This window comes from Exiguobacterium sp. s192 (assembly GCF_018618795.1).
In the GTDB taxonomy this organism is placed as follows: Bacteria; Bacillota; Bacilli; order Exiguobacteriales; family Exiguobacteriaceae; genus Exiguobacterium_A; species Exiguobacterium_A undae.
In genome coordinates, this window is record NZ_JACSMS010000010.1 from 1 (window position 1) to 56909 (window position 56909).

A 56909-nucleotide genomic window follows, 5' to 3' on the forward strand; every position below is an offset into this window, starting at 1 on the left:
ATTCGATTTTATAATGAGCTACGGTATCAAAAACGATTAAACGGCTTAAGTCCGCTGGAATTCAGGGCTCAAGCCGTTTAAAAATTTTATATTATTTTACCTGTCTACTTGACGGGGAGTAGTTCAGACAGCGCAAAAAAATGCGCTTTTTCCTGTAGGAGTTGCATGAATCGAGTGATTTTTTGTACTGGATACGTGTGAGCAGATGAACGAGTGCATTGAATGGGTTTTATCAGCAAAAAGACGTGTCCACTCGACTTCTACGGGAAAAGGAAGCTTGCTTCCGTCAGGGACAGGCAAGACCCAATCATCGCTAGATGGGCGCGGCTTGCGTCCCGCCCGAGAAATGCGGGTGGACATACGTCTGTTTTAGAACTTATGATTTTTTGGTTCTTCAGCACTCAATCCATTTACCGCGTCCGAAACGCAAACAAACAGGAAAACGCATGGGCCTGATCGAGCAACCGGTGTTTGGTCATGACGGCACCTTCTTTTTGAATGACGGCTTCGTCAAGCAACGTCCAGCCGAGTTCATCTGCCAGTTGGACGAGTTCCCACGGCATCATCGTATTGCCCATCGGTGCGTCTTCTCCATGCAGGCGGCGGTACGATAACGCTCGTGGTGCCGCCGTTGGTCCAAGCAGACTGATGACGACGAGCGGCGAAACGCGGCTGATCTCTTCAAGTACCGTGACGGGACGCGTCGACCATTCGAGTGAATTGACGGCGAGGACGACGTCAAACGCATCATCCGCAAACGGTAATGCTTCGCCGGTTCCGACGACGAAGTCGAGTGCTGGTGATTTGGCACGGGCGATCCGGATCATTTCTTCCGACAAATCAAGTCCTGTGACCTGAAACGCGTCCGCGAGCAACCGACAAGCCGCACCGTCACCGCATCCTAAGTCGAGTAAGTTGCCGGACGTGATGACGGATTTCAGAAACGGAATGATTGTTTTCCGGCTGCCTGTCGTCCACATCATCTCCGATCGTTCCGCCCAATCCGTCGCTTTTTGATCCCATAATTGTTCCGTCGGTTTCATCAGAACTCCCCCTTTGCCTTCAGTCTAACAGGAAAATTTGACCAATAGCTGATTTTTTATTGCTACTGAATGATAATTCATTTATGATGGAGAGGTAGAAGGAAGCAGTGGAAAAACGGACGGCTTCTTTTTTTGTCAGAATAATGAATGGTTGTTCATTCAATTACGAATCAGGGGGTCTATCATGGCGAGTCAAATCGGTCAGCCGACCACAGTACACACGACGAAACATATTCAATTCGCCGTCATTATCGGTTCAGGGGTCATGGGTGCAGGGATTGCCGCACACCTCGCGAACGCGGGAATCCGGACATTGATGCTTGATATCGTACCAAAAGAATTAACCGCGCAGGAGACGAAACAAGGATTGACGCTGGATGATGCAGCAGTTCGTTCACGGATTGCCCGTGACAACCGTCAGAAGTTGCTCAAACAAAATCCGGCACCACTGGCTTCGAAGCAATTACTCGATTTAATCGAAGTCGGAAACCTCGAAGACGACTTGGAACGCCTCAAAGAAGCGGACTGGGTGATTGAAGTCATCGTTGAACGGCTTGACGTCAAACAACAGTTGTTTGCGACAATCGAACCGTTCTTACGCGAAGATGCGATCGTCAGTTCCAACACGTCAGGGATTTCCATCGAAGCGATGCGTCAAGGACGTTCGGATTCCTTTAACGCCCGGTTCCTCGGGACCCACTTCTTTAATCCGCCGCGTTACTTGAAGTTACTCGAACTGATTCCGACAAGTGACACGGATCCGGAAGTCGTCCGGTTCATGAAACAGTTTGCAGAAGAACGTCTCGGTAAAGGAGTCGTCATCGCAAAAGATACACCAAACTTCATCGGTAACCGGATCGGCACATACGGTCTGCTCGTCACACTGGATGAGATGAAGAAGGGCGGCTATTCGATCGGGGAGGTCGATTCCGTTACTGGACCAGTACTCGGTCGTCCAAGCTCAGCGACGTTCCGGACGCTTGATGTCGTGGGGATCGACACATTCGTTCACGTTGCAAACAACGTCTACGACTTGTTACCGGACGGAGCGGAAAAAGACACGTTCGCCGTGCCGGCAGAAATGAAACGGTTGGTCGATGAAGGGTCACTCGGAGCGAAGTCGGGACAAGGCTTCTATAAAAAAGTCGGCAAACAGATCCTGGAACTCGATCTAGCAACGTTTGAATACGTCGAAAAGAAAGCGCTTACTGAACCGTCAATCGGTCAAGCAAAAGCTCTTCCGGGCGCCAAAAATAAACTGAAAGCCGTTGTCTTTGCGAAGGACCGTGTCGGTGCCTTATTGTGGCCGATCCATGCGAAGACGTTACTGTACTCGGCTCAACTGACACACGAAATCGCGGATGACATCAAAGCGATTGACGAAGCGATGAAATGGGGCTTCGGTTGGAAAATGGGACCGTTCGAGACATGGGATGCGCTCGGCGTCGAGAAGACGGTTGCGAAGATGAAGCAGGACGGCTACGACGTACCGGCTTGGGTCGATGAGATGCTTGCGTCAGGCGTAACCAGCTTCTACAACGAAGACGGACAGTTCTACGATGCGCAGACACAAACGTATGTCGGCAGTGCCGTCAATCCGAAAGAAATCCGCTTACGCGACGTCCGCAAATCAAACGGCGTCTTGCTTGAAAACAACGGTGCCCGTCTGCTTGATCTCGGAGACGATGTCGCAGTCCTTGAATTCACGTCGAAGAGTAACGCGATCGGCGTCGACATCATGCAGATGATCGAACAGTCGATTGATCTCGTTGAAAAAAATCACCGGGGTCTTGTCATCGCCAACGACGGCAAAAACTTCTGTGTCGGGGCGAACCTGGCGATGATGTTGATGGAAGCAGAAGATGAAAACTGGTTCGAACTCGACTGGATCATCAACAAGTTCCAGCAGTCGATTCAAAAAATTCGTTACGCATCGCGTCCGATCGTCGTTGCTCCACAAGGGATGACACTCGGCGGCGGAACGGAAATCTCACTTCCGGCAGCCCGTCTGCAGGCAGGTCTTGAAACGTATATGGGACTCGTCGAAGTCGGTGTTGGTCTGATTCCGGGAGGCGGCGGGAACGTCAACACGTATCGTCGTCTGCTTGAGAATACACCGGACGGACTCGTCAACATCGAAAAAGCCGCGCAGAAGACGTTTGAGAACGTCGCGATGGCAAAGGTCTCGAAATCAGCCTTTGAAGCACGGGAACTCGGGTATGTCCGGACCGTCGATCACATTTCGATGAACCGGGATCACCTGACGCATGATGCGAAACAACTGGTGCTTGAGCTCGATCGGACCGGTTATACGGCTCCAGCCCGTTCACGGATTCCAGTCGTCGGTCGTGCCGGGAAAGCGACGCTTGAACTCGCAACCCGCGAGATGTTCTACGGCGGCTATATCTCGGAACATGATTTAAAAATCGCAAGTAAACTCGCACACGTCATTGCCGGTGGGAACGTCTCGTTCGGCACACAGGTCGATGAGCAGTACATGCTCGATATCGAACGGGAAGCCTTCTTGAGCTTGATCGGTGAGATGAAAACACAACAACGGATGCAGCATATGCTTGTCAAAGGCAAGCCGCTCCGTAACTGATGACTGGGGGGATTCGAATGAAGGAAGCAGTAATCGTCGCTGGTGCACGGACACCAGTCGGCAAAGCCAAAAAAGGATCGTTTAAGTCGATGCGTTCTGATGAACTCGCAGGAATCGCCATCAAGGAAACATTGAAACGCGCGAACTACACCGGAGCAATCGATGACGTCATTCTCGGTTGTGCCTTGCCGGAAGCCGAACAAGGGATGAACATCGCCCGGTATGCATCGGTCCTCGGGGGACTGTCGCATGAAGTGCCGGCCATTACAATCAACCGGTATTGCTCGTCCGGTCTCCAATCGATTGCCGATGCGTCGATGAAGATCATGACGGGACAAGCAACAGCTGTCATCGCCGGTGGACTCGAATCGATGAGCCAGATCCCGATGCCGGGACACGTCGTCCGACCGAATCCATCAATCGTCGAAACGGCACCGGAATATTATATGAGCATGGGACATACGGCAGAACAAGTCGCTGCGACCTATCAGGTCTCACGCGAAGATCAAGATGCCTTTGCCCTGAAAAGCCATCAAAAAGCAGCCGCTGCGATTGCGTCAGGTAAATTCGTCGACGAAATCGTCCCGGTGACGGTCACGGAACAGTACGTCAACGATGAGTTGAAGATTGAAGAAAAGACGTGGGTCGTCGAACACGACGAAGGTGTCCGCGCTGATTCATCACCGGAAGGTCTCGCTAAGCTCCGTCCGGCATTCCGCCTCGGCGGCAGTGTCACAGCGGGGAACTCGTCTCAGACATCAGACGGTGCAGCTGCCGTCTTGATCATGGAACGGGAAGAAGCGGAACGCCAAGGACTGCCGATTCTCGGGAAGTTCAAATCGTTTGCCGTCGGCGGTGTCCGTCCGGAAATCATGGGGATCGGACCGGTCGTCGCGATTCCAAAGGCACTTGAACTCGCCGGCATCACGCTCGAAGACGTCGGATTGATTGAATTGAACGAAGCCTTCGCGTCCCAGTCGCTCGGTGTCATCCGGGAACTCGGTTTGAACGAAGATATCGTCAACGTCAACGGTGGCGCGATTGCGCTCGGTCATCCGCTCGGTTGTACGGGAACGAAACTGACGTTGACACTGTTGCATGAAATGAAACGACGGAACGTCCAATACGGCGTCGTCTCGATGTGTATTGGCGGCGGCATGGGTGCTGCCGGTGTATTCGAACTAGTTGAAGGAGGAACAGGACAATGAGCCAAACAACAAACGAATTGATTAAAGGTGGAAGTTTTGTACTGGATGAGTTACAAGCGGATCGTCTCTTTACACCGGAAGATTTTTCGGAAGAACACAAAATGGTTGGTGACATGACGGCGAAGTTCGTCGAAGACCGTGTCGTTCCAGTCCTTGACCGGATCGAAAAACATGAGTTCGAATTGTCGGTCGGTCTCCTGCGCGAAGCAGGCGAGCTCGGCTTGCTCGGTGCTGATGTCCCGGAAGCATACGGCGGCTATCAGATGGATAAAATTTCGTCTTCGATCATCACGGAGAAGTTTGCTCGCGGTCGCTCGTTTGCCCTCAGTTATGGTGCACACGTCGGGATCGGTTCGTTGCCAATCGTCTTCTTCGGGAACGAAGAGCAAAAACAAAAATATCTCCCGAAACTGTCGTCTGGTGAATGGATTGCGTCTTACGCGTTGACAGAACCGGGCTCAGGCTCGGATGCCCTTGGTGCGAAGACAACGGCAGTCTTGAATGAAGCTGGAACGCACTATATCTTGAATGGGGAAAAACAATGGATCACGAACGCCGGCTTCGCCAGTCTGTTCGTCGTCTATGCAAAAATCGACGGTGATAAATTCACGGCGTTCCTCGTCGAAGGCGAGTACCCGGGTGTCTCGACCGGACTCGAAGAACAAAAGATGGGTATCAAAGGATCGTCAACACGGACGCTGATTTTACAAGATGCGGAAGTGCCGGTCGAAAACGTCCTTGGTGAAATCGGGCGCGGACACGTCATCGCCTTCAACATCTTGAACGTCGGTCGTTATAAATTAGCGGTCGGTGCGGTCGGTTCATCGAAACGTGCGATTGATCTTGCGGTCCAGTATGCAAACGAACGCAAACAATTCAAAACACCAATCAGCTCGTTCCCATTGATTCAGGAAAAGCTAGCGACGATGTCGGCGCAGACTTATGCGATGGAAAGTTCAGTCTACCGGACAGGCGGATTGTTCCAGGACAGTCTCGATCAGTTGTCGGAAGAAGAGAGCAAAGACGGCAAGAAAATCGCCGATGCGATTGCCGAATACGCGATTGAATGCTCGATGAACAAAGTCTTTGCTTCGGAAACATTTGATTATGTCATCGACGAAGCGGTCCAGATTCACGGCGGTTACGGCTTCATGGCCGAATACGAAGTCGAGAACATGTACCGTGATTCACGGATCAACCGGATCTTCGAAGGAACAAACGAAATCAACCGTCTGCTTGTACCAGGGACGTTATTGAAGAAAGCAATGAAAGGCGATTTACCGCTGCTCGCAGAAGCGCAACGTCTGCAACAGGAAGTCATGAGCTTCATGCCGACGGAAGTCGGATCGGAACCTCTTGACCGTGAACGTCATTTGTTGGCGATGATGAAAAAGATCTTCCTGCTGACTGCCGGAACGGCCGTTCAGAAGTATCAGGACAAGCTCCAAGGCGAGCAGGAAATCCTCGCGAACACGGCTGACATCATGAGTGCGATCTATGCGCTGGAGTCGGCAATCGTCCGGACGGAAAAAGCGATTGCTGCCAAAGGCGTCGAGAAGAACGAACTGAAAATCCGTTATACGGAAGTCTTTGCACAACAAGCCTTTGAAGGCGTGGAGCGGGACGCGAAGGAAACGTTGTACGCGGCAGCGAGCGGCGATGAGTTACGGATGCTGCTGTCGGCACTGAAGAAGTTCAGCCGGTATCAGCCGATCAACTCGATCGGCACAAAACGTCAGATTGCGAAACGTTTGATCGAAGCGAATAAATATACTGTCTAAGTCAGGTTTACCGATTCGCCTTTGCAGGGAAAATCTCTGTAAGGGCGAATTTTTTTACATTGAAGGAGGGAGCAGGCATGCGACAAGACGTAACAGAACTTCAATTTGCCGTCGATTACTATAAATCGTTGGAGCGGCTTTCGGATGAAGAATGGCGGTTGCCGCTCGCAATCGATAAATGGACGGTCCAAGAATGTGTCAGTCATCTGTTTTTATGGGATCGGTATTACCTCGATCATGCGGTGTCGAAATTGCCGGATGAACCGTTGACGCTGGTTGAAACCGACTACGATGAGTTCAATCGTCTGGCGGTCGAGTATGCCCATCACATCGATGCACTCGCCTTGTTGAGAAAAGCGATTTCCGTGCGGCAGGAATTGATCGCGCAGCTCGATCGGTTGACGGACGAGCAATATGAGCGGACGTATGAAGGCACATTCCAGCCGAAATCGTTTGTTGCCTCCTTCATTGCACACGATCACCATCATCAAGATCAAATCGATGCCGCGCTTGCCCGCTTGAAACGGGGCTGACCAATCTGCTAGTCTGAAGACAGAGGTGAGGAAAAGATGGTAACTATGTATGGCTATCCGAAATGCAGTACGTGTGTCAAAGCAAAAAAGGCACTTGAGGCAAATGGTGTCGAGGTCGATTACAAACACATCGTCGAGGAGACACCGAGTGCCGAGACGATTCAGGCACTTCATGAAAAGAGCGGCGAGCCGTTGAAGAAGTTTTTTAACACGAGTGGTCAATCGTACCGTTCGCAAGGCATCAAGGACCGCCTGCCGAATCTGTCGGAACAGGAGCAATATGAACTGCTCGCAAGTGACGGCATGTTGCTCAAACGACCGATCGTAACAGACGGGCAAGACGTGACGATCGGATTCAAAGAAGAACTCTATCAAGGAAAATGGTATTAAGAAGGCTAGTTCATTTGGTATACTGAATGCGTTAGTCCACTATCGAACACAGGGGGAATCGCAAATGAGTCAAGTCAAAGACAATCTACGTTATTCGGAAGAGCATGAATGGGTCGAAGTAACAGGAAACAAGGCACGAATCGGAATCACGGATTTCGCGCAACATGAACTTGGCGATATCGTCTTCGTCGAACTGCCAGAAGTCGGAGATACGATTTCGGCAAACGAGCCGTTTGGTTCAGTCGAATCCGTTAAAACGGTATCCGAATTGTACGCACCGATTTCAGGGAAAGTCGTTGCCATCAATGAATCACTGTCCGATTCCCCAGAACTCGTCAACGAATCACCATTCGAAGGTGCTTGGATGGTTGATATCGAGATCGCAGACGAAGCACAAGTCGAAGCATTGATGGACGCTGCTGCTTACAAATCGATGATCAACGAGTAATACTTAACGAAAAGATGACAAGGAAACGATTTCGTTTCCTCGTCGTCTTTTTTTCTGTATACTGGCACAAGATAAGAAATAGGAAGGGAGAACGGGATTAATGAAGGAAGTCACAGCAGCACCAGAAAACGGTTTTTTGTATGTCTATGCACCGATGTGTGGGACGTGTGCCATCGCAAGCCGGATGCTTGAGATCGTCGAAGCGACAAAAGACGGGGAATGGATTCAACAAGCGAACGGAAACTTCATTCCGGAGTTTTTGGAACACGCCCAAGTCATGAGTGTTCCCGCCTTATTAAAAATCGAGGATAACCAAGTCGTATCAAGGCTTTACGCGTTTCAGTCGGTTCAAAACGTCTTTGCATTTTGTGCAGAATAAGGAGAGGAATCAAAAAAAGATTTCTCTTTACGCTAAATTGTCGGAATATTTACAATAATCCGTTGACAATGATAATTTATGAATGGTATATTCATATCAACTTCTAGAAATACTTTATAGGAAGTCTGGCAGAGATGTAAATCGGCTGTTTCTTTTCATGACAGAACCGCTCAACAAAATCCTAGGTTGTTTGTTTGTCTCCCCTTAAGTCGTCCCCCAAAGACGAAGCGGCCCAAAAAGACAATCCTGGATTGGAGCAGGTGATCTGAATGCGAGGACAGTTTGGTTTATATGTCGAAAGGGCGCCGTCCTCTGGTACGACGAACGAAGAAGTTCGTGTCAGAGCTGGGTTTTCCTTCGTAGTATTTCTAACCACATTATTCGTGTTGCCGGTTCACCGGCAGCGCCTTTTTTTTGTTTTCGAAAGATTTTCAAGCAGTCACCTTGCCAAGCCGAATTCTCCCTGCTACAATGCGATTAAGGTAAATTACTTTAATTCATATCCGATTAGTCGGAATTAAAAAGAGATACGGAGGACGAACAGGCATGACAGTACGTTTTATGGATGTATTTACAGAGTGGGCGTCAACATACGACGACACGGTTACGGGGCACGATCCGGAGTACAAAGAAGTCTTTCGTCGTTATGAAGAAATATTAGATACGGTGGCAACAAAAGCGATCTCACCGGTCGTCGAGTTCGGGGCTGGAACAGGGAACCTGACCCAACGGTTGCTCGATCGGCATCAAGACGTTTTGGCGGTGGAACCGAGCCCGGAGATGCGGGAAATTCTCATCGATAAGATTCCAACGTTACCTGTACAGGACGGACACTTCCTGTCCTTTACGGCAGACCATGCGAAAAGTTTTGTTTCGACCTATGCGTTTCATCATCTGACGGATGAGGAAAAGGGAGAAGCAGTTGATCTGATGGCGCAGATTTTGCCGCAAGACGGAAAAATCGTCTACGCCGACACGATGTTCGTATCGGAAGAAGCGCGTCTGCAGACGATTGCTGAAGCGAAAGCACAAGGGTTCAACGGTTTGGCAGAAGACTTGGAACGTGAGTTTTATCCACTGATCCCGGTCATGGAACAAATTTTTGCGTCACGTGGATTTGACGTGACATTCACACAATACAATCACTTCGTCTGGCTCGTAGAAGCCGAGAAAATGGGGGAATAAATCATGACAATCAAAAAAATGAACGTAGAAAGCTTTAACTTGGACCATACGAAAGTCAAAGCACCATATATTCGCGTTGCCGGTTACAAAGACGGAAAAGTCGACCAAGTCGTTAAATATGACATTCGTTTCACACAACCAAACGTCGAGCAAATGCCGATGCGTGCGATGCACACACTGGAACATTTACTGGCAGAAAACATCCGCAACTATTCGGATGATGTCATCGATGTCTCGCCAATGGGTTGCCAAACAGGTTTCTACATGGCGATGATGAACTTCGATTCTGTCGAAAAAATGAGTGAACTCGTTGAGAAGACATTAAAAGACGTCTTAGCAGCAGAAGAAATTCCAGCGCAAAACGAAGTCCAATGTGGATTTGCGAGCGCACACGACCTTAAAGGAGCGAAGCACTATGCCGAGAAAATGCTTGCCGGTCGTGATGAATGGGACATCGTCTTCGGATGATCGCGAAGTCAGTCCGGGACCTCGTCGGAAATACGCCGCTTTACGAGATTACTTCATTCGATTTGCCTGCTGGTACGCGGATTTTGGCGAAGCTCGAATGGATGAACCCTGGGGGCAGCGTCAAAGACCGCCTGGGCATTCAACTCGTTGATGCAGCCATCGAACAAGGATATGTGACACGAGGCGGAACGATCATCGAACCGACTGCCGGCAACACCGGCATCGGTTTGGCGCTCGCCGCTAAAAAATATGACTTACAAGTCATCTGTGTCGTTCCTGAAAAATTCAGTCAGGAGAAACAGACGTTGATGCGGGCACTCGGCGCGACTGTCGTCAACACACCAACTGAACTCGATATGCAAGGCGCAATTGATAAAGCAAAAGAACTGGGACAAACGATTCCGAACAGCTATGTCCCGCTTCAATTCGAAAACGAAGAAAATCCGGTCACATATCAGCGGACACTTGGTCCTGAGCTGATGGCGGAACTCGATCACATCGATTGGTTCGTCGCCGGATGCGGGTCAGGCGGAACGTTTGCAGGAACCGCTGCTTACTTGAAAGAGCGGCTGGGAACAAAAGGCGCGATCGTCGAACCGGAAGGCTCCGTTCTCAACGGAGGACCAGCCGGACCGCATAAGACGGAAGGCATCGGGACGGCTAAATGGCCGAGCCTTGTTTCCCGCGATCTGGTCGATGAGATTCATACGATTTCAGACCACGACGCGTTTACAAAAGTTCATGAATTAGCGGCACGTGAAGGTTTGCTCGTCGGCAGTTCAGCCGGCGCGGCACTCGCGGCAGCACTTGATATTGCAGAACGTTTTCCCGGCAGTACCATCGTCACCGTCTTCGCCGACAGTGCCGAACGGTATTTGAGCCAACAAATCTTTGAAAAGGTGGACGAGACACATGCGTAAAAAGACAGCATTGATTCATGGAGGAACAGGCGTCGATCGAGCAACTGGTGCCGTTACACCTCCGATTTATCAAACGAGTACGTACAAACAAGAGAAAATCGGTCAATTAAAAGAAGGCTACGAATACTCGCGGACAGCCAACCCGACACGGACGAGCATCGAACGATTGATCGCGGACCTCGAAGGCGGCGCACGTGGCTTTGCCTTCGGATCAGGAATGGCTGCGATTCATGCTGTCTTCAACCTGCTGGAGTCAGGTGACCATATCGTCATGACCGATGATGTCTACGGCGGAACGTTCCGTTTGATGCAACGTGTCTTGCCGAAGTTCAACATCCAAGTGACGTTTGTCGATACGACGGATCTTGCCGCGACGGAAGCTGCAGTTCAAGACAATACGAAGATGCTGTACGTCGAAACACCGACAAACCCCTTGTTGAAAGTCACGGATATCGCTGCTGTCGCTGAGATCGCGAAACGCAACAACCTGAAACTCGTCGTCGACAACACGTTTGCGACACCATACTTGCAACAACCACTTGCACTCGGCGCAGACATCGTCTTGCACAGTGCCACAAAATACATCGGCGGACATTCAGACGTCGTCGCCGGACTCGTCGTCGTCAACAGCGATGCACTCGGTGAAGATCTTCACTTCATTCAAAACTCGACAGGCGGTATTCTTGGACCGCAGGACAGCTTCCTGCTCGTCCGTGGTTTACGGACACTTGGTATCCGGATGGATGCAATCGAAGAAACATCACACGATCTCGTTCAGTTCTTACAGGAACAAGATGTCGTCTCGAACATCTTCTATCCAGGACTTCCAACACATCCGGGTCACGCGACACAACAAAAACAGGCGACTGGTTTTGGCGGCATGATCAGCTTTGATGTCGGATCAGCGGAAAACGCGGAGAAACTCGTCGAAGCGACACACTTCTTCACGCTGGCTGAGAGTCTTGGAGCTGTTGAAAGCTTGATTTCTGTTCCGGCACGCATGACACATGCCTCGATTCCAGCAGAACGTCGTGCTGAGCTCGGCATCACGGATGGTCTTGTCCGGATTTCGGTTGGACTTGAGGACGCAGAAGACTTGAAAGAAGATTTAGCACGTGCTTTCAGCCTGCTTCAACCGGTTTCAGAAAAAACTGTTTGACAAGCAAAATAACCCCTGCTAATATTCAGATTATATTAAAAATAACTAAATACCGAATACTCTTATCGAGAGTGGTGGAGGGACTGGCCCGATGAAACCCGGCAACCGCGGAATTTATTCCGAAGTGGTGCTAATTCCAGCAGACGAATGTCTGCAAGATGAGAGCAAATGGTTTTGTGTACTGAAAAAGTGCGCGCGTTTGCTCTAAAACGTGCGCACTTTTTTTTACGTTTAGGAGGGACAGTATTGATTCGCTTACAGGATGTAGGAAAGATTTATCGCTCGAAGCGCGGATCGGTTGAAGCCGTCGTCAATGTCGACTTAACAATCGAGCGCGGTGAAATTTTTGGAATAATCGGTTATTCGGGAGCAGGGAAGTCCACCTTGATCCGATTGTTGAATATGTTAGAAGCTCCGACGAGTGGTTCGATTCAAATCGACGGAGTCGAAATGACGACGTTACGTCCAAAAGAATTACGCGGTGTTCGTAAAAACGTCTCAATGGTCTTCCAGCACTTTAATCTGCTGTGGTCACGGACAGTTGAAGAAAACATCATGTTCCCGCTCGAACTCGGCGGTTATCCGAAAGCACGCCGTAAAGAACGGGTCGCCGAGCTGATTCAACTCGTTGGACTCGACGGACGTGAAGGGGCTTACCCGTCCCAACTGTCGGGTGGGCAAAAACAACGGGTCGGGATTGCCCGGGCACTGGCGTCTAACCCGGACGTCTTACTATGTGACGAAGCGACAAGCGCGCTTGATCCGAAAACGACAGACTCGATTTTAGAGTTGCTCGTCGACATCAACAAAAAACTGAAACTGACCATCGTCTTGATCACGCATGAGATGCACGTCATTCAGAAAATCTGTAACCGGGTCGCCGTCATGGAAGCCGGGAAAATCGTCGAACAAGGACCGGTCGCCGAAGTATTCCGTCATCCGAAACAAGCGATGACAAAAGAATTCGTGAAACAGCTGACGTCTTCATCAGAAAACGAATTGACGTTTACGAAATTACGGGAACGGTATCCGACCGGGAAAATCGTTCAGTTGACGTTTGTCGGTTCAACGGCCGAAAGCCCGATTCTTGCCGAAGTCATGAAAGATTCGACCTTATTATTTAATATCATTGGCGGGAACGTCGGACAGACGCAAGATGGCGCCCTTGGGACGCTGTTCATTCAGTTGATCGGTGCCGAACATGAAACACAAGTGGTCATCGCCAAACTTCAAGCGAGTGACGTTGAAGTGGAGGTGGATCACCGATGAGTACATTTTTTGCAGATGTGGATTGGGATATGGTCTGGGAAGCGACCGGCAGTACGGTTTATATGACGGCCGTTGCAGGGCTTGCGACGTTTATCCTCGGACTGGTCATCGGTCTCTTGTTATACGCGACAAACGAAGAATTGTTATTCAAGAACCGAGCATTGTATTCTGTCCTCAGCTTTTTGGTTAACATCTTCCGTTCCATTCCATTTATTATTTTATTAATTTTGTTGATTCCAGTCACAAAAATTATTGTCGGGTCATTTTTAGGACCGACCGCTGCGTTACCAGCGTTAATTCTGGGTGCGGCACCGTTTTACGGCCGGATGGTCGAACTCGCTCTTCGCGAAGTCGATAAAGGGGTCATTGAAGCAGCTGAATCGATGGGCGCAACGAAGTTCCAAATCATCTATAAAGTCTTGATTCCGGAAGCTCTTCCGGCAATCGTTTCAGGTATTACCGTAACACTCGTCGCACTCGTCGGTTACACGGCAATGGCCGGGTTAGCCGGTGGTGGTGGACTGGGAGATATGGCCTTCATCGAAGGCTTCCAGCGCTCACAAAATAACATCACCGTTATCGCGACACTGTTGATTCTTGTCATCGTCTTTATTATTCAGATTATTGGTGATTTGCTTGTCAAGGCAATCGATAAACGATAATACTAACTTTAATTCATTGGAGGAATCATTCATGAAACTTTGGAAAAAATTTGTCGGCACAGCAGCAGTATCGGTCTTAGCAGTCAGCCTTGCAGCATGTGGAGAAGAATCTTCATCAGGCAGCGGCAACGGCGATTCAAAAACATTGGTCATCGGAGCATCAAACGTTCCCCATGCTGAAATCCTCGAGCACGTTCAAAAAGAATATGAAGAAAAAGGCTACAAACTCGAAATTCAAAAGTTCCAGGATTACGTTCTTCCGAACAAAGCACTTGCTGAAAAAGAAATCGACGCAAACTACTTCCAACACGTACCGTACCTTGAGCAACAAGAAAAAGAAAACAAAGACTACAAATTTGAAAGTGCCGGCGGCGTTCACGTTGAACCACTCGGTGTCTATTCTAAAAAATACAAGTCGCTTGATGAATTGCCAAAAGGTGCAACAATCTTGACGAGCTCAAACGTCGCAGAACGTGGACGTGTCTTGACGTTCCTTCAAAATGAAGGACTCATCAAACTAAAAGACGGTAAAACAACGGATGCGCAACTCGAAGACATCGCCGAGAACCCAAAAAACATCAAGTTCAAAACGAACATTGAAGCATCACTCTTACCGCAAGCCTACAAAAACAATGAAGGCGATGCTGTCTTGATCAACACGAACTACGCGATCGACAACGGGTTGAACCCGCTTGAAGATACAATCGCGCTTGAAGACGAGTCTTCACCATACGTCAACATCATCGTTACACGTGAAGGCGACGAAAAAGACAAACGCGTCACGACGCTCTTAGACATTCTCCACAAAAAAGAAACACAAGATTGGATCACGAAAGAATACAAAGGTGCTGTCGTTCCGGTCAGCAAATAATCTGCTCGATTAATGCATTCTTCCTATATAATGGAAGGATGCATTATTTTTTGTGCGAAAGGGGGATCTGCATGCAACGTTTGAAACAGCTTCATCCATTGACGATCGGGGTTTTGCTCGGGACGTTTTTCGCCCGTCTCGGGACATTCATCACGATGCCGTTTTTTGCGATTTACTTATCCGTCGTCTTAAAGTTCAGTCCGGTTGATGTCGGCTGGATTCTCAGTATCTCGGCCATCGCGAGCCTCGTCATGAGCTTCATCGGCGGAACGTTATCCGACCGGTACGGCCGGCGGACGATGATGCTGAGCGGAACCTTTGGATTTGTCCTCGTGTTCATCGGACTGGCACAAGTCGAGACGTTTTGGGCGTTTTTTGTCTTAAGTGCCCTGAACGGCGTGTTCCGGTCCGTCTTCGAACCGTCAGCGCGGGCATTGATCAGTGATACGACGGAGGAAGAAAACCGATTGTTCGTCTTTAACATCCGTTATACGTGCATCAACATCGCAGCCGCGATCGGACCGGGGATTGCGTTGTTGCTCAGTGCCGGAAATACGGCGATTACCTTCTATATTACAGCGTTCGTTTATCTCGGCTACGGCGTCGCCATCTTCATCCTGTTCAAGCGGCATCCGATCACGGAAAGTCACGGCGGGAAAAAGGTGTCGTTCGGCGCAACGGTCCGTCTGCTGAAAACCGACGTCGCCTTCACGTTCGCGCTCGCCGGCATCATCTTCGGCGTCTTCGGATACAGTCAGTTCAACTCGACGTTGCCGCAGTTTTTGACGACGACGACCTTATTGTCGGGCGGGACGAGTTTGTTTGCCTTATTGATTACGATTAACGCGATCACCGTGCTCGTCGTCCAGTACCCGATCATGAAGTTTGGCGTCAAGACGTCACCGCTCGTGTCGATCACGGTCGGGATTGCGACCGTCGCCGTCGGTTTGTTCGTCATGGCGAACGCTGGAACCGTCTGGTTGATGATCGGCGCGATGTTCATCTTCACGTGCGGGGAAGTGATGATGTTCACGATGACGGACATCTTGACGGACGGCTTTGCGAAACCGGAATTACGGGGGAGTTATTTCGGTGCGATGGGCTTGACGTCAATCGGACAATCGGTCGGACCGGTCGTCGGCGGTCAATTGTTACTTTATTTTGGCGCAGATCGGCCACTGCCGATATTTGGTGCCTTAGCGCTCTTGACTTTACTCGGCATCCCACTGCTCCTACTGTCACAGCGGGTTCATCGCCAGTCGAAACCGGAAGAAGAGAAGGAAGTCGTCTCACTTTAAAGTCATTCTCAACAAAGACGCTCGTTTTGAGAAAAAACCATGAGCGATGACGCTTGAATAATGTGTTATGATTCATTAAGATTAGAATGATACTAAATTAGTAACTCTCGTGAACTGAATCGTCAGACACGAAATGAATAGATGGAGGGATTCTACATGAAGGCTTCACACTTGAAGATTGAAGATCTACACGTCGCAATCGACGGCAAAGAAATCTTGAAAGGCGTCAACTTAGAAATCAAAGGCGGCGAAATCCACGCGGTCATGGGACCAAACGGGACTGGTAAATCAACACTCGCATCAGCATTGATGGGTCACCCGACTTACGAAGTAACGTCTGGTTCAGTCACACTCGACGGCGAAGACGTCCTCGAGATGGAAGTCAACGAACGCGCACAAGCAGGTATGTTCCTTGCGATGCAATATCCAAGTGAAATCAGTGGTGTCACGAACTCAGACTTCTTGCGTTCAGCAATCAACTCACGCCGCGAAGAAGGCGATGAAATCTCACTCATGAAATTCATCCGTCAACTCGACGCACAAATGGGTCTTCTCGAAATGCCGGGCGAAATGGCACACCGTTACCTTAACGAAGGTTTCTCAGGCGGAGAGAAGAAACGGAATGAAATCCTCCAAATGACGATGTTGAAACCAGCCATCGCCATCCTTGACGAAATCGATTCAGGTCTTGATATCGATGCGCTTAAAGTCGTCGCAAAAGGTGTCAACGAAATGCGTTCACCTGAATTCGGCTGCTTGATCATCACGCACTATCAACGCCTCTTGAACTATATCGAGCCAGATTTCATCCACATCATGATGGGCGGAAAAATCGTCATGTCAGGTGGAAAAGAACTGGCACACCGTTTAGAAGCAGAAGGTTATGACTGGGTTAAAAAAGAACTCGGCATCGAAGAAGTCGAAATCGAAACAAAAGCGTAAGACGAGGGAGGAAGCATGATGACTGTAGAACTGAATCTTGCAGTAAATCGCGAGGCAGTGGCAGAACGTGCGACTCGCTTAGGGGAACCCGCTTGGATGATCTCTAAGCGTCAAGACGCACTGGATCTTGCCCCAACGCTCGCATTGCCAAAAGTAGAAAAAATCAAAATCGGTGGCTGGAACTTCACAGAGGGAACAGCAGATCTTGAGACAGTAACAGGTCTGACACCGGATATCGAAACATTGATCGGTGAAAACCGTGACCATATGCTGATCACGCGGAACGGACAACTCGTTCACGCGCAAAACAGCGAAGCGGCGAACGGTGTCATCTTCACGACACTCGAAGATGCAATGAAACATCACCCGGAACTGATTGAGAAATACTTCATGACAGAAGGCGTCAACGTCAATGAAGACCGTCTCGCAGCACTCAACGCGGCACTCATGAACGGCGGTACGTTCCTTTATGTACCAAAAGGCTTGAAGTTGACGGTTCCGATGCAAGCGATCTATACGCTGGAGCAAGCAGGCGGTGCACTTTACCATCACGCAATCATCGTTGCGGATGCGGACAGCGAACTGACGTATATCGAAAACTTCGTCTCTTACGGTGAAGAAGCACACAACGTCAACGTCGTCACGGAAGTGTTCGTCGAAGACAACGCCAAAGTCCTCTTCGGTGGTGTCGACACGCTCAGCAAAGGTGCTGTCACCTATATGAACCGTCGCGGTGTCGTCAAACAAGGCGCGAAGCTCGAATGGGCACTCGGTCACATGAATGACGGAAACACGATCACAGAAACGAAAACACACCTCGTCGGTAACGATTCGTTCTCTGACACGAAAGCCGTAACGGTTGGTCGTGGCGATCAAAAACAAAACTTCAACGTCCGGACAGACCATTTTGGTAAAGGTTCGGAAGGTTTCATCTTGATTCACGGTGTTCAAAAAGATTCGGCAACATCAATCTTCAACGGAACATCCATGATTCACCATGGCGCTTCAAAATCAAACGGTGTGCAGACGGAACGTGTGCTCATGTTGTCTGAAAAGGCACGTGGTGACGCGAACCCGATCCTCTTGATTGATGAAGATGATGTCATGGCAGGACACGCGGCATCTGTCGGCCGTGTCGACGAACTTCAACTCTACTACTTGATGAGCCGCGGTTTATCACGTAAAGAAGCAGAACGTCTTGTCGTTCATGGTTTCTTACAACCGGTCGTTTCAGAACTCGCGATTGACTCTGTCAAAGAACGTCTCGTTCAAGTGATCGAAGGGAAAGTAAACTAATATGGGAATCGATGCATCCATCCGCAATCAGTTTCCGATTCTTGACCAACAGGTTAATGACCGGAAACTCGTCTATCTAGATAGTGCGGCTTCTTCACAAAAGCCGCTCGTCGTCATTGAGGCGATTGACAACTACTACAAGACGGTTCATTCGAATGTGCACCGTGGCGTCCATACGCTCGGAACACGAGCGACGGATGCGTACGAAGGTGCGCGTGAGAACGTACGTCGTTTCATCAAGGCGCAACACCATGAAGAGATTATCTTTACCCGCGGGACGACAACGGCGATCAATATCGTCGCGTCGAGTTACGGAATGGAGCATGTCGAAGAAGGGGACGAGATTGTCGTCACGTACCTGGAGCACCATGCGAACTTGATTCCGTGGCAACAAGTCGCGAAAAAGAAAAAAGCGAAACTGAAATATGTCGATTTGACAGCGGACGGTCGTGTGACGATCGAAGCGGTCAAAGCACAAATTTCTGATCGGACGAAGGTCGTTGCGATGGCGCATGTCTCGAACGTCCTCGGGACGATCAATCCAATCAAAGAAGTGACGCAACTGGCGCACGCAGTCGGGGCCGTCATGGTCGTCGACGCAGCGCAAAGTGCACCGCACCAACAAATCGATGTCACGGATCTCGATTGTGATTTCCTGGCGTTTTCGGCACATAAGATGTGCGGACCAACCGGGATCGGCGTCCTGTACGGCAAAAAAGCATTACTCAATGCGATGGAGCCGGTCGAATTCGGAGGCGAGATGATTGACTACGTCGGGCTTGAAGAGTCGACGTTCAAACCATCACCGTACCGGTTCGAAGCGGGAACACCGATCATCGCAGGAGCTGTCGGCTTGTCGGCAGCAATCGATTTCCTGGAACAAATCGGACTTAGTAACATCGAAGCCCACGAACGTGAGCTTGCCCAGTACGCGATGGCACAAATGCGTGACATCGAAGGACTGACGATTTACGGTCCGGAAGAACGGGTGGGTCTCGTCACCTTTAATCTCGGGGATGTCCACGCACATGATGTCGCGACCGTACTCGATATGCAAGGCATCGCCGTACGCGCCGGTCATCATTGTGCCCAACCACTGATGCGTTGGCTCGGAGCCAGTTCAACAGCACGAGCGAGCTTTTACCTGTATAATACGAAGGAAGAAGTAGACGCTCTGGTGACAGGACTTCACCAAACGAAGGAGTATTTCAGTCATGGATTTTAACAATCTCGATCACTTGTACCGTCAAGTGATCATGGACCACTATAAAACGCCCCGCAATCGTGGTGCGATTGACGGTGGTGTGACGATCGATATGAACAACCCGACTTGTGGCGACACAATCCGTCTGCAACTCGCGATCGAAGACGACATCGTCAAAGATGCGAAGTTCGACGGCGAAGGATGTTCGATCAGCATGGCGTCTGCGTCGATGATGACACAGGCTGTCAAAGGAAAAACAGTCGAAGAAGCATTACAACTCGCCCATGTCTTTTCTGAGATGGTTCAAGGAAAAGATTACGACGATGAGAAATTTGATCTGGGAGACGCGGAAGCACTGTCTGGTGTGACGAAATTCCCAGCACGAATCAAGTGTGCGACACTTGCCTGGAAGGCGCTCGAACGCGGCGTCGAAGAAGGGAAGTAAACTTCGGTCAGTAAGTAAGAGGAGGAAACGAACATGGCTAAGAACATGCCTGAAATTGGCGATTATAAATATGGTTTCCACGATCGCGATATCTCGATCTTCCGTTCTGGACGTGGCTTGACGACAGAAGTCGTCGAGACGATCTCGAAAATGAAGGAAGAACCGCAATGGATGCTTGATTTCCGTCTGAAATCACTCAAGATTTTCAACGAACAAGCAATGCCAGCATGGGGCGGCGATTTATCAGATCTTCGTTTTGATGACATCACGTATTACGTTAAGCCATCAGAACGTGCTGAAAAATCATGGGATGAAGTACCGGAAGAAATCAAACGTACGTTTGACAAACTCGGAATCCCGGAAGCTGAGCAAAAATACCTCGCGGGTGTTTCGGCACAGTATGAATCAGAAGTCGTGTATCACAACATGAAGAGTGAACTGGAAGATCAAGGGATCGTCTTCAAAGATACAGATACAGCGCTTAAAGAAAACGAAGACTTATTCCGTGAGTACTTCGGTAAATTGATTCCGCCGACGGATAACAAGTTCGCTGCCCTCAACACAGCGGTCTGGTCGGGTGGATCGTTCATCTACGTACCAAAAGGCATCAAGATGGATACGCCGCTTCAAGCCTATTTCCGGATCAACTCGGAAAACATGGGTCAATTCGAGCGGACGTTGATCATCGTTGACGAAGAAGCATCGGTTCATTACGTCGAAGGATGTACGGCACCGGTTTACACGACGAACTCGCTTCACTCAGCAGTCGTTGAGATCTTCATCAACAAAAACGCGTACTGCCGTTACACGACGATCCAAAACTGGGCGAACAACGTCTACAATCTCGTTACGAAACGTGCGATCTGTGAAGCCGGCGCGACGATGGAATGGGTCGATGGTAACATCGGTTCGAAATTGACGATGAAATACCCGGCCGTCATCCTTAAAGGTGAAGGTTCACGTGGTATGACATTATCAATCGCCATCGCGGGTAAAGGTCAACACCAAGATGCGGGCGCGAAGATGATTCACCTTGCACCCAACACGTCGTCAACGATCGTCTCGAAGTCGATTTCAAAACACGGTGGGAAAGTAACGTACCGTGGGATCGTCCACTTTGGTCGTAAAGCGACAGGCGCACGTTCGAACATCGAATGTGACACGCTGATTATGGACAACCAATCGACATCAGATACGATTCCGTACAACGAAATTCTTAACGACAACATTTCGCTTGAACACGAAGCGAAGGTATCGAAGGTCTCAGAAGAGCAATTGTTCTATCTGATGAGCCGCGGGATTTCACAAGAAGAAGCAACGGAAATGATCGTCATGGGCTTCATCGAGCCGTTCACAAAAGAATTGCCGATGGAATATGCGGTCGAAATGAACCGTCTCATCAAGTTCGAGATGGAAGGTTCAATCGGATAATTTTTCTACTCTCTCATCAACAGATGAGGGAGTTTTTTTCGTGAACGGCTAAAAACGGGTAGAGGAGTAAAAAGGAGGGAGTCATCATGCGTGATATCGTTTATTCTTTTCAAGCCTCGCTCGACGGGTACATCGAGGATGCGTCAGGTAGCATCGCGTTTGCGTCACCGGACGCTGAGCTACATCAGTATTTTAACGACTACGAAACAGAATTTGATACCCACGTCTATGGACGTGGCCTGTACGAGATAATGCAGTACTGGGAGACCGCGGATCAAACGGAGACGGATCCGATCATCGTAGCCTATGCGAAGACATGGCAAGCGCTTGAGAAAATCGTCTTCTCGCATTCGATGACAGCAGTCGAGGGCAATGCTCGTCTGGCGACAAGACCACTGGCAGAGGAACTGGCCGCATTGAAACAGGCACCCGGGAAGCAGATCGCGCTCGGCGGAGCGACGCTTGCGGCAGAAGCCGTCCGCTTGGACTTGATCGACCGCTACCATGTCGTTATCTATCCCGTCTTACTCGGGGGCGGCAAGCGGATGTTTCCGTTGTTTGAGCACTCCTTGTCCTTACAGCTCGTGGAGCAGCAAACCTTTGCTTCCGGGTGTATCGCCTTGACGTATGAGCGAATCCGGTCCACTTGACGGGTATCGCGAAGAATCTTTCGATCGTCGGAAGATTCTTTTATTTTTCTAATTTATCAATTAGCATATATTTTCATAGAAGTTATATTATAATTGGATTTGGAAAAAATATAGAGAGAACGTAAGGTGTGGAAAAAATGAAATATTATCAAGAAATACCGGTCATCCGTTCGATTGCGGCGATTCTTGTCGTATCGGTCCATGTCATCGCCGGATTATATTATGTCGGTGGCGAATTTACGAATACATCGATTGGGTACATCAATCAGCTGGCACGGATCGGAACGCCGATTTTTGCCATCATCAGTGCCTTTTTGCTCATGTCGATGGTGTTACGAAAAGGATTTGACCTGCGGCAGTTTATTCAGTCCCGTTTTTCCAAAATTTTCGTTCCTTACTTAATTTGGAGTTCGGTTTATCTGTTGTATAAGTATCATGTCGAGAACAGCTTGAACCCTGACCTTTCGATTTCGTCATATTTCTTATATGGCAATGCGCATTATCACCTGTACTTCATTTTGACGGTTCTCCAGTTTTATCTGGTCTTTCCACTCCTGGCCCGCTTCAAGAAAAACAGCGGTTTGTTCGTTGCGCTCGGCGCATCGATGATCATCAATTACCTTTGGTTGATGTTCGGCAATGTCACGACGGATGTAGAATGGATCAACCGTTTCGTTAATGGACGGTCCTTCCTGTTGAACTGGATTGCATACTTCATGATGGGCATTACATATGCCGTATATTATCAAGAGTTTCAAGACCTCTTAAAACGCTACCGGACGAGCTTGTTGCTTGTGAGTGGGGTGATCCTGCTCGACTTGTGGATCAGTATTGATTTGACACGTCTCTATACCTCGACGAATATCTCGAACTTGATCTATATTCCGTTCGTCATTGTCGTGTTGAACTACATCTTCCGGCGTGTTCGTTCGGATGCAACGGCGATGAAGCTGTTTCAAGCGATCGGAACGCATTCGATGGGCATTTATATTGTCCATCCGTTAGTCATCCGTCTGATTCGACGGTCCGAATGGTTTGAGTATTTCCAATCCGGAAGCATGTTCGTCTTGGCGATGATTATGATCCTGTCGATCTCGATCGGCATCTCGTATGCGATCAGTCTGTTGCCGTTCGGAAATTACATCATTCCTGTTCCGAAACGGAGAACAAGTCCCCGGCAATCGGTCGACGTCCAACAAGTCGCTTCGTGATCTGAAGTGAGTCAAACAGGCAGTCCATCCCCCTGATTTTTGCAGGAGTGGGAAGGATCTGCTTGTTTTTTATATGAAGCACCTGCGTCTTTTCGAAGACGAGCTTTGAAGAAGAAATTCCCGATTCCGCTATGCTATGATAAAAAATATGCAGCGCACACAGATGAGGAGGGGGAAGGATGATTTATGTCGGCGTGACCGGTTGGGGCGATCACGACAGCCTCTATCCGACACCACAAGATCGGAAAGAGAAGCTCGCTGCCTACGCGGGCCATTTTCCGGCAGTCGAGGTCGATTCAACGTACTATGCGATTCAACCGGAACGGAACTACCAAAAATGGGTTGCGGAAACACCGGATGCCTTCCGGTTCATCGTCAAGGTCCACCGGGCGATGAGTGGTCATGACCGGGAAAACAAGGATCCGCTTGGTCCAATCTTTGAACAATACCTGGCGTCGATTGAACCGATGCGGCAGAGTGGAAAGATTGCAGCGATCCTCGTCCAACTCCCGCCCTGGTTTGATGTCAGTAAAGTCCATCTCGAATATCTTCAGACGATTCGGAAGTCGCTGGCCGGTCTTCCTGTCGCGATCGAGTTTCGAAATCCGTCCTGGTATTCGGAAGCGTACCAAGAGCGGACGCTGCGTTTTTTGGCGGAGCATCAGTTCATCCATACGATCTGTGACGAACCGCAGACGGAAGACGGGTCGGTACCGTTTGTTCCCGTCGTGACACAGGAGACGGCATTTGTCCGGCTGCACGGCCGTAACGTCAACGGATGGCTGAAGAAGCCCGGTCAAAGCAGTGAGGACTGGCGGAAGGTCCGTTGTCTGTACCGTTACTCGGAAGAAGAACTGCAAGGTTTGGCGACACACATCCGTTCACTTGCCGAAGAGGCAAAAGACGTGTATGTTTTCTTTAACAACAACTCAGCAGGAGACGCCGTACCAAACGCCAAACGGTTGATCGAGATTTTAGGTCTTGATTATGAATCGCTTGCGCCCCGGCAAATTTCCCTGTTTTAACACCTAGAGGAGGCTTGAGCGTGAAGTTACACGTCATTCATTATAACGATCTGCATTCACACTTTGATATGTGGCCTCGCTATATGTCGTTCATGAAAGAACACCGGACGTATGATTCCCTCGTCTTCGATTTAGGAGACCACGCGGACCGGGTCGCACCGGCGACGGAAGCGACGCAAGGTAAAATCAATACGCATCTATTAAATGAACTGTCCCCTACGGCCGTCACGATCGGAAACAATGAAGGCATTACGTTTCCGCATGATTGGTTGGCGGACTTATATACGGACGCGACGTTCCCGGTCCTCGTCTCGAACTTGACGGCACCGTTTGCGAAAGCCGGGATGATTCAAAACTTACCGACGGGAAAAGTCGGGATTTTCGGGCTGACGGCTCCCTATTACGAGCTGTACGCCTTGCTCGGATGGACGATTGAAGATCCGTTGGAAGCGGCAGCACGTGAAATCGAAGCCTTGCGGGATCGAGTCGACGTCTTGATCTGTTTAAGTCATCTTGGGTTTTATCAGGATGAAGAACTGGCGGAACGGTTCCCGGAGCTTGATTTGATCATCGGAGCGCATACGCACCACGTCCTCGATGACGGGGTCGTCAAAAACGGGGTGTTGATTGCCCAGGCTGGAAAGTACGGTCAGTATGCAGGGGAAATCTACTTAAACACGGATACGGGCGAAAAAGAGGCTGTCCTGCATCCGCTTGAAGCTTATCCGGCAGACGAGGCGACATCGGTCTTACTCGATAAAGAACAGTATTTAGCCGAACGTCAGATGAAACAACCGATTGGCCGGACATCAGGTCTGGCGAATGACTGGTTCAATCCGTCCCCGTTTACCCAACTGCTCGCGGATACGATGCGCGACTGGTGTCAGGCGGACCTCGCCTGTGTGCCGGCCGGGATGTTGCTGGGCTCATTGTCCCCGGGACCGGTCTCCGCGTTTGATTTGCACCGGCTTTGTCCACACCCGATCAATCCGTGTAAGGTGACGATGACCGGTGTGGAATTAAAAGCGTTCATCGCAGAAGTCGACAGCGAACGTTTTGAACAGTTGAAAGTCCGTGGTCTCGGTTTCCGTGGTAAATTAATGGGCAAGATGCATTATGCTGGAAATCATCAACAGATCGATGATACGAAAACCTATACCGTCGTCCTGCCGGATATGTTTACATTTGGTCCTTTATTTCCGGAAATTAAAGAAATGCCGAAAGAATATTTCATGCCGGAATTATTACGGGATTTGTTGTTCAATCGCTTATCGGAGAAGTCAGAATTTGGTGAATTACCCGTCCGCAAACACTGAATATTTGTTATACTGTAACAGAAATCAGGTCAGTTTTTTACGGATAAAGGGGGAAACCGATTCATGGGACGCGGAGAGATACAACGTAAACCAGAGTGGTTGAAAATCAAGTTGAACACGAATGAGACATACACAGAACTCAAAAGTATGATGCGCGAGAAAAAGCTCCACACGGTATGTGAGGAAGCCAAATGTCCGAACATTCATGAATGTTGGGCCGTGCGCCGGACAGCGACGTTCATGATTCTTGGAAGCATCTGTACACGGGCTTGTCGTTTTTGTGCCGTCACGACGGGTCGACCAAACGAACTCGACTTGGAAGAACCAAAACGAGTGGCGGAATCCGTTCGTCTGATGAATCTGAAACATGCGGTCATCACAGCAGTTGCCCGTGATGATTTAAATGACTTCGGGGCCGGTGTCTACGCGGAGACGGTGCGTGAAGTGCGTCGTATGAATCCGGAGACATCGATTGAAGTCTTACCGTCCGACATGGGTGGGAACTTCGACGCGTTACAGACGCTGATCGAAGCCAAGCCGGACATCATGAACCACAATATCGAGACGGTGCGCCGTCTGACACCAACGGTCCGGGCGAAAGCAACGTACGACCGGACGCTTGAATTCCTGCGTCGTTCCAAAGAACTCGCACCGGAAATTCCGACGAAATCAAGTCTGATGCTCGGACTCGGGGAGACGTGGGACGAAATCTTACAGACGATGGACGACCTGCGTGCGAACGACGTCGACATCATGACGATTGGTCAGTATCTCCAACCGACGAAAAAGCACTTGGACGTCATCAAGTACTATACGCCACAAGAATTTGCTGAATTAAAACAGATTGCGCTCGGAAAAGGCTTCTCGCATTGTGAGGCCGGTCCGCTTGTCCGTTCGTCGTACCATGCTGACGAACAAGTCAACGCGGCGAAAAAAAATAAAGCGGCTCTGCCGATTGATTGATGATCAAGGACCGTCCACGCTACGTGCGAGGACGGTTTTCTGCTGTCTGACGATTCGTTTTCAAGTATGATTATGGTAAGATAAAGGAAGCAGGGGGTGGAAAAATGATACAAGTCAATCGTGAAAGATATGAAATCGTCGAAGAAAAACGAGAAGGATTCAACGAAGAAGCCTTCATCGGCCGGTTTAGTGATGTGCTCGAAAAATACGACTACATCGTCGGAGATTGGGGACACGGGCAATTGCGTCTCCGTGGTTTCTATGACGACAACCATGAAAAAGCAACGTTTGATACAAAAATCTCCCACGTGGCGGATTATTTGTACGAATACTGCAATTTCGGGTGTGCATATTTTATCGTCAAACGGATGGAATTCGTAGAAGGAGAAGAAGCACCACCTCGCTTCGACGGATCTTCAGCGAATACGTTAAAACTGAAACGGAAGTTCTCGGCGGCGAAAGAAGAGACAGAGGATGAGCAGTAATCAAAATGACATCTGAAAGGATGTTTCTGATTGGGTGTTTTCGGCTAATAGTATAGTATCACGCACCTATAGGGGGAACTATCCATGAGAATCGTCGGGATCTATCATTCGGTACCAGAAGTCGTCAGTGCTGTCCATGATTTACGTGTTGCAGGTGTCATTTCTACTGATCTAAAAGTCGTTGCTCACGATCGTTATGATTTAGAGCAGATTGAGGAATTGGCGGATTTAAAAAACCAGCAGACGTCGACGCGTCTGACGCAAGAAGAACACATGAATCTGTGGCAAGAGATCAAAGGCATCTTTAAAAAGGACAGTGCCGGGTCTTCTTCAAACCACGATGTGCTTGAAGCGAGCGGATTGACGAAAGATGATGTCAACCGTGCCAACAAAGCAGCGGAAGAGGGACAATTCGTCTTACTCGTCGGCGATGAAGCGGATCAACATTCTGAACGGAAAGCCCACGATGAATCGGATAATACCAACGTTTTCAGTGGTCCAAACACGCTCAATGAGCGGAACGACCGGTTACTGTAACAGCAAAACAGCCAACTCCCTTAGGAGCTGGCTGTTTTTTTATAGACCGATGTAGTCGCGCAGGTAGCCCTCGAGTTCGTCGGCCGCCTCATCTTCTAAATCAAAGGCATGGGCGATGTAGCCCGGCTCGTCAAAATCGTCCGGACCGATGATCGCAAACCGGTTTGATAAGAGGTTCAACACCAAGATCTTTCCGAAGAAGTGTTCGGAGTGGGTGATGGCTAAATCGAAGCGGCTCGTCTCGCCAATCCAACAGACAAACCGGGTTTTCGTTTGTTCGACTTCATCATATAAAAAATCACGTTCTTGCATCATCTGTCAGTTCCCTCATTTCCTTCATCTCTGCTTAGATTAAAGGGTTTGGGGAACTTTTTGCAAGTACGGTTTACGCGAAAGACTGTGTTCTGCGATGACCTTCCGGATCGTCCGTGTTTTTGAACGCATCACGAGTGACGTCGTCTCGACGATATCGTCCGTTAAGAAGCGGACGCCGTCGAGCATCTCCCCTGTCGTCACGCCGGTTGCCGCAAAGATGCAGTCGTCACTTTTGATCAGATCGTCGAGTGTCAACAATTGCAGCGGATCGGCAAGCCCCATCCGGATGACACGTGCCGTTTCTTCCTCATTCATCGGGTGCAGACGGGCCTGCATGTCACCGCCCATTGCCTTGACGGCAGCCGCTGTGATGACGCCTTCCGGTGCGCCGCCCGTTCCGATGAAGATGTCAATTCCGGTTGAAGGAGAAAGCGGAGCGATTCCTGCTGAAACGTCGCCGTCCTCAAAGAGACGGACACGAGCGCCGACACGCATCGCTGCTTCCCGGAAATGATCATGACGCGGACGGTCCTGCATGATGACGGTGACGTCTTCAATCCGTTTCTGATTCAGTTCCGCTGCTTTTTGAATGATGACTTCGAGTGGATCGTCGAGTGAGACATGTCCTTTTAAGTTCGGTCCGACGGTCAGTTTATCCATGTACATATCCGGTGCGTGGAGCAGGGCACCTTCATCCGCGACTGCAATGACGACCATCGCGTTACCGAGACCTTTGGCGACGATGTTCGTCCCTTCAAGCGGATCGACGGCGATATCGACGACTGGTCCGTTTGACGTCCCGACCTGTTCGCCGATGAATAACATCGGTGCTTCGTCGAGTTCCCCTTCGCCGATGACGACGGTTCCTGCCATGTTGACGGTATTTAAGACTTCGCGCATCGCTGTCGTTGCCGCATCATCGGCTTCGTTCTTTTTCCCGCGACCAATCCACTTGGCGGATGCTAATGCTGCTGCTTCTGTTGCTCGGACGATTTCTAATGCTAATTCCCGTTCCATCTATGAATAACCTCCAAGTCACCTAATGTGACATACTATTTTCGTAAAAATCTAAATTGAGGATAACACATTGAGGAATGTGATGCAAACAGCCTTTCTGCTTTTCATGTCCCGCGGATAGAGCTAAAATGAAGGATGTGAGGGGGAATACTGGATGTATTTCGTAAATCGTGAAAAGATTGAACAAACGGTGGTTTGTTTTGAAACCGCGCTGCGTCAAAGCAAGGAATTAACAGGGGATGCGTTGACGATTTCACTGGCGTGGGAACGGATCGGGTTTTTGGTGATTGAAAGTATCATCGATGTGGGGAACAGTATGATTGATGGTTTCATCATGCGTGATCCGGGAAGTTATGAAGATATCGTCATGATTTTAGAAGATGAACGGGTCGTGGATGCGCCGCTTGCGACGAGTCTGAAACGGATCGTCGCCCTGCGGACACGGATTGTCCGTGAATTTACGACATCGAGCACAGCAGAGATCCGGAGTGTTCTTTTGGAAGAAGAAACGCAGTTGCGTCGTTTTCCGGAAGCCGTCCGACACTATTTAGAAACAGAACTCGGACCGGTCTCTGCATTTTTACCAAATGAGGAGTGAGCCAGGATGAAAGCAAAAGGATATTTGTTTGATTTGGATGGAACGATGTATAACGGGACAGAACCCGTCAAAGAAGCGGTTGATTTCGTAAACCGTCTGCAAGAGAAAGGGGTGCCGTATCTGTTCGTCACGAACAATGCCTCGATGACGGCGGAAGCGGTCGCTGAAAAATTACGTGGCATGGGTGTCCATTCGAACGCGGAGCACGTCTTGACGAGTGCGATGGCGACAGGTCGCTACATCGCAGAACTCGATCCGGGTGCGAAGGTCTATGCGATTGGAGAAGGTGGATTGATTGATGCCCTCGAGCGTCAAGGCTTACAGGTCGTCGCAGACGAGCATGCCGATTATGTCGTCATCGGTCTCGATCGTCAAATCACGTATGAGAAGTTAGCAATCGGAGCACTGGCAATTCGTGCAGGAGCCCGCTTCATCTCGACGAACGGAGATATCGCGATTCCGACCGAGCGTGGCTTTTTACCGGGGAATGGTGCGTTGACGTCCGTTTTACGGGTAACGACGGAAAAAGAACCGTTTTATATCGGGAAACCTGAACCGGTGATGATCAATATCGCAGCTGAGATGATTGGTCTCGCGAAAGAAGACCTCATCATGATCGGCGATAACTACCATACGGACATTCTGTTCGGCATCAATGGCGGTATCCGCACGATGCACGTTAACTCCGGTGTCCATACGCCGGTCTTCATTCAAGGGCAGGATGCTCAACCGACGTATATGGTCGATACATTGGCGGAATGGATTCTGTAAACAAAAAAATCCCCATTGACGGATGTCAGTGGGGATTTTAACGATTTAGAAGACTTGTTCGACTTCAACGACGCCGGCTACTTCTTCAAGCAGGGCACGTTCGATACCAGCCTTCAGTGTGATTGTTGAACTTGGGCAGCTGCCGCAAGCTCCCATCAAACGGAGTTTGACGATACCGTCTTCTACATCTACGAGTTCAACGTCTCCTCCGTCACGAAGAAGGAACGGACGCAATTTTTCGAGTACTTCGTTTACTTGATCAAACATTTCCATGCGTAAACACATCCTTTCTTATAGCATCATTGTAACAGGGTTGAAAAATGTTCTCAATCTGGAAAACTTGTATACTATAAAAGAAGTGCAACAGGAAGAGGAGGACAAGTGATGGAAATCAAAGTATATGGCGCCGCACAGACGTGTCCGAGCTGCGTCGGGGCACCAAGTTCGGAAGAGACCTACAGTTGGCTGCAGGCCGTTCTCGGACGGAAATATGAGACGGCGTTGACGTTTGAATATGTCGATTTCGAAGCCGCGCCGATCGAAGACGACTGGATTCTGGCCATAAAAGACGATGTCTATTTTTATCCGCTCGTCCTGCTTGACGGTGAGATGATCGACGAAGGGTACGTCCAATTGAAAAAAATCACTCAGGCAATCGATACGAGACTTGAAAAAACGGCCCCGGAATGACCGGCGCCGTTTTCTTATTTGATTTTTTTGTGTTTCCAGAGCACGCCGGACTTCAACAGGCGTGGGACTTTTCCGGTCAGCGCCTGTTTCCCCATGACGATTCCGAATCCGTCTGATTTCCCGAGTGATCCGAGCATCCCGCGTAACTTGATTTCCGGCAGTTTCGGCAACTTCTTGCCGGCCCATTTCGCCTGCAGGACATCGACGACTTGATCGGCTTGATGTTCTGCGAGCTGACCGCTTGGAGCATACGGTAAACTGGCACAGTCCCCGATGACGAAGACATTTTCATGTTCCGGCACATGGTGGTGTTCCGTCAGCTTAATCCGTCCGCCGCTGTCTGCTTCAAACCCAAGATCTCGTACGACTTTGACCGGTTGCGTGCCGGCTGTCCAAATCGTCAAGTTCGACGGATAGGCGTCATCCCCGTTTTGGACGTCATCCGCTGTGACGAACGTGACGTTGGAATTGTTGATGACTTCGACGTCGTGCTCTTCGAACCATTCCTGGACGTATGTCGATACTTTATCCGAGAGGAAGGACAAGACGGACGGACCGCGGTCGAATAACCGGATTTTTAAATCTTTCCGACTTTCATGCAGTTCACTTGCCAGTTCGACACCGGAGAGACCGGCTCCAACGATCGAAACGATCGCCCCCGGAGAAAGTCCGCAGATCGCTTGTTGTGTTTTCCGTGACTCCTCGAGTGTCTGGATGCTGTACGTAAACTCTTGTGCGCCCGGTATGTTATGGTATTTGTCTTCACACCCTAAAGCGATGACTAAATCATCATAAAAAAGTTCCGTACCGTCTTGCAGATGGACGGAGTTCGTCTCGGGTGAAATCTTTACGACGTGACCATATTTATATGTGAGGTGTTCTCCTTCCGGAAATGCGATTCGGACATCCCGATCCGACAATGTTCCGGCAGCCAGTGCGTAATATTCTGTTTTTAAGGCATGATACGGTAAACGATCGACGAGTGTCACAGCGACCTCTTCATCCTTAAATCGTTCACAAATCCGCATCCCACCGTATCCGCCACCTAAAACAACCAGTTGCTTCATAACTTAAAATCCCCCTTAGTTCCCCTAAATCAGTCTGACCTTGTATAATACGACATGAGGAAAGATAATTCCTGCTTGAAGGAGGAAAAAAAGTGAATCCGATTATTGAATTTTGTATCAGTAACTTAGCGACAGGGACCCAGGTCGTCATGCAACAACTCGAACGGGACCCGAATGTCGATGTCGTCGAATATGGTTGCCTCGGATATTGCGGGATCTGCTCACTCGATCATTTTTGTCTGGTCGATGGCGAAACCGTTGTCGGAGAGACACCGGAAGAACTGCTTGAAAAGATTTATCAGAAAATCGAAGAAAACGAGCTCTAAAAAAATCCCCGTGTCTCAAATGAGACCGGGGATTCGTGTCTGTCAGCGGGCGCGGCTTCGGACTTAGAAGGATTGTTGGCGACGCATCATCCATGGTTTGAGTTTCAAGAACAGCGGAATGAAGAGTGCTGAGATGAACATCGCCTTGATGATGTTAAACGGCAGGATACCGGCCGTGATCGTCGTCCATTTGACGGCTGGATCCAACATGTAATCCATTCCGAAGAACCAAGCATACGCTGGAAGAATTAAGATATAGTTGAGGATTGCAAGACCAAGTGCCATCGTGATCGTACCTGCGACGAGACCGGTTGCAAGACCTTTTGTAGATTTCTTTTTATGGTAGAACCAACTGACCGGAAGAATGAAGGCGACACCGGCGGCGAAGTTTGCGAGCTCTCCGACCGGAACACCGCTTCCGCGGAAGATGTAGTACAGGACGTTTTTGAGTGCTTCGACGATGACACCTGCAATCGGTGAGAACATGATGGCAGCGATCAAAGCGGGAACGTCACTGAAGTCGATCTTCAGATAGTTCGGTAAAAACGGCAGTGGAAAGTTGAGTAACATGAGAACAAACGAAATTGAACCTAACATGGATAACGTGACCATCTTTTGTGTGCGTTTCATACGAGTATAATCTCCTTTTGCTCGTTCCTCTCGATGAAGTATTGGCATGGCTGCGTCCAAAATAAACCCCCATCGAAAAGTGTTCGATAGGGGAGAAGTCCGCAGTAAACTAAGCCTGAACGATTTTTGCAAAAATCGGTTCAAGAAATAGAAACATGCCGCCATCTTCTCCCATCCAGACTATACTGTCGGCTCCTGAGTCACACAGAATCAGCAAATAGCGCCCTATTCGCTCGCGGGCTTCAGACGAATCGTCTGTTTACCGCCGGTCGGGAATTTCACCCTGCCCTGAAGATGGAACGATTTAATTTTTTTTGATACAACTCCTTTATACAACGAATTCAAGATAGTTTCAAGCAACTAGGTTTCGATTCCCTCTGAAATTGCGTATACTGATAAAAAAGGGAAGGTGATGACATGATTCATTTAACAGAAGCGGCCGCACTCCAAGTCAAAGAGATGATGTTGCAGGCGCCGAACGATGAACAGAATCTGCGGATGCTCGTTCAAGGCGGCGGATGCAGTGGTCTCTCCTACGGTATGGGCTTTGACAGCCAAAAGGAGACTGACTTAACCTTTGAGCAACATGGGGTGAAAGTTATCGTCGATCAAAAAGATTATCCGGTCGTCAAAGGACTGGAAGTAGATTATAAACAATCGATGCTCGGCGGTGGATTTACGATCACGAATCCGAACGCAATTGCAACATGTGGATGCGGGACGTCGTTCCGGACCGCAACAAATGCCGGTACACCCGGCGGATGTTAATCTAATCCGTTTCACCGCAGACGATGCCGTCTGCGGTTTTTTTGTTTTCAAAGCGAGAGGAACAGGACTTCACGGTGTGCATGGAGAAGGACTAACAAGAACGTTAGAACGCCATGACGAGGGAGGACTATCGATGCGAAAAGTACTGATTTTTGGTGGAACACGTTACTTTGGTCGACGGTTGGCATTACGGCTTGCGGAATCGGGGGATGATGTGACGATTGTCACGCGCGGCGAGCATACACCGCCGGTCGCGAAGGGCTTGACATTTTTTAAGGGAGACCGGACGTCAAGCAGTACGATGAAGGATCTTGGGAGTCAGAACTGGGACATCATCTATGACAATATCTGCTTTAATCCCTATCAGGCGAAGCTTGCGGTGGATGCTTTTGAAGGGAAAGTCGGCCGTTATATCTTAACGTCGACGATGTCCGTTTATGAGCAGGGTGGAACAAACATCTCAGAGCGGACTTACAATCCGTTTCCCGGGAAATATGACTTGGAAAAAGAACATGATTACGGGGAAGGAAAACGTCAGGCCGAAAGTTACTTTTTCCAACGGGCGACTTTCCCGGTCATCGCCGTTCGATTCCCGGTCGTCCTAGGACCGGACGATTATACGGAACGACTGGTGTTCCATATTAAACGGGCCTTGGCCGATCAACCGATCGTTGCTGAAAATTTATATGCGAAGATGGGTTATATCTCGAGTTATGAAGCGGCAGCCTTCCTCGAATGGTGCGGTCGGTCGACGATGACCGGACCAATCAATGCAGCAAGTGACGGCGTGTTATCGATTCAGGACTTAATGGATAAAATTGATCGCGTGGCGAAGACGACCTCCCGGTTTGAAACGAAGGGAGACGATCCGTCCCCATTGGCACCGGATCACGATTTTTATATGGATACGACAGCCGCAAAACAAGCGGGGTATTTATTCCAACATGTCGACGACTGGCTCGATCGACTCATTGAAGAGGAGGTTCGTAACCACAAATGATGCAATTAATGAAACCAACGGTCACATGGGAAAAAGAATACCGTGCCTTTTTAGAAGACTGGCGAGAATCGGGAGAAACAATCGTACCGGAAGTTGTCGGAGATACGTATGAACCGCTCGCAGCCTATTTCTCTGAGCAAGAAGCGGAGGAATCGGAAGTGAGACCGGGACGTGTTACGCATTCAACGTACTGGATGGTCGACGGACAACGGATTGTCGGTGCGTTGAACTTCCGACATGACTTGACGGAAAATTTGAAGTTGTACGGCGGGCATATCGGATACGGGATCCGACCGTCCGAGCGCAAGAAAGGATATGCAACGATAGGACTTCGGCTCGCACTCGAGGAAGCACGAAAGCGGGGACTCGATCAAGTATTGCTGACGTGTGGCGTCGACAATTTCGCATCGTGCCGTGTCATCGTAGCGAACGGTGGTCAGGAAATCGACCCGACTGTTCGCAATGGACGCGAGACACGTCGCTTCATCATTTCGTTATGAGGACGCCTGTTTTGATTCGTGCAGCGGTGCTTGAAGACGCTGCTGTGATTGCCCGGATTCATGTTGCATCCTGGCGGGAAACGTACCGGGAAATTATTCCGGAGGCGTATCTCGATCAGTTATCAGCGGAGAACCGGGAAGCGGGTTGGCGGAAAAGTCTTACCGAAGGTCCGGTCTTCGTTGCGCTTGATCAGACAAACGAAGTCATCGGATTTGCGAACGGTGGACCAAGCAGGGGGAGCAAAGGGACGGAAGGAGAGTTGTACGCGCTCTATCTTTTGAAGACTCATCAAGGAGAAGGGACAGGGAAGCGGTTGTTTGATCATGTCCTAGAAGATTTGCGGCAGCAAGGCTTCTCCTCTTGCCTCGTCCACGTGTTGGCGGATAATCCGTCCCGTTTCTTTTATGAACGCTTCGGCGGACGTCTCGTTTTTGAACAACGGATCGAGCGGGGCGGGAAACAACTGATGGAGTACACGTATCGAATCATGCTCTGACGATCATCCAATCTATAAGCCAAAAAAAGCAGCGTCACTTCGATCCGGAAATCGAGGTGACGCTGCTGTTGGGTCATGCTTAATGGTTTTTAACTTTTTCAAAAAGACTTGTGGAGTGTTGCGGATGACGGGCTGATGGGTCAACAAGCAACTTCGCTTGGTTGACGGCAATCGGAGCTTCTCCGAAACCGGTCGCAATCAATTTGACACGACCGTCATAAGTCGCGATATCCCCACAGGCAAAGACGCCGGGAATCGCTGTTTCCATCTTCGAGTTAACGCGGATCGAATTGCGTTCGAACTCGACTTCCCACTCCTTGAGTGGTCCGAGCGAGGAAACGAAACCGAAGTTACAGACGACATCATCTGCGCCGACGACGATGACTTCATCCGTTTCGGCATGTTTAAACGTCAGCGTCTCGATGCTGTCATCCCCTGTGACCGATTCGAGCGTATACGGTGTCATGACATTGACGGACGAGTTATGCAACAATTCGACCGTATGTTCATGAGCCCGGAATTTATCACGACGGTGGACGAGCGTGACGGATTTGGCGATCGGCTCAAGCATCAAGGACCAGTCGACGGCGGAATCGCCGCCGCCGAGCAAGACGACTTGACGGTCTTTGAAGCGGTCCATCTCGTTGACGAAGTAATGCAGGTTACTTGTCTCAAACCGTTCTGCATCGGCAACGCCGAGCGGGCGGGCGGCAAACGAGCCGTTTCCGGCCGTCAGAATGACGGTTTTCGTGTAATGCTCTCCCTTATTCGTCACGAGGCGGATCAGTCCGTCATCGAGACGCTCATAAGCAAGCACTGTCTCGCCGAGGACATAGGTCGGATCAAATTCGTTTGCCTGTTCGAGCAGACGATCGACTAAATCCTGTGCTTTGACTTTCGGGAAGCCGGCAATATCGTATATATATTTTTCAGGATAAAGCGTCGCCAGTTGTCCACCGAGTTGTGGCAGACTTTCGATGACTTTCGTCTTCATCTGACGCATGCCTGAGTAAAAAGCGGTGAACAGTCCGACTGGACCACCGCCGATAATCGTTACATCATATGGTTGGTGCATCTGAGTCCCTCCTAAAGTTGGATACTCCTATTATATAGGAAGATGGGTTCCATGTGGCAAGTGCGGGACATCTCACATTTTTTTCAGGGATTGCATATTTTTACTTTGCAATCTATGATAGAAAATGGTTCAATGAACGTATAGACGTGTGAACATTATTTGAACAAAGTTTTTGAGCATTTATCTGCAATTGAATGTGAAGAAAATCACAACAAAACTATTAAGCGTAAGGGGTATCAGAACATGAACACACCAAACATTGTTATTCTTGGAGCCGGCTACGGTGGATTGATCACAGCAGTCAACCTTCAAAAAAAACTTGGCGTTGACCAAGCGAACATCACTTTAATCAACAAACACGATTATCATTACCAAACAACGTGGTTGCACGAACCAGCAGCGGGAACGATGTCTGCTGAACAAGCGCGTATCTACATCAATGATGTCATCAATCCTTCACGTGTCAAACTCGTCAAAGGTATCGTCGAGAAGGTCGATACGGCAAGCAACACAGTGAAGCTCGTCGACGGTGGAACAGTCCCTTACGATTATGTCGTCGTGGCGCTTGGTGGCGTTCCTGAAACATTCGGCATTAAAGGGTTGAAAGAGAACGCTCTAACGATCAGTTCATTGAACAGTGTCCGAAAAATCAAGGAACACATCGACTACTCATTCGCAGAGTACAAAACGACGGGTTCAACAAACCGTTCACTCTTGACGATCGTCGTCGGTGGTGCTGGATTTACGGGTATTGAGTTCATGGGTGAACTCGTTAACCGGATTCCGGAACTTTGCAAACAATATGATATCCCACGCGAACTCGTTCGTGTCGTCAATATTGAAGCGGCTCCAACGGTCCTTCCTGGATTTGATGCGGATCTCGTTAACTACGCACACAAATGGCTTGAGCGCCAAGGCATCGAGTTCAAACTCGGTAACGGCATCAAGGAATGTGCACCGGGCAGCGTGACATTCGGACCGCTCCAAGGTGAAACAACAGAAACAATCGAAGCGAACACAATCATCTGGACAGGTGGCGTCAGCGGTAACCCGGTTGTTGCAGCATCTGGCTTTGAAGCGATGCGTAACCGTGTCGTCGTCGCAGAAGACCTCCGTGTTCCTGGACATGAAAATGTCTTCATGATCGGTGACTGTTCAGCTGTTATGGATCCGGCTTCAAACCGCCCGTACCCGCCGACAGCTCAGATCGCGACACAACAAGCACACAAAGTGGCTGAGAACATTTCGGCACTGATCGGTGGACGTCAAACATCGACATTCACATACGAGAACAAAGGAACGGTCGCTTCACTTGGTCATAAAGACGGCATCGGCATGGTCTTCGGTAAGAAGATTTACGGTCGCAATGCATCATTCATGAAAAAAGTCATCGACAACAAGCATTTCCTTGAGCTCAAAAAAATTGGTCTTGCCATCAAAAAAGGTAAATTCTAAGTTCACGTTTTAGGCAAATGTACACTCGTGCATTTGCCTTTTTTGTCGGTTATACTAAAAGAGATTCAAAGGGGGAACAGTATGCATATCATTCAAGCCGTGATCGGGAGTGTTCTTTATCTCGTCATGTTCTTTAGTATCGGTTTTATCTTAAACATGTTGTTACGCAGTACGTGGATCATGCTTGTGTTGTATCCGTTGATCATCATCATGATGATTGATAATCAATCGACGCTCGATTATTTCACGAATGCACGCGAAGCGATTCCGAATTTGGGTGAACGGATCATGGGTCTGCAGACGGCAGATGTCACGATGTTTGCAGCCGGTCTTGCCGGAATTATCATCGCCGGTATGTCCATTCGCTTCCTGCGTAAAAGCGGTTACCAAATGTTTTAAAGTCTACTTGAGTAAGTAGACTTTTTTAGTGCGTTAAAACACGTTATAATAAAAACAGTGTCTTTTTAAAAAAATGTGTAAGAGCAGATAGGGTTGAGAGCGAATGGATAAACAAATGTACCACGTTATCAAGGTCTTGAATAATAATGTCGTCATTTGTTCGACTGGTGCGAATCAGGAAGTCATTATCCTCGCGAAAGGGATTGGCTTCGGTCGGAAGCCAGGCGATCAACTAACGGATCTTGAGAAGCTGGAAAAAGTCTATACGTTAAAAGATAAAGACGAGCAGGCGCAGTACAAAGCACTCGTCGGGCATCTCGATGAAAACTTCATCGCTTTGATGAACGAGATCGTTTCCATGATTGAGACACGGTTCGGAAAACGTGTTGATGAACATATTCATATCGGATTGACGGATCACTTGACGTTTACCTTCAAACGTTTGGAGCAAGGAATGGAAGTGACGAATCCGTTTCTCGCGGAAACGGAAGCGTTGTATCCGGAAGAATACGCGCTGGCAGAAGAAATCGTCGAATTCATCAGTGCGGAGATGAATTTTTATTTACCACCGGCCGAAACCGGGTTCATCGCCCTTCATATCCATTCGGCGACGAACTTCAAAGATGTTCTCGAAGTGAACCGGCATCATCAATTGGTCGGATTGATTGCCAGTCACATCGAGCAACGGTTGCAGATCAAAATCGACCGAAAATCATTGGATTACAAGCGCTTAATCCGCCACTTACGTTCGGCGATTGAAAGGGTTTCCAATGGGGAGTATCTAGAGGCGCCAGAAAAAGTAGAAAAGCTATTGCGTGAAGAATATCCGCTGTGCTATGATACTGCTTGGGAGCTGATGTCCATCATGGAACGTCAGCTGAAGAAAGCGGTACCGCGCGGTGAAGCGACGTATCTTACGATGCATCTGCAACGCTTAGTGCAGTACGATTTAGGTAAATGACCGCACGGACTACGTGTTACTGATACGATCAGGCATGAGTGGGATGTCGGGCAAAATGGTTTATTTCCGTTAGATTTTTTCGCGGGATAAGTGTATTTTGTCTACAATCCGCTCGTGCCTGATTTTTTTCTGTAAAAATCGGTCGGATGTCTGACTTTTTTCAACCCGTCATTGGTATTATTCATTATTTTTAGTTTTTACATCAAAAGGAGGAAACACACATGTTCAAACAGATTTTTGCTGTTCTTCAACGTGTTGGTAAAGCGTTGATGCTTCCTGTTGCGATTTTGCCTGCTGCCGGTATCTTACTCGGATTCGGTAACGCCATGCAAAATCCGAACTTGACGTCAAAACTCGAGTTCTTAAAAAATGATGCAATCATCAAGGTTGCAAAATTGATGGAAGCAGCCGGAGATATCATCTTCGGTAACTTAGCACTCTTATTCGCCGTCGGTGTCGCGATCGGATTAGCAGGAGACGGCGCAGCCGGACTTGCTGCTATCGTCGGATTCCTGATCATGAACAAAACGATGAGCGTTTGGCTCGGCGTTACACCAGAAATGGTGGCAAATGGTCAAGGATATGCCAACGTACTTGGTATTCCAACGCTTCAAACAGGTGTTTTCGGTGGTATCATTATCGGTTTAATCGCCGCCTGGGCCTACGGGAAGTATCATAATCTCGAATTGCCGCAGTTCCTCGGATTCTTCGCAGGAAAACGTTTTGTTCCAATCGTTACAGCAGTTGTTTCATTGTTCGCAGGTCTTGTACTTGTTTTCGTTTGGCCGTTCGCTCAAGACGGGTTGAACACATTCTCCCACTTCATGATGGAGAAAAACCCGACGCTTGCCGCTTTCGTCTTTGGTCTCATTGAACGTTCATTGATTCCATTTGGTCTTCACCATATCTTCTATGCACCATTCTGGTTCGAATTCGGTTCGTACACGAATGCAGCAGGAGACGTCGTTCGTGGTGACCAAGCAATCTTCTTCGCTCAGTTAAAAGATAACGTTGAATTAACAGCTGGTACGTTCATGACTGGTAAATTCCCGTTCATGATGTTCGGTCTTCCAGCAGCAGCACTTGCAATGTACCACGAAGCACGCCCAGAGCGTCGCGCAGTCGTTGGTGGTCTTCTTGGATCAGCAGCACTTACAGCTTTCTTAACAGGTATCACAGAGCCAATCGAATTCGCATTCTTATTCGTTGCTCCAATCTTGTTCGCAGTTCACGCAGTCTTCGCAGGTCTTTCGTTCATGACAATGCAACTCTTGAACGTTAAAATCGGGATGACATTCTCAGGTGGATTGATTGACTTCCTTCTCTTCGGTGTCCTTCCAGGACGTACGCAGTGGTGGCTCGTCATCGTCGTCGGTCTTGTTCTCGCAGTTGTTTACTACGTTGGATTCCGTTTCGCAATCCGCAAGTTCAACTTGAAAACACCAGGTCGTGAAGACGAAGTACAAGAAACGTCAATGGCTCAAGGATCTGAGCTTGCAGCAGGTATCCTCGATGCACTCGGTTCTGAATCAAACATCAAACACCTTGACGCATGTATCACACGTCTTCGTGTTGAAGTTCTTGATAAATCAAAAGTTGATAAAAACGAATTGAAAAAATTAGGTGCGGCAGGTGTTCTTGAGGTTGGTAACAACGTTCAAGCAATCTACGGACCAAAATCAGATAACATTAAATCTGAAATTCAAGCGGTCATCAACTCACGTAAACAAGAAAAATCAGTCTAATGCGCTAAAGGACCTTTCCGATTCGGAAAGGTTCTTTTTTTATGGAAATAAATATGAAACAAATAGTTTTGCGCAAGAAACATTAAGGGTATGAACTAAGTAGTCTGGTCAAAAAAAGGAGGGAAATCACTGATGTGGAAAAATGTGTTCGGTGTGTTGCAACGGATCGGTAAAGCGTTGATGTTACCGGTTGCGATCCTACCGGCAGCGGGGCTTCTCCTGGCGTTTGGTACGGCGTTTCAAAACCCGAATCTGACGCAGTATCTTCCGTTTCTCGAAAATGACGCACTGGTCGTCATTTGGCGGGTTATGCAGGATGCCGGGGATATCATCTTTGCCAATCTAGGATTATTGTTTGCCGTCGGGGTTGCGATTGGTCTTGCGAATGGTGAAGGGGTCGCAGGATTAGCCGCGATTGTTGGATTCTTGATCATGAACAAGGTCATCAGTTCGTTTTTACAGATTACACCGGAAAAGATTACAGAAGCACAGCAGTCGAGTGACTTATCGTATGCCACCGTGTTAGGGATACCCACCCTGCAAATGGGGGTATTCGGAGGGATTATCGCCGGATTGATAGCGGCGTACAGCTATAATAAATTCTTTAAAATTAAATTGCCGGACTTCCTTGGATTCTTTGCCGGTAAACGGTTTGTCCCGATTGCTACAGCGCTATTTAGTTTAGTCGCTGGTTTTGCGCTGTCTTACATTTGGCCGCCGATCGGAACGGGAATCAATACGTTCTCGAAAACGATCATCGAATCAAATGAAACGTTATCTGCCTTCATCTTTGGATTAGTCGAACGTTCTCTTATTCCGTTTGGTCTGCACCACATTTGGTATTCAAGTTTCTGGTTCCAGTTTGGCGAGTATACGGATAAAGCCGGTACGATCGTCAACGGGGATCAGCGGATTTTCTTCGCCCAGTTGAAAGACGGGGTTCCGTTCACAGCCGGGACATACATGACCGGGAAATATCCGTTCATGATGTTTGGACTTCCGGCTGCCTGTCTTGCGATGTACCATACCGTCGCGAAAGACCGCCGGAAAGCGGTCGAAGGGTTATACTTCTCCGCTGCCCTGACATCGTTTTTGACAGGGATCACCGAGCCGGTTGAGTTCTCATTCGTATTCGTGGCACCATTGTTGTTTGCGGTTCACGCTGTTTTTGCCGGATTATCGTTCATGATCATGGACATTTTGAACGTCAAGATTGGGATGACATTCTCCGGGGGATTAATTGATTACACGTTATTTGGTATTTTACCGAACCGGACCTCCTGGTGGCTTGTCATACCGGTTGGACTTGCTTTCGCGGTCATCTACTACTTCGGTTTCCGCTTCGTCATCAAAAAGTTCGATTTAAAGATTCCCGGACGCGAAGCGATTCAAGAAGGAGCTGCGACATCAAGTGCAACGGCAGGCGAATTGCCGTATGAAATTCTGCAAGCCTTTGGCGGTGCCTCGAACATCAAACACTTGGATGCCTGTATCACGCGGCTCCGGATTACCGTCAACGATAAGTCGGGCGTCAACAAAGAGCGGTTGAAACAGTTGGGTGCCGCGGGTGTCCTTGAAGTCGGAGACAACGTACAAGCGATCTTCGGTCCGAAGTCGGATGGCATCAAGACCGAGATGGCAGAAATCATGAACGATCCGAACTATAAACCACCGGTCAAACCGGAAGCAGATCCGATTCCACAAGTGCCGACGGGAGCGGAAGCACGGACCGATGACCGGTCGGGCTTAGCCGGAACAGACGGTGCTTATGTACCGAGTGACGGTTATGTTTCTCCATTGAGCGGTGTGATTCGTTCGCTCGATGACGTACCGGATCAAGTCTTCTCCGGACGGATGATGGGAGACGGTTATGCGATTGAGCCGACAGAAGGATATGTCGTTTCCCCGGTTTCGGGTGAAATCACAACCTTCTTCCCAACCAAACACGCGATTGGCATCCTTGCGGATAATGGAGACGAGATCTTGATTCATATCGGAATTGATACCGTTTCGCTTGAAGGAAAAGGATTTGAAGCCCTTGCGAAAGCAGGCGATCGGGTCGAACCAGGTTCGCCGTTGTTAAGCGTCGATCTGGAACAAATCCGACCACTCGTCCCGTCACTCTTGACACCAATCATCGTCACAAACAGCGGCGACCGGAAAGTCTCGGTCGATGTTGGAAAAACAGTCGAAGCCGGCGAAAAAATGTCGTATGATATCAAGTGATTTCCGCAAGACACGATCTCTTCTTTTGGAGAGAACGTGTCTTTTTTTGTTGTTATACATTCAGTAATGAGAATTTGCACATATGATGATACAATGAATAAGCTATTATGAAGATTAGCTATTTTTTCAAGGGAGAGGTGAGTCGATGGCTACGACTTCGACGAAAACACGTTATGTCGTGTTGGGTTTATTGATCGGGATTTTAGTGGCAGCAATGGATAATACCATCGTTGCGACGGCGATGCCGACGATTGTCAGTGAATTAAATGGATTTGATCAATATGCGTGGGTGACTTCCGCCTATATGATTGCGACCGTCGCCGGCATGCCGATTTTTGGTAAGTTGAGTGATATGTATGGTCGAAAACGATTTTTCCTGTTCGGGATGTTACTTTTTATCGCCGGCAGTATACTGTGCGGAATGGCGGATTCGATCATTGAATTATCCATTTATCGTGCCGTTCAAGGTCTTGGCGGCGGTGCTTTGATGCCGATCGCGTTTACGATCATCTTTGATATTTTCCCACCGGAAAAGCGGGGGAAGGTCAGTGGATTATTTGGTGCCGTCTTCGGAATTTCTAGTATTTTCGGACCGTTGCTTGGTGCGGTCTTGACCGATGCCATCAACTGGCGTTGGGTGTTTTACATCAATATCCCGCTCGGTATATTGGCGTTGACGCTCGTCTCGCTGTTCTACAAGGAATCACCGGTTCACCGGACGCAAAAAATCGATTATGCCGGAGCGGTGACGTTAGTCGCAGGTTTAGTCCTGTTCTTATTGGCGCTTGAGATGGGCGGAAAAGATTACGCCTGGAGTTCACCGCAAATTTTAGGATTATTCGGTGCAGCACTTGTCGCCTTCATCGTCTTTGGTTTCATCGAACGTCGGGCGGCGGATCCCGTCATTACATTCAGTTTATTTAGACGCCAACTGTTTGCGGCGACACAAGGGGTGGCGTTCTTTTACGGATTTGTCTTCATCTCTGCCAGTGTCTTCATCCCGATCTTTGTGCAAGGAGTGTTTGGTGGAAGTGCGACCAATTCCGGTTTGATCTTGATGCCGATGCTGATCGCATCAGTCGTCTCGGCACAACTCGGCGGACGTCTGCCGAATAAATACGGATTCCGAAACGTCATGCTCGTCTCGGCCGTCTTCTTCTTGTTAGGCGTCTATCTGTTAAGCACGATGTCGCTTGAAACATCGAGAACAGCCATCACGATCTACATGATCATTTTAGGTTTTGGTGTCGGGTTCAGTTTCTCGTTACTCAACTTGGCGAGTATCAACGGAATTGAGATGCAACGTCGGGGAGCCGCCACTTCGATGGGGTCCACGTTCCGGACGATTGGGATGACGCTTGGGGTGACGGTTCTTGGAATCATTCAATCCCGGACGTTCTCATCGACCATCAGTGAACAGTTACCAAACGGGAACGCACCGGATGGCGGGCAATTCCCGACGGCTTCGGCCCTCGCGAAGATGCCGCCGGAAGTAGCAAATGCCATCAAGTCGTCACTTGCAGAATCGATTTCGTCCGTCTATTTATGGGCATTGATTCCGGCAGTGCTCGGTGTCGTCTTTGTGTTCTTGATGGGAAATGAACGACCAACCTTAAAAGAAGGACAAGGCGAACGACCGAAAACAAAGCAAGCATAAAAAGAAGATCAACGAACAAAATTTAACTCAAAAGAAATCATTTGGATATGCACTCGCTTTCCTCAGGCGAGACACAAGCCAGTTTTCCTGCCCCGTGTGGGCAGGAAAGCGGGTCTTGTTTGTCTCTGACAGCGCAGTTTGCACTTGCGCTTTTTCCTGTAGGAGTCTCGTGCATCAAATAATTTCTTTAAAGCGAAACAGTGGGACGGATTTTAAAATCTGTCCCTTATTTGTGTTGCGCAATACTTGAGAGAAGCAGTAATTCCTTTTGACGCGACAAAAAAACACGCCCCGATATGGGACGTGTCCGAAACACCTTATTTTTTGATATCGAATGTCGTGCTGAGGAAGTTGACGACATCTTCCGCTGTATCCATATCGAGTACTTGTTCGACAATTGCTTCACACTCTGCTTTGTTTAAGCGAGTCATCAAGCTACGTGCACGAAGGACAGAAGAAGCTGACATCGAGAATTCGTCGAGTCCGAGTCCGAGGAGGATCGGGAGCGCGAGTTCTTCTCCAGCCATCTCACCACACATGCCGACCCATTTGCCTGCTTTGTGTGCTTCTGTAATGACGTTGTTCAACAAGTTCAAGATCGCTGGGTTGAATGGTTGGTAGAGATATGAAACTTTTTCATTCATCCGGTCAGCTGCCATCGTGTATTGAATCAAGTCGTTTGTTCCGACTGAGAAGAAGTCGACTTCTTTCGCGAATTGTTTCGCCATGACAGCCGTTGACGGAATCTCAACCATCATACCGACTTCGATGTCTTCTGAAACCGTCACACCTTCTGCTTGAAGGTTTGCTTTTTCTTCCAAGAGAAGTGCTTTTGCTGCACGGAATTCTTCGAGTGTCGCGATCATTGGGAACATGACAGCAAGTTTTCCGTACGCACTTGCGCGGAGAAGGGCACGAAGTTGTGTCCGGAAGAGATCTGTTTGATCCAAGCAAAGACGGATCGCACGGTATCCAAGGAACGGGTTCATCTCATGCGGGAGATCGAGGTAAGACAATTCTTTGTCGCCGCCGATATCAAGTGTCCGGATGACAACTTTTTTATCGCCCATCGATTCGAGAACCGTTTTGTATGCCGTGAACTGCTCGTCTTCCGTCGGGAACGTTTCAGCGTCCATGTAGAGGAACTCTGTCCGGTATAATCCGACTGCTTCCGCACCGTTCTCGAGAACACCTTTTACATCGTTTGGTGTTCCGATGTTCGCTGCGAGCTCGACGTGATGACCGTCTGCTGTAACTGTTTTTTCGTTTTTGAGTTTTTTCCACTCTTCTTTTTGAGCGATATACGCTGAACGTTTTTCTTCATACTCTGCGATTTGGTCGCTTGAAGGGTTGACGATGACGTCACCTTCCGTACCGTCAAGAATCAAGAAATCACCGTGTTTGACTTCCGTCAAGACGACTTTTGTTCCGACGACAGCCGGAATTTCAAGAGAACGGGACATGATCGCCGAGTGCGAAGTCCGTCCACCGATGTTCGTAGCAAATCCTTTTGCATACTTCCGGTTGAGTTGTGCTGTATCTGAAGGTGTTAAATCTTCTGCAATGATGATGACTTCTTCATTGATCTGAGCTGGCGTGACGAACGTGATGCCGAGCAAGTGGGCCATCGTCCGTTTCGTAACGTCACGGACATCGGCTGCACGCTCACGCATGTATTCGTTGTCCATTGACTCAAAGATCATGACCATCATCTGTGACACTTCATCAAGTGCTTGAGCGGCGTTCGTTTTCTCATCGTCGATCTTCGCGTTGACCTGACTCACGATTTCCGGGTCTTCCAAAATCAAGAGGTGAGCGGAGAAGATCTCTGCTTTGTCTGCGCCAAGTTCTTGTAACGTGTTTTCACGGATGATTTCGAGTTCACCCTTCGATTTGACGATCGCAGCTTGGAAACGTTCCTTTTCTGCTGCCGAGTCCTCGATTTTATTCGTCGGAATGTCAAAGACAGGTGTTTCCATTACGAATGCTTTCGCAATCGCAATCCCTGCAGAAGCGCCAATTCCTTTGATATGCTGTGCCATGTGCATTACCCTCTTTTCAGTAAGTTTTTTCGCCGCAGCGACGTCATTTCTTTGCTATCTATAGATACCCATAAACGCATCTCTCTTAACGGGTCGCTTGCGGACTCTCCCTTTGAATGAAAACGTAGACATTTCTGTCGTTGCCAAATGACCGTTTGCTAGAAGTGCCTGTCCTTTTCACCTGTTTAATCCTATCACATTGTGAAACGGGCAACAATTGTTTGAAACGCTCCAAATCGACAAATTAACGAACGTCTTTTATGAGAGCGGTTTCGTTGTTTCCGGGGGCTATCAGTTGGAAAATAAGATCAAACGCTTCATACTAATACATATTACTAAAGGGGGACACACATATGCGATGGAATCAAGTAGATCAACAAGCACATGTCGAAGTACTCGTTGTCGGCATTTCAGGAAACCAACCGGTTGAGGAGCGGATCCGGTCACTTTATCCGGACCGATTGGATGAGTGGGTGCGCCGAGGCGACATCTCGACGAAACAAGGAGAATTGCGTTTATTGCCGACACTGACAGGAACGGTCGAACGTGTCCTATTCGTTGGTCTGGGAAAAGCAGAAGGTCTTACGACGGATCCACTTCGCCGGTTACTCGGGAAAGCGGCTCAATTCTTAAAAACACGGAAACTCGCCAAAGTGACAGTGGACGCAACGACGTTTCCGAATCAGCCGGTCGAATTGATTGCGGAGGCATTCGGATTAGCTACATACGATGTCAAACATTATAAGACGAGCACACATGCGACGTATGAGCTGGACTTGACGATCTGGTCGGATGCGGGAGAACAGGACGTCGTACGTGGAGCGGCACTGGCTGAAGCGACGAATCTTGCTCGTCGTCTCGTGACGATGCCCGGGAATTTATTGACGGCTCCCGCCTTGGCGGATGAAGCGCGTTTCATCGCGGAGCGGTACGGACATGAATTGCAGGTTCTTGAAAAAGAAGAGATGGAAGCACTCGGGATGGGCGCATTGCTTGCCGTCAATCAGGGGTCGACGATTCCGCCAAAATTGATTGTCCTTGAATATAAAGGTGCAGACGACGAGGCACCGATTGCCGTCGTTGGTAAGGGTGTGACATTTGATACGGGCGGTTACTCGATCAAACCAAAAGACGGGATTGTCGGAATGAAAGGTGACATGGGGGGAGCGGCAGCTGTTCTCGGATTGTTTGAAGCGCTCGGGCAACTGAAGCCGAATGTAAATGTGTTAGGTGTCATTCCGGCGACGGATAACATGATTTCCGGTGATGCGTTTAAGCCGGATGATGTCATCACATCGATGGCGGGAAAAACAATCGAGATCCTTAATACGGATGCAGAAGGGCGCCTCGTTTTAGCAGATGCTGTGACCTACGCCAAAGAGTACAAACCGAAGATGATCATCGATCTTGCGACGTTGACGGGCGGCGTCCTGGTGGCTCTCGGAACAGAAATCACCGGCGCCTTGACGAACGATGCCGCATTGTACGAACGGTTCGAAGCCGTGACGCAAGAAACGAACGAAATGATCTGGCAGATGCCCTACGTCGATCAGTTCATCAAACAAGTCCGTCGTTCCGATGTCGCAGACTTAAACAACTCACCGGGACGGATGGGGCACATGATCTTTGGCGGTGCCTTCGTCGGAGAATTCGTCGGTGACACGCCGTGGCTCCACCTCGATATTGCCGGGACGTCCGAGCAAAAAGCGGCGTCTGAACTTGGTCCAAAAGGTGCGACCGGTGTCATGGTCCGGAGTCTGTATCGTTTCGTCGAACAAGAAAAATGATGCGGCTTAACAGTGTGCTCGTCCTTTTGACCGTCATCAGCATCGTCTGGTATCTCGATTCACGTAATCAAGTGACTTTAGCCGCAGCGACCTTTTTAGGGGTTTTTACTGTCTTGTCGCTCTTGAAAATGATACGGGAGAAGTCCAATGGACGTCACCGGGATTGACGCGGCGAAAGCCGGTTGGGTGGCGGTATCGATTAAAGACGGTCAGTTTTCTTGGATGGTGGCATCGTCCCTTTCGGAAATCGAGCTCGGTACGACGATCTACATTGATATGCCGATTGGACTGGAACAAGACAAACGCCGGCTGGTCGATCAGTTGCTGCGAACGGAATTAAAGCCGGGGCGAACGAGCAGCGTGTTTAATGCGCCGTTGCTGGCTGCGCTCGAGCAGTCCGATTATCAGACGGCAAATGACCATTCGAAACAACAGGCAGGTCTTGGATTATCGAAGCAAGCGTGGTATTTGTTACCGAAAATCCGCCAGGTGCGGACCCATTACCAAGCGGGCATGATGGAATCGCATCCGGAAGTCTGTTTTGCCCGCCTGACGGGTCATCCCGCACGGTACAATAAACGGACAGCCGAAGGGCTGGCCGAACGGACGGAACTTCTGATCCGGTACGACTGTCCGCCTTACTGGGAGTTGCGTGTACCGGGCGTTGCGACCGATGACTGGGTCGATGCCTGTCTGCTTGCCGTCGCAGCGACATTACCGGTTTCGTATGTGCCGGAACATCGTCCGCTCGACGTCACCGGTCTGCCGTTATATGCCGCCTTACCAAAAAAGATCACCTTCACCGAAACGGTGTAGGTGATCCTTTGATAAATGACCAGAGGTAGTGGAAGATTTGGGCATTGTGTAGGGCCTTGATGATGACCGCGACCAATGGTCCTAAAATCAAGCCGAACACGCCGAAAAATTGAATTCCGACAAACAGGGCGATCAACGCCGTAATCGGTTGAATCCCGATATTGTCGCCGACAATCTTTGGTTCCATGATGTTTCGTTGCAAAATCACGAGCGCGTACAGAATCCCGAGTCCGATTGCCAGTCCGGTATCGCCGGTCACGATGGAATAGGCAATCCAAGGTAAGAAGACGGAGCCGGTTCCAAGGTAAGGCAAGATATCGAAGAATGCCGCGATGAAGGCAATCGCAAAGGGATGTTCGACGCCGATGATCAGCAGACCGACGAGGACGATGAAAAACGTAATCGTAATCAAGGTCAACTGTGCCTTGATATAACCGAACAAAGCGGACCGGAGACTCGTGACGACGGATTCAGCACGGGCGAACCACGGCAACATCTCATATTGTTTCAAACGGATCTCATACCGGTGCCAATCTTTTGCGATAAAGAACCAGGCGAGCAACACGATGACCAAAATCAGTGCAATCGAAGGAAGCGTCGCTAAAATCGTCTGCAGCATTCCGGCCATGTTTTTGGAACCTTCACCGATCGCGCTGGCGAGCGAGCTGCCGAGCGATTGAATGCTGTTTTGGACCGTATTTTGTTGCGACGGTTCGAGCGATCGGAGTGCTTCTGAGGCATCATTCCAAATCGGTGCCAGTTTTTCATTGTAGAGCTTTTGGAAATAAAGACTGAGCTCTTGAATCTGTGCCGGCAGCTGGTTCGCGACAAACACCAGTCCACGGATCAATTGCATGATGATGAGGACGAGTGATCCGATCAACAGACTACTGATCAGAATGATGGACAGGAGAGCACCCCATCCTCGATTGATGCGGAGCCGCTTTTGGAAAAAGTCGACGAGCGGTCGACTAAACAGAGCCAGTAAAAAGGCGAAAACGAACGGGTACATGAAAGAAGACAAGCGAATAATCAGCCAACCGATGAAAAAGATGGCAAGGATGACGCCAAGGAAACGAGCTAATTGCCACAAACGTTCAGTCGACATAAGCAACACCTCTTACTATGTATGGAATGTCATCATCATATCACGTTTATCAAAGGAACGTATCACCCAAACGAGGAGGAATTGACATGAAACGAAAAGAAGTTGGATTACTCGTCTCACTCGCTGTTGCAAGCGGACTGGCGGTCCGTGAATGGCGCAAGAACCAACAGTTTAACCGACGATTCAAGCAACAAACAGAAGAGCAGCTGGTGAAAGGATTGACGGAGGTGCAACGTGATGCAGGAGATGATACGTCTTCAACAAAAGGTTGACGAGACAATCCGAGCGCTCGGCGGGTACTTTCGTCCATTGTCCGGTTTGGCCCGACTGATCGAGGAAGTGGGCGAAGTCGGCGAAGCGCTTGAGGCAGCCGACCATCAGGCATTAAAAGCGGAACTTGTCGATGTGCTGATGATCTCGACGTGTCTGTCGAATCAATACGTGACAGACTTGGCAGGTCAACACCGGGAGCTCGGCACAGAACACGATCAGGAACCGGGCTCGTTTTACCGGCTCGTCCATGAGGCGGGGCAAGTCGCCCGTGTGATGAACGGTTATGAAGGAGACAAACCACCGAAAAAGACGGAAGACATCATTCCAATCGGAACTTCGTTGGCCCGTTTGCAACGTGAGCTGTTCCGGTTGGCCCGACCACTTGAACTGGATCTCTTAACAGAAATCGATCAAACGAATGCGAAAAACAGACAGCGGGACCGGGCACGGTTTGCGTTGACCCGGGATCCGGTGACGGAATTGACGATTGATCACTTCCGAAGTGCCACGGGAAACACGGAACGTCTGTGGGGAGCACCTGCTCATGAAGCAGATCTGCCGCTTGAGGCACATGTCGAGGCGGCCTTGCCGTCCTTACGTCGATTTGTCCGTTGTGCCCGCATTGAAGGAATCGCTGGATTTGTCATTGAGGCACCAATCGAGCGGAGTGACAGCCTGATCAGCGTCAAAGAACAGGCGGACGAGATCGGACGGCTCATCAAGGAACAGACGCCTTTAGCATTTAAGGAGGCGCCGTACCGGATTGATGTCTATGCTCCTCAGCTTGGACCGGTCTCACCGTATCATGCCGAGGATGACCACCGGATGTTTTTGGTGTTGCATGTGGATGAATGAATCAAACGTGAATAAAAAAATAAGGACAGCAGATTTAGATCTGCCGTCCTTATTTTTTGTGTTCAATTCAGTTGATACCGTTTTTCGATGATTCACTTCATCGATTCGATAATTCGGTTTGCTGGTGTTTCAATTGTTGCATGAACCGGTTGATCCGGTGGATGGCTTGCTGCAGTTGCTCGATTGAACTGGCGTAGCTCGCGCGGACATATCCTTCGCCGCTGGCGCCAAAGACAGAACCCGGGACAACTGCGACACGTTCCGCAAGCAACAGCTGCTCCGCGAACTCCTCGCTTGTCAAACCGGTTCCGCCGATATACGGGAAGGCATAAAAAGCACCACCCGGTGAATGCGTCGGCAGACCGGCGTCATTCAGTGCCTTGACGAAATAGTTCCGTCGCTGGCGATAACTGCGGACCATATCCGGTACCGTCTTGTGCCGGGAGCGCAAGGCTTCGATGCCGGCAAATTGGACGAGTGTCGGTGCACACATCATTCCGTACTGATGGACCTTGAGCATCGCTTGACTGATGCCAGCAGGGGCACAGGTGAAACCGAGCCGCCAGCCGGTCATGGCAAACGCTTTAGAGAAGCCGTTGATGACAATCGTCCGATCACGCATATCCGGTAAGGTCGCGAAGCAGGTCGGTTCATCTTCATACGACAGTTCGGCGTAGATTTCGTCGCTGATGACATAGAGATCATGTTTTTTGGCAATCAACGCGAGATCGGCCAATTGATCCCGTGACATGACGGAGCCGGTTGGATTCGACGGGAAACAAAAGATAATGGCTTTTGTCCGTTCCGTGATCGCCTCTTCAATTGTCTCCGGTTGGATCGTAAATCCGTTCTCCGCCTGACAGGCAGCGGCGACAGGAATACCGCCCGCAAGTTCGATCAGGGGAGCATACGACACGAAGGCGGGTTCAACGACGATGACTTCGTCTCCCGGATTGATCAACGTCCGAAAGGCTAAATCGAGTCCTTCCGAAGCACCGGTCGTGACGATGATCTCATCGCTGACCTGATAGTCGATGGAAAACTTCTCCTGCATGTACAAGCGGATTTCCTGACGTAACTCGACGAGCCCGGCGTTGGCGCTGTAGGCCGTGTAACCTTGCTCTAGTGCCGCGAAGCTGGCTTCCCGGACATTCCAAGGTGTGACGAAATCCGGTTCGCCGACACCAAGTGAGATGACGTCTTCCATCGAACCGGCCAAATCAAAAAAACGCCGGATGCCCGATGGTGCTAACCGTTCGACACGCTCTGATAACGACTTCATGGTGACACCTTCAATCGTTTGTCCTCATCATCCTGACTGAACAAGACACCATCATGTTTGTACGTTTTCAGACGGAAGTGAGTCGTCGTCGAAATGACGGAGTCGAGTGTCGACAGCTTCTCGGAGACGAATTGCGACACTTCCTGCAAGGATTTTCCGTCGAGGACGACTTGCAGGTCATAGGCGCCGGACATCAGATACAGCGATGTCACTTCAGGAAAACGATGAATCCGCTCCGCGACTTCATCAAAGCCGCGTCCGCGTTTTGGTGTCACTTTGACATCGATAAAGGCCGTCACACCACGATGGGCGTGAATCTTTTGCCAATCGATGACGGCTGTGTAGCCGAGCAGGACGCCGTCTTCTTTGAATGCCGCAAGCGACGACAAGACTTCCTCTTCCGTCAGGTCCAGCATCTGAGCAGCAAGGACGTGATCGATCGGTCCATTCTGGGTCAATAATTCAAGTAATTCCAATTGTTTATCTGTATACACGATAATCACTCACTTTCTGTCAAATGGCCGCTGAACGTCCGCCGTGTCTCACGGAGACGGGAGCGGCGTTCTTCTTGGACGATATGAAAATTTTTCATGTCCGTCGTCGGCAGTTCATGTTTTTCCACAAGACGGTCAAAATAGACGCGACGTGAGGCATCCTGTTTGGCGGATTCATGATTGCCGGACGGATTAAAGGCATACAGGACAGTCGCGCGAGCGGGGTGCAGGACGAGATGATCCTGGCCGACCCGTAAGATCCAGTCCCAATCCCAATAGTTGAAGACCTCTTCATCAAAAAGTCCAAGCTCTTCGTGCAAGGATTTCCGGTAAATGGAACCGGACGGGATATACGTCGAGTCTTCCTTCATGCCATCGCGGTCATACGGATAGGCGAACGGTTCCGTCGTCCGGACGACACGGTGATCCTGTTGCCAGTCATAAGTGAACAGTTCAGCGTCGGCATAGGACAAGTCGGCACCGGCTTCCAAGTCGCCGACGACTTCCTCGATATGCGAAGGCAATAACAGATCATCGTCGTCATGCAGGAGGATGTAACGTCCTTTTGCCAGCGAGACACCATGATTGCGTGCCCGGACATGATGATTTTCCGGAAGATCGACATAGGTGATCGCCAGCTGTCCGTTAAAGTCAGCGATGACGGATTCGAGCCGGTCGCCGTTGTTATTTAAGATGATGACTTCGAAATCTTGAAAAAATTGTTTTGTCAGTGCGGTCAAGGCTTCACGCAATTCACGTGGCCGGTTGTATGTCGGAATGATGACTGAGACCGTAGGCATGGGAGTCGTCTCCTTAGAACAAAGACACCTGTAACGTGCAAGGTGTCCTTGTGAGATATTTACATATGTTCTTCGATTGTCGGAAGTAAGTCATTCCATTCAGCATCTGCTTCTTTTGTGACGGTGACGAAATCACCGTATGCAAAGAGGTTGTCGATACCGTCGATTGTAATGAGGGATGCGAGTAAAGCGTCTTCCGGTTTATCCCCTTTTTTGACACTTGTACTTTTCGCCCCGAAACGATCTCCATCGAGGGTGATTTTTACTGAGTTGGGGTTCGGTGTGTAATCAACTTGCATAATAAGTCTCCTTTCAAAGTTCACACGAATCTTCACATAAAAGTAAGTTCGTTGCGAGTAAAGTTAATTCCTGCTGATCGGGTTGTTCACCAAACGATTCTTCAAACACAGACCCGATCGCTGTGGCAAGTGGGCTTACTTGATCATGAATCGTCAATAGCACTAGTATAGCAGACATTTCGGTCGGATAATTTCCTTGTCCTAGGTGAAATGGATCATATTTTTTTAAGAGTTCTTCTGACCTCATAATCGATTAAACTCCTTATCTCAATATATCTCAAAAGGCGGTGGTCAGCCTTTTTGAATTTGTTTGACCTGATTTTCAATGCAAGGGGTTATTTTTTGGTCATTCAGTGATAACCTATATCTTGTAGATAAATAGGTTTAGAAATGCCTAAAACGTCTATATATAGAGTGATGATTAAATTACTCTTCCTATATGTAGGGCGTCTTTTTTTAGTTTAGCGCATTTTTTGAAACAACGGAACCTATTTTAAAGTTAGAGAATGGGAGTGGTTCATAGTGGCATCTCCACTGAATACAGCACGCATCTATCAAGGTGCAATGACAATAGAGGATGTATATACGGTGATCCGTCAGATTACGGCATCATATTCAGAGCTGGACGTCGAGCGTTACACAGAACGGGCGATTCGGGCACTCGAAGGGAAGACGTTACAAGCGGATCAAGTCTATGAACTGTTAACCATGCATGCACTTGATATGTTAAAAGCAGAAGAACCGAACTGGACGTTTGTTGCGACAGCCACTTACCTCAACCGGTTATATCTCGAAGCGAGCGAAAACCGCGGATATCCGGCGGATGAGCGTTACGGCTCACTTTACGCGTTGATTGAAAAATTGACGGAAATCGGCATCTTCACACCGCATCTCTTAGACACGTATACAAAAGAAGAAGTCGAGGAACTGGCGGCATCGATCGATCCGTCACGTGACCATCTGTTCACGTACATCGGACTTCGGACATTATCAGACCGTTACTTAGCGCGCGATCATGTCAAGAAATTGTACGAACTGCCGCAGGAGCGTTTCATGATCATCGCGATGACGTTGATGCAGACAGAACCAAAAGACCGCCGGATCGAACTCGTCAAAGAATCGTACTGGGCGCTTTCGAACCTGTATATGACGGTTGCGACACCGACATTGTCGAATGCCGGTAAATCGTACGGTCAACTCTCGTCATGTTTCATCGATACGGTCGATGACTCACTACGGGGCATCTATGACTCGAATACGGATGTCGCGACCTTGTCAAAAGGCGGCGGCGGAATTGGTGTCTACATGGGGAAAATCCGTTCACGCGGATCAGACATCAAAGGATTCAAGGGTGTATCAAGCGGTGTCATTCCTTGGATGAAGCAGTTGAACAATACAGCGGTCAGCGTTGATCAGCTCGGCATGCGTCAAGGATCAATCGCCGTTTATCTGGATATCTGGCACAAGGATATCCTCGAGTTCCTCGATGCGAAGTTGAATAACGGGGACGAGCGGTTGCGGACACATGATTTATTCACAGGCGTCAGCCTGCCGGATCATTTCATGCGGACCGTCGAAGCACGAGGCGACTGGTACTTGTTTGATCCCCATGAAATCCGGACGGTGATGGGCTTCAGTCTGGAAGATTCGTTTGATGAAACGGAGGAAGGCGGCAGCTTCACGGAAAAATATGAAGCATGTGTCAATGAACCCCGCCTGAGCCGGACGAAAGTAC

At 49.2% G+C, this 56909-nt stretch carries 61 protein-coding genes and 2 riboswitches (1 of these 63 running past the window's edge); of the genes, 47 read left to right on the forward strand and 14 right to left on the reverse strand.

The features are described from left to right. Nucleotides 1–410 precede the first annotated feature (410 nt). A complete protein-coding gene (locus KNP87_RS13625) occupies nucleotides 411–1043 on the reverse strand; it encodes a class I SAM-dependent methyltransferase (protein ID WP_214722042.1) in 633 nt (210 codons plus the stop codon). Between the two features lie 184 nt (nucleotides 1044–1227). Between KNP87_RS13625 and KNP87_RS13630 the strand changes: the two genes are divergently transcribed. The 27 genes from KNP87_RS13630 to KNP87_RS13760 all read left to right on the forward strand — a co-directional run bounded on the left by KNP87_RS13630 (nucleotide 1228) and on the right by KNP87_RS13760 (nucleotide 27721). Then, nucleotides 1228–3645, forward strand: coding sequence for a 3-hydroxyacyl-CoA dehydrogenase/enoyl-CoA hydratase family protein (locus KNP87_RS13630; RefSeq protein WP_214722043.1), 2418 nt, complete (start codon nucleotides 1228–1230; stop codon nucleotides 3643–3645). Between the two features lie 17 nt (nucleotides 3646–3662). Continuing rightward, nucleotides 3663–4853, forward strand: coding sequence for an acetyl-CoA C-acetyltransferase (locus KNP87_RS13635; protein ID WP_214722044.1), 1191 nt, complete (start codon nucleotides 3663–3665; stop codon nucleotides 4851–4853). Next, nucleotides 4850–6634, forward strand: coding sequence for an acyl-CoA dehydrogenase family protein (locus KNP87_RS13640; protein ID WP_119923357.1), 1785 nt, complete (start codon nucleotides 4850–4852; stop codon nucleotides 6632–6634). The genes KNP87_RS13635 and KNP87_RS13640 overlap by 4 nt, the downstream gene beginning before the upstream one ends. Before the next feature lie 77 nt (nucleotides 6635–6711). Continuing rightward, nucleotides 6712–7167 carry a DinB family protein gene (locus KNP87_RS13645; RefSeq protein ID WP_214722045.1) on the forward strand — a complete coding sequence of 152 codons (456 nt, stop codon included), beginning with the start codon at nucleotides 6712–6714 and terminating at the stop codon, nucleotides 7165–7167. 36 nt (nucleotides 7168–7203) lie between these two features. After that, nucleotides 7204–7557 carry an arsenate reductase family protein gene (locus KNP87_RS13650; protein ID WP_214722046.1) on the forward strand — a complete coding sequence of 118 codons (354 nt, stop codon included), beginning with the start codon at nucleotides 7204–7206 and terminating at the stop codon, nucleotides 7555–7557. Nucleotides 7558–7621: 64 nt separating this feature from the next. Next, nucleotides 7622–8005, forward strand: coding sequence for a glycine cleavage system protein GcvH (gcvH, locus tag KNP87_RS13655; RefSeq protein WP_012371215.1), 384 nt, complete (start codon nucleotides 7622–7624; stop codon nucleotides 8003–8005). A gap of 100 nt (nucleotides 8006–8105) precedes the next feature. Next, nucleotides 8106–8384 carry a thioredoxin family protein gene (locus tag KNP87_RS13660; RefSeq protein WP_012371214.1) on the forward strand — a complete coding sequence of 93 codons (279 nt, stop codon included), beginning with the start codon at nucleotides 8106–8108 and terminating at the stop codon, nucleotides 8382–8384. A 546-nt stretch (nucleotides 8385–8930) separates the two neighbouring features. Beyond that, complete coding sequence (locus KNP87_RS13665) at nucleotides 8931–9569, forward strand: class I SAM-dependent methyltransferase (protein WP_012371212.1); 639 nt, start codon at nucleotides 8931–8933, stop codon at nucleotides 9567–9569. A gap of 3 nt (nucleotides 9570–9572) precedes the next feature. Continuing rightward, nucleotides 9573–10037 carry an S-ribosylhomocysteine lyase gene (locus KNP87_RS13670; RefSeq protein ID WP_012371211.1) on the forward strand — a complete coding sequence of 155 codons (465 nt, stop codon included), beginning with the start codon at nucleotides 9573–9575 and terminating at the stop codon, nucleotides 10035–10037. Then, entirely contained in the window at nucleotides 10034–10957 is a 924-nt protein-coding gene (locus KNP87_RS13675) for a PLP-dependent cysteine synthase family protein (protein ID WP_026832218.1), read from the forward strand. The genes KNP87_RS13670 and KNP87_RS13675 overlap by 4 nt, the downstream gene beginning before the upstream one ends. Beyond that, nucleotides 10950–12116 (forward strand): bifunctional cystathionine gamma-lyase/homocysteine desulfhydrase, encoded by a 1167-nt coding sequence (locus KNP87_RS13680; RefSeq protein ID WP_026832219.1) that lies wholly within the window; start codon nucleotides 10950–10952, stop codon nucleotides 12114–12116. Before KNP87_RS13675 ends, KNP87_RS13680 begins: the two co-directional genes overlap by 8 nt. 59 nt (nucleotides 12117–12175) lie before the next feature. Then, a riboswitch (SAM riboswitch) is annotated at nucleotides 12176–12281 on the forward strand. A gap of 81 nt (nucleotides 12282–12362) precedes the next feature. Further along, nucleotides 12363–13385: a methionine ABC transporter ATP-binding protein gene (locus KNP87_RS13685; protein WP_214722047.1), complete on the forward strand. Its 1023-nt coding sequence runs from the start codon at nucleotides 12363–12365 to the stop codon at nucleotides 13383–13385. Continuing rightward, the gene (locus KNP87_RS13690; RefSeq protein WP_214722048.1) at nucleotides 13382–14047 is read left to right on the forward strand and encodes a methionine ABC transporter permease; all 666 of its coding nucleotides are present in this window, start codon (nucleotides 13382–13384) and stop codon (nucleotides 14045–14047) included. The genes KNP87_RS13685 and KNP87_RS13690 overlap by 4 nt, the downstream gene beginning before the upstream one ends. A 31-nt stretch (nucleotides 14048–14078) precedes the next feature. Continuing rightward, nucleotides 14079–14918 carry a MetQ/NlpA family ABC transporter substrate-binding protein gene (locus tag KNP87_RS13695; protein WP_214722049.1) on the forward strand — a complete coding sequence of 280 codons (840 nt, stop codon included), beginning with the start codon at nucleotides 14079–14081 and terminating at the stop codon, nucleotides 14916–14918. A 71-nt stretch (nucleotides 14919–14989) separates the two neighbouring features. Further along, nucleotides 14990–16216 (forward strand): MDR family MFS transporter, encoded by a 1227-nt coding sequence (locus KNP87_RS13700; RefSeq protein WP_026832223.1) that lies wholly within the window; start codon nucleotides 14990–14992, stop codon nucleotides 16214–16216. A 156-nt stretch (nucleotides 16217–16372) separates the two neighbouring features. Next, nucleotides 16373–17158 carry a Fe-S cluster assembly ATPase SufC gene (gene sufC, locus KNP87_RS13705; RefSeq protein ID WP_012371204.1) on the forward strand — a complete coding sequence of 262 codons (786 nt, stop codon included), beginning with the start codon at nucleotides 16373–16375 and terminating at the stop codon, nucleotides 17156–17158. 18 nt (nucleotides 17159–17176) lie between these two features. Further along, nucleotides 17177–18454: a Fe-S cluster assembly protein SufD gene (gene sufD, locus KNP87_RS13710; protein ID WP_026832224.1), complete on the forward strand. Its 1278-nt coding sequence runs from the start codon at nucleotides 17177–17179 to the stop codon at nucleotides 18452–18454. Between the two features lies 1 nt (nucleotide 18455). Continuing rightward, nucleotides 18456–19679, forward strand: a complete 1224-nt coding sequence (locus KNP87_RS13715; RefSeq protein WP_119923351.1) for a cysteine desulfurase — start codon at nucleotides 18456–18458, stop codon at nucleotides 19677–19679. Then, complete coding sequence (sufU, locus tag KNP87_RS13720; protein WP_028105808.1) at nucleotides 19669–20103, forward strand: Fe-S cluster assembly sulfur transfer protein SufU; 435 nt, start codon at nucleotides 19669–19671, stop codon at nucleotides 20101–20103. Before KNP87_RS13715 ends, sufU begins: the two co-directional genes overlap by 11 nt. 33 nt (nucleotides 20104–20136) lie before the next feature. Further along, nucleotides 20137–21534, forward strand: coding sequence for a Fe-S cluster assembly protein SufB (gene sufB / locus KNP87_RS13725; protein WP_026832227.1), 1398 nt, complete (start codon nucleotides 20137–20139; stop codon nucleotides 21532–21534). A gap of 86 nt (nucleotides 21535–21620) precedes the next feature. Continuing rightward, entirely contained in the window at nucleotides 21621–22184 is a 564-nt protein-coding gene (locus KNP87_RS13730) for a dihydrofolate reductase family protein (protein ID WP_214722050.1), read from the forward strand. Nucleotides 22185–22321: 137 nt separating this feature from the next. After that, a complete protein-coding gene (locus KNP87_RS13735; RefSeq protein ID WP_214722051.1) occupies nucleotides 22322–23395 on the forward strand; it encodes an acyltransferase in 1074 nt (357 codons plus the stop codon). Between the two features lie 179 nt (nucleotides 23396–23574). Next, nucleotides 23575–24420 (forward strand): DUF72 domain-containing protein, encoded by an 846-nt coding sequence (locus KNP87_RS13740; RefSeq protein ID WP_214722052.1) that lies wholly within the window; start codon nucleotides 23575–23577, stop codon nucleotides 24418–24420. Between the two features lie 20 nt (nucleotides 24421–24440). After that, the gene (locus KNP87_RS13745; protein ID WP_214722053.1) at nucleotides 24441–25736 is read left to right on the forward strand and encodes a bifunctional metallophosphatase/5'-nucleotidase; all 1296 of its coding nucleotides are present in this window, start codon (nucleotides 24441–24443) and stop codon (nucleotides 25734–25736) included. Nucleotides 25737–25799: 63 nt separating this feature from the next. Continuing rightward, on the forward strand, nucleotides 25800–26699 hold the full coding sequence (gene lipA / locus KNP87_RS13750) for a lipoyl synthase (RefSeq protein ID WP_026832232.1): 900 nt from the start codon (nucleotides 25800–25802) through the stop codon (nucleotides 26697–26699). Between the two features lie 104 nt (nucleotides 26700–26803). Continuing rightward, entirely contained in the window at nucleotides 26804–27184 is a 381-nt protein-coding gene (locus tag KNP87_RS13755) for a YutD family protein (RefSeq protein ID WP_026832233.1), read from the forward strand. Nucleotides 27185–27268: 84 nt separating this feature from the next. After that, nucleotides 27269–27721: a general stress protein gene (locus tag KNP87_RS13760; RefSeq protein WP_026832234.1), complete on the forward strand. Its 453-nt coding sequence runs from the start codon at nucleotides 27269–27271 to the stop codon at nucleotides 27719–27721. Between the two features lie 39 nt (nucleotides 27722–27760). On the opposite strand, the gene KNP87_RS13765 is transcribed toward KNP87_RS13760, so the two are convergent. Both KNP87_RS13765 and glpX read right to left on the reverse strand, forming a co-directional pair. Beyond that, entirely contained in the window at nucleotides 27761–28036 is a 276-nt protein-coding gene (locus KNP87_RS13765; RefSeq protein WP_035387577.1) for a DUF3055 domain-containing protein, read from the reverse strand. Nucleotides 28037–28072: 36 nt separating this feature from the next. Then, nucleotides 28073–29053: a class II fructose-bisphosphatase gene (gene glpX / locus KNP87_RS13770; protein WP_026832236.1), complete on the reverse strand. Its 981-nt coding sequence runs from the start codon at nucleotides 29051–29053 to the stop codon at nucleotides 28073–28075. A 154-nt stretch (nucleotides 29054–29207) separates the two neighbouring features. On the opposite strand from glpX, the gene KNP87_RS13775 reads away from it, so the two are divergent. Both KNP87_RS13775 and KNP87_RS13780 read left to right on the forward strand, forming a co-directional pair. Next, a complete protein-coding gene (locus KNP87_RS13775; protein WP_026832237.1) occupies nucleotides 29208–29651 on the forward strand; it encodes a DUF86 domain-containing protein in 444 nt (147 codons plus the stop codon). A gap of 6 nt (nucleotides 29652–29657) precedes the next feature. Then, entirely contained in the window at nucleotides 29658–30422 is a 765-nt protein-coding gene (locus tag KNP87_RS13780; RefSeq protein WP_214722054.1) for a TIGR01457 family HAD-type hydrolase, read from the forward strand. Nucleotides 30423–30467: 45 nt separating this feature from the next. Here the strand turns inward: KNP87_RS13780 and KNP87_RS13785 are convergent, their stop codons facing one another. Further along, nucleotides 30468–30695 (reverse strand): NifU family protein, encoded by a 228-nt coding sequence (locus KNP87_RS13785; protein WP_012371190.1) that lies wholly within the window; start codon nucleotides 30693–30695, stop codon nucleotides 30468–30470. Between the two features lie 111 nt (nucleotides 30696–30806). Between KNP87_RS13785 and KNP87_RS13790 the strand changes: the two genes are divergently transcribed. After that, nucleotides 30807–31112 carry a DUF1462 family protein gene (locus KNP87_RS13790; RefSeq protein ID WP_214722055.1) on the forward strand — a complete coding sequence of 102 codons (306 nt, stop codon included), beginning with the start codon at nucleotides 30807–30809 and terminating at the stop codon, nucleotides 31110–31112. A gap of 14 nt (nucleotides 31113–31126) precedes the next feature. Here KNP87_RS13790 and KNP87_RS13795 read toward each other — a convergent pair whose 3' ends face one another. Then, nucleotides 31127–32179 carry an NAD(P)/FAD-dependent oxidoreductase gene (locus KNP87_RS13795; protein WP_214722056.1) on the reverse strand — a complete coding sequence of 351 codons (1053 nt, stop codon included), beginning with the start codon at nucleotides 32177–32179 and terminating at the stop codon, nucleotides 31127–31129. Nucleotides 32180–32271: 92 nt separating this feature from the next. On the opposite strand from KNP87_RS13795, the gene KNP87_RS13800 reads away from it, so the two are divergent. After that, a complete protein-coding gene (locus KNP87_RS13800; protein WP_012371187.1) occupies nucleotides 32272–32505 on the forward strand; it encodes a YuzB family protein in 234 nt (77 codons plus the stop codon). Between the two features lie 63 nt (nucleotides 32506–32568). Here the strand turns inward: KNP87_RS13800 and KNP87_RS13805 are convergent, their stop codons facing one another. Continuing rightward, nucleotides 32569–33135, reverse strand: a complete 567-nt coding sequence (locus tag KNP87_RS13805) for an ECF transporter S component (RefSeq protein ID WP_026832241.1) — start codon at nucleotides 33133–33135, stop codon at nucleotides 32569–32571. A gap of 159 nt (nucleotides 33136–33294) precedes the next feature. Then, a riboswitch (FMN riboswitch) is annotated at nucleotides 33295–33435 on the reverse strand. Nucleotides 33436–33552: 117 nt separating this feature from the next. On the opposite strand from KNP87_RS13805, the gene KNP87_RS13810 reads away from it, so the two are divergent. From KNP87_RS13810 to KNP87_RS13825, 4 genes are all read left to right on the forward strand, one after another. Then, nucleotides 33553–33903 (forward strand): HesB/IscA family protein, encoded by a 351-nt coding sequence (locus KNP87_RS13810; protein ID WP_026832242.1) that lies wholly within the window; start codon nucleotides 33553–33555, stop codon nucleotides 33901–33903. A gap of 133 nt (nucleotides 33904–34036) precedes the next feature. Beyond that, nucleotides 34037–34903: an NAD-dependent epimerase/dehydratase family protein gene (locus KNP87_RS13815; protein ID WP_026832243.1), complete on the forward strand. Its 867-nt coding sequence runs from the start codon at nucleotides 34037–34039 to the stop codon at nucleotides 34901–34903. Continuing rightward, nucleotides 34900–35403 carry a GNAT family N-acetyltransferase gene (locus tag KNP87_RS13820; protein WP_026832244.1) on the forward strand — a complete coding sequence of 168 codons (504 nt, stop codon included), beginning with the start codon at nucleotides 34900–34902 and terminating at the stop codon, nucleotides 35401–35403. The genes KNP87_RS13815 and KNP87_RS13820 overlap by 4 nt, the downstream gene beginning before the upstream one ends. An 11-nt stretch (nucleotides 35404–35414) precedes the next feature. Then, complete coding sequence (locus tag KNP87_RS13825) at nucleotides 35415–35900, forward strand: GNAT family N-acetyltransferase (protein ID WP_214722057.1); 486 nt, start codon at nucleotides 35415–35417, stop codon at nucleotides 35898–35900. Between the two features lie 79 nt (nucleotides 35901–35979). Here the strand turns inward: KNP87_RS13825 and KNP87_RS13830 are convergent, their stop codons facing one another. Continuing rightward, complete coding sequence (locus KNP87_RS13830; RefSeq protein ID WP_026832246.1) at nucleotides 35980–36975, reverse strand: NAD(P)/FAD-dependent oxidoreductase; 996 nt, start codon at nucleotides 36973–36975, stop codon at nucleotides 35980–35982. Between the two features lie 243 nt (nucleotides 36976–37218). Between KNP87_RS13830 and KNP87_RS13835 the strand changes: the two genes are divergently transcribed. The 6 genes from KNP87_RS13835 (at nucleotide 37219) to KNP87_RS13860 (ending at nucleotide 45418) form a co-directional block, all read left to right on the forward strand. Next, nucleotides 37219–38430: an NAD(P)/FAD-dependent oxidoreductase gene (locus tag KNP87_RS13835; RefSeq protein WP_214722058.1), complete on the forward strand. Its 1212-nt coding sequence runs from the start codon at nucleotides 37219–37221 to the stop codon at nucleotides 38428–38430. A gap of 81 nt (nucleotides 38431–38511) precedes the next feature. Beyond that, the gene (locus tag KNP87_RS13840) at nucleotides 38512–38829 is read left to right on the forward strand and encodes a YuiB family protein (RefSeq protein ID WP_026832248.1); all 318 of its coding nucleotides are present in this window, start codon (nucleotides 38512–38514) and stop codon (nucleotides 38827–38829) included. A gap of 103 nt (nucleotides 38830–38932) precedes the next feature. After that, nucleotides 38933–39790, forward strand: coding sequence for a glucose PTS transporter transcription antiterminator GlcT (gene glcT / locus KNP87_RS13845; RefSeq protein WP_026827654.1), 858 nt, complete (start codon nucleotides 38933–38935; stop codon nucleotides 39788–39790). Nucleotides 39791–40011: 221 nt separating this feature from the next. Beyond that, entirely contained in the window at nucleotides 40012–41535 is a 1524-nt protein-coding gene (ptsG, locus tag KNP87_RS13850; protein ID WP_026832249.1) for a glucose-specific PTS transporter subunit IIBC, read from the forward strand. Between the two features lie 132 nt (nucleotides 41536–41667). Continuing rightward, a complete protein-coding gene (ptsG, locus tag KNP87_RS13855) occupies nucleotides 41668–43761 on the forward strand; it encodes a glucose-specific PTS transporter subunit IIBC (protein WP_026832250.1) in 2094 nt (697 codons plus the stop codon). 145 nt (nucleotides 43762–43906) lie between these two features. After that, nucleotides 43907–45418: an MDR family MFS transporter gene (locus KNP87_RS13860; protein WP_026832251.1), complete on the forward strand. Its 1512-nt coding sequence runs from the start codon at nucleotides 43907–43909 to the stop codon at nucleotides 45416–45418. A gap of 317 nt (nucleotides 45419–45735) precedes the next feature. Here KNP87_RS13860 and ptsP read toward each other — a convergent pair whose 3' ends face one another. Next, nucleotides 45736–47460, reverse strand: coding sequence for a phosphoenolpyruvate--protein phosphotransferase (ptsP, locus tag KNP87_RS13865; protein ID WP_214722059.1), 1725 nt, complete (start codon nucleotides 47458–47460; stop codon nucleotides 45736–45738). A gap of 353 nt (nucleotides 47461–47813) precedes the next feature. Here ptsP and KNP87_RS13870 point away from each other — a divergent pair, with 353 nt between their 5' ends. Genes KNP87_RS13870 through KNP87_RS13880 form a run of 3 tightly spaced genes read left to right on the forward strand, consistent with a single transcriptional unit; the run spans nucleotide 47814 to nucleotide 50063 of the window. Beyond that, nucleotides 47814–49247, forward strand: coding sequence for a leucyl aminopeptidase (locus KNP87_RS13870; protein WP_214722060.1), 1434 nt, complete (start codon nucleotides 47814–47816; stop codon nucleotides 49245–49247). Beyond that, nucleotides 49247–49414, forward strand: a complete 168-nt coding sequence (locus KNP87_RS13875; protein WP_214722061.1) for a hypothetical protein — start codon at nucleotides 49247–49249, stop codon at nucleotides 49412–49414. The genes KNP87_RS13870 and KNP87_RS13875 overlap by 1 nt, the downstream gene beginning before the upstream one ends. Continuing rightward, nucleotides 49395–50063: a DUF429 domain-containing protein gene (locus tag KNP87_RS13880; protein ID WP_214722062.1), complete on the forward strand. Its 669-nt coding sequence runs from the start codon at nucleotides 49395–49397 to the stop codon at nucleotides 50061–50063. Before KNP87_RS13875 ends, KNP87_RS13880 begins: the two co-directional genes overlap by 20 nt. Here the strand turns inward: KNP87_RS13880 and ytvI are convergent. Next, nucleotides 50047–51171, reverse strand: coding sequence for a sporulation integral membrane protein YtvI (gene ytvI / locus KNP87_RS13885; RefSeq protein ID WP_026832255.1), 1125 nt, complete (start codon nucleotides 51169–51171; stop codon nucleotides 50047–50049). The two genes, KNP87_RS13880 and ytvI, sit on opposite strands and share 17 nt — an antisense overlap. 86 nt (nucleotides 51172–51257) lie before the next feature. Between ytvI and KNP87_RS13890 the strand changes: the two genes are divergently transcribed. Both KNP87_RS13890 and KNP87_RS13895 read left to right on the forward strand, forming a co-directional pair. Then, nucleotides 51258–51443 (forward strand): hypothetical protein, encoded by a 186-nt coding sequence (locus tag KNP87_RS13890; protein WP_026832256.1) that lies wholly within the window; start codon nucleotides 51258–51260, stop codon nucleotides 51441–51443. Then, complete coding sequence (locus KNP87_RS13895) at nucleotides 51409–52299, forward strand: MazG nucleotide pyrophosphohydrolase domain-containing protein (RefSeq protein WP_251135628.1); 891 nt, start codon at nucleotides 51409–51411, stop codon at nucleotides 52297–52299. The genes KNP87_RS13890 and KNP87_RS13895 overlap by 35 nt, the downstream gene beginning before the upstream one ends. Before the next feature lie 97 nt (nucleotides 52300–52396). On the opposite strand, the gene KNP87_RS13900 is transcribed toward KNP87_RS13895, so the two are convergent. From KNP87_RS13900 to KNP87_RS13920, 5 genes are read right to left on the reverse strand one after another with little or no spacing between them, the layout of a single operon-like run. Further along, complete coding sequence (locus KNP87_RS13900; RefSeq protein ID WP_026832258.1) at nucleotides 52397–53581, reverse strand: aminotransferase; 1185 nt, start codon at nucleotides 53579–53581, stop codon at nucleotides 52397–52399. Next, entirely contained in the window at nucleotides 53578–54078 is a 501-nt protein-coding gene (locus KNP87_RS13905) for an Lrp/AsnC family transcriptional regulator (protein ID WP_214722091.1), read from the reverse strand. The genes KNP87_RS13900 and KNP87_RS13905 overlap by 4 nt, the downstream gene beginning before the upstream one ends. Nucleotides 54079–54080: 2 nt before the next feature. Beyond that, nucleotides 54081–54875, reverse strand: a complete 795-nt coding sequence (locus KNP87_RS13910) for a glycosyltransferase family 2 protein (protein ID WP_214722063.1) — start codon at nucleotides 54873–54875, stop codon at nucleotides 54081–54083. A 59-nt stretch (nucleotides 54876–54934) separates the two neighbouring features. Beyond that, complete coding sequence (locus tag KNP87_RS13915) at nucleotides 54935–55174, reverse strand: NifU N-terminal domain-containing protein (RefSeq protein WP_214722064.1); 240 nt, start codon at nucleotides 55172–55174, stop codon at nucleotides 54935–54937. A 13-nt stretch (nucleotides 55175–55187) separates the two neighbouring features. Then, nucleotides 55188–55421: a DUF1871 family protein gene (locus KNP87_RS13920; RefSeq protein ID WP_026832262.1), complete on the reverse strand. Its 234-nt coding sequence runs from the start codon at nucleotides 55419–55421 to the stop codon at nucleotides 55188–55190. Nucleotides 55422–55696: 275 nt separating this feature from the next. Between KNP87_RS13920 and KNP87_RS13925 the strand changes: the two genes are divergently transcribed. Beyond that, nucleotides 55697–56909, forward strand: partial view of a ribonucleoside-diphosphate reductase subunit alpha gene (locus KNP87_RS13925; RefSeq protein ID WP_035387579.1) — the 5' portion only. It continues 1055 nt past the right edge of the window; the window shows 1213 of its 2268 coding nt (coding positions 1–1213); the start codon lies at nucleotides 55697–55699; the stop codon falls past the right edge of the window.

Coding starts and splice junctions, on each gene's coding strand:
- KNP87_RS13625 (WP_214722042.1), bottom strand. CDS start 1,043: ATGAAACCGACGGAACAATTATGGGATCAAAAAGCGACGGATTGGGCG.
- KNP87_RS13765 (WP_035387577.1), bottom strand. CDS start 28,036: ATGATGCAAGAACGTGATTTTTTATATGATGAAGTCGAACAAACGAAA.
- KNP87_RS13900 (WP_026832258.1), bottom strand. CDS start 53,581: ATGAAGTCGTTATCAGAGCGTGTCGAACGGTTAGCACCATCGGGCATC.
- KNP87_RS13645 (WP_214722045.1), top strand. CDS start 6,712: ATGCGACAAGACGTAACAGAACTTCAATTTGCCGTCGATTACTATAAA.
- glpX (WP_026832236.1), bottom strand. CDS start 29,053: ATGGAACGGGAATTAGCATTAGAAATCGTCCGAGCAACAGAAGCAGCA.
- KNP87_RS13715 (WP_119923351.1), top strand. CDS start 18,456: ATGGGAATCGATGCATCCATCCGCAATCAGTTTCCGATTCTTGACCAA.
- KNP87_RS13700 (WP_026832223.1), top strand. CDS start 14,990: ATGCAACGTTTGAAACAGCTTCATCCATTGACGATCGGGGTTTTGCTC.
- KNP87_RS13760 (WP_026832234.1), top strand. CDS start 27,269: ATGAGAATCGTCGGGATCTATCATTCGGTACCAGAAGTCGTCAGTGCT.
- KNP87_RS13675 (WP_026832218.1), top strand. CDS start 10,034: ATGATCGCGAAGTCAGTCCGGGACCTCGTCGGAAATACGCCGCTTTAC.
- sufU (WP_028105808.1), top strand. CDS start 19,669: ATGGATTTTAACAATCTCGATCACTTGTACCGTCAAGTGATCATGGAC.
- KNP87_RS13805 (WP_026832241.1), bottom strand. CDS start 33,135: ATGAAACGCACACAAAAGATGGTCACGTTATCCATGTTAGGTTCAATT.
- glcT (WP_026827654.1), top strand. CDS start 38,933: ATGGATAAACAAATGTACCACGTTATCAAGGTCTTGAATAATAATGTC.
- KNP87_RS13640 (WP_119923357.1), top strand. CDS start 4,850: ATGAGCCAAACAACAAACGAATTGATTAAAGGTGGAAGTTTTGTACTG.
- KNP87_RS13780 (WP_214722054.1), top strand. CDS start 29,658: ATGAAAGCAAAAGGATATTTGTTTGATTTGGATGGAACGATGTATAAC.
- KNP87_RS13660 (WP_012371214.1), top strand. CDS start 8,106: ATGAAGGAAGTCACAGCAGCACCAGAAAACGGTTTTTTGTATGTCTAT.
- gcvH (WP_012371215.1), top strand. CDS start 7,622: ATGAGTCAAGTCAAAGACAATCTACGTTATTCGGAAGAGCATGAATGG.
- ytvI (WP_026832255.1), bottom strand. CDS start 51,171: ATGTCGACTGAACGTTTGTGGCAATTAGCTCGTTTCCTTGGCGTCATC.
- KNP87_RS13630 (WP_214722043.1), top strand. CDS start 1,228: ATGGCGAGTCAAATCGGTCAGCCGACCACAGTACACACGACGAAACAT.
- KNP87_RS13740 (WP_214722052.1), top strand. CDS start 23,575: ATGATTTATGTCGGCGTGACCGGTTGGGGCGATCACGACAGCCTCTAT.
- KNP87_RS13840 (WP_026832248.1), top strand. CDS start 38,512: ATGCATATCATTCAAGCCGTGATCGGGAGTGTTCTTTATCTCGTCATG.
- KNP87_RS13690 (WP_214722048.1), top strand. CDS start 13,382: ATGAGTACATTTTTTGCAGATGTGGATTGGGATATGGTCTGGGAAGCG.
- ptsG (WP_026832249.1), top strand. CDS start 40,012: ATGTTCAAACAGATTTTTGCTGTTCTTCAACGTGTTGGTAAAGCGTTG.
- ptsG (WP_026832250.1), top strand. CDS start 41,668: ATGTGGAAAAATGTGTTCGGTGTGTTGCAACGGATCGGTAAAGCGTTG.
- KNP87_RS13910 (WP_214722063.1), bottom strand. CDS start 54,875: ATGCCTACGGTCTCAGTCATCATTCCGACATACAACCGGCCACGTGAA.
- KNP87_RS13830 (WP_026832246.1), bottom strand. CDS start 36,975: ATGCACCAACCATATGATGTAACGATTATCGGCGGTGGTCCAGTCGGA.
- sufD (WP_026832224.1), top strand. CDS start 17,177: ATGACTGTAGAACTGAATCTTGCAGTAAATCGCGAGGCAGTGGCAGAA.
- KNP87_RS13810 (WP_026832242.1), top strand. CDS start 33,553: ATGATTCATTTAACAGAAGCGGCCGCACTCCAAGTCAAAGAGATGATG.
- KNP87_RS13860 (WP_026832251.1), top strand. CDS start 43,907: ATGGCTACGACTTCGACGAAAACACGTTATGTCGTGTTGGGTTTATTG.
- KNP87_RS13835 (WP_214722058.1), top strand. CDS start 37,219: ATGAACACACCAAACATTGTTATTCTTGGAGCCGGCTACGGTGGATTG.
- KNP87_RS13880 (WP_214722062.1), top strand. CDS start 49,395: ATGGACGTCACCGGGATTGACGCGGCGAAAGCCGGTTGGGTGGCGGTA.
- KNP87_RS13875 (WP_214722061.1), top strand. CDS start 49,247: ATGCGGCTTAACAGTGTGCTCGTCCTTTTGACCGTCATCAGCATCGTC.
- KNP87_RS13870 (WP_214722060.1), top strand. CDS start 47,814: ATGCGATGGAATCAAGTAGATCAACAAGCACATGTCGAAGTACTCGTT.
- KNP87_RS13695 (WP_214722049.1), top strand. CDS start 14,079: ATGAAACTTTGGAAAAAATTTGTCGGCACAGCAGCAGTATCGGTCTTA.
- KNP87_RS13775 (WP_026832237.1), top strand. CDS start 29,208: ATGTATTTCGTAAATCGTGAAAAGATTGAACAAACGGTGGTTTGTTTT.
- KNP87_RS13790 (WP_214722055.1), top strand. CDS start 30,807: ATGGAAATCAAAGTATATGGCGCCGCACAGACGTGTCCGAGCTGCGTC.
- KNP87_RS13670 (WP_012371211.1), top strand. CDS start 9,573: ATGACAATCAAAAAAATGAACGTAGAAAGCTTTAACTTGGACCATACG.
- KNP87_RS13890 (WP_026832256.1), top strand. CDS start 51,258: ATGAAACGAAAAGAAGTTGGATTACTCGTCTCACTCGCTGTTGCAAGC.
- KNP87_RS13820 (WP_026832244.1), top strand. CDS start 34,900: ATGATGCAATTAATGAAACCAACGGTCACATGGGAAAAAGAATACCGT.
- KNP87_RS13735 (WP_214722051.1), top strand. CDS start 22,322: ATGAAATATTATCAAGAAATACCGGTCATCCGTTCGATTGCGGCGATT.
- ptsP (WP_214722059.1), bottom strand. CDS start 47,460: ATGGCACAGCATATCAAAGGAATTGGCGCTTCTGCAGGGATTGCGATT.
- KNP87_RS13815 (WP_026832243.1), top strand. CDS start 34,037: ATGCGAAAAGTACTGATTTTTGGTGGAACACGTTACTTTGGTCGACGG.
- sufC (WP_012371204.1), top strand. CDS start 16,373: ATGAAGGCTTCACACTTGAAGATTGAAGATCTACACGTCGCAATCGAC.
- KNP87_RS13730 (WP_214722050.1), top strand. CDS start 21,621: ATGCGTGATATCGTTTATTCTTTTCAAGCCTCGCTCGACGGGTACATC.
- KNP87_RS13665 (WP_012371212.1), top strand. CDS start 8,931: ATGACAGTACGTTTTATGGATGTATTTACAGAGTGGGCGTCAACATAC.
- KNP87_RS13895 (WP_251135628.1), top strand. CDS start 51,409: ATGCAGGAGATGATACGTCTTCAACAAAAGGTTGACGAGACAATCCGA.
- KNP87_RS13785 (WP_012371190.1), bottom strand. CDS start 30,695: ATGGAAATGTTTGATCAAGTAAACGAAGTACTCGAAAAATTGCGTCCG.
- KNP87_RS13755 (WP_026832233.1), top strand. CDS start 26,804: ATGATACAAGTCAATCGTGAAAGATATGAAATCGTCGAAGAAAAACGA.
- KNP87_RS13915 (WP_214722064.1), bottom strand. CDS start 55,174: ATGCAAGTTGATTACACACCGAACCCCAACTCAGTAAAAATCACCCTC.
- lipA (WP_026832232.1), top strand. CDS start 25,800: ATGGGACGCGGAGAGATACAACGTAAACCAGAGTGGTTGAAAATCAAG.
- KNP87_RS13650 (WP_214722046.1), top strand. CDS start 7,204: ATGGTAACTATGTATGGCTATCCGAAATGCAGTACGTGTGTCAAAGCA.
- KNP87_RS13680 (WP_026832219.1), top strand. CDS start 10,950: ATGCGTAAAAAGACAGCATTGATTCATGGAGGAACAGGCGTCGATCGA.
- KNP87_RS13795 (WP_214722056.1), bottom strand. CDS start 32,179: ATGAAGCAACTGGTTGTTTTAGGTGGCGGATACGGTGGGATGCGGATT.
- KNP87_RS13635 (WP_214722044.1), top strand. CDS start 3,663: ATGAAGGAAGCAGTAATCGTCGCTGGTGCACGGACACCAGTCGGCAAA.
- KNP87_RS13920 (WP_026832262.1), bottom strand. CDS start 55,421: ATGAGGTCAGAAGAACTCTTAAAAAAATATGATCCATTTCACCTAGGA.
- sufB (WP_026832227.1), top strand. CDS start 20,137: ATGGCTAAGAACATGCCTGAAATTGGCGATTATAAATATGGTTTCCAC.